Source organism: Pseudoalteromonas sp. S3260, assembly GCF_005886925.1.
Taxonomy (GTDB): Bacteria; Pseudomonadota; Gammaproteobacteria; order Enterobacterales; family Alteromonadaceae; genus Pseudoalteromonas; species Pseudoalteromonas tetraodonis.
In genome coordinates, this window is the sequence record NZ_PNCV01000042.1 from 1 (window position 1) to 57,671 (window position 57,671).

Sequence of the window (57,671 nt, forward strand, 5' to 3'; positions counted from 1 at the left end):
CTGTAAATTTAACCTTGAAAGGTCAACAGACCCTAGTAACCTGCCTACATTTTTTAATCACACCGTCATCTCCTTTTATAAATTCAATTATGGCTTTATCAGTTTCGTAACCAAGTTTGCTAAAACTAAAACCATCTTTATCCTTTACATAGCTATTAGTGCTATTGATGTTTAAATTGGATCTCGCCGTTTCATCCAAAAATATACCCATTACTGTGCAACCACTTAATACATTTAAAAAGATAATAATTAATAAAATGCGCATGTAAACTCTCGTTGCAAATAAGCCAAATTATATACGACTTAAAAAAGGAGTGTTGTAGAAATATGTAAGCCCCACAATTTTACATAATAGAGTTTGCTTGTGTGGTACGCAGCTGAAATTCATTGCTGGGTAAAAACGCACTTTATTGTGTAAATATTGCTAACGCCACTCATCCCCCTCGATAAAGCAAAGGTAACACAATGATTTTATTTAAATTAATACCTTGGTTCAATTTTTGCTACTTATTTAAAATTTATCCGTGGAAATAGCAATGGAAATTGATCTACAGTGGAGAGACATTATTGATAACTTGATTCATCTTGGCATGGCGTATTTACTTGCCCTGCCAATGGCATATGATAGAGAGCATAGCCATAATGGTGCAGGTCTAAGAACGTTTCCTTTAGTTGCCGTCGCATCATGTGGTTATGCACTGATTGCTATGTCAGTTTTGGAGGGGGCAGAGGCGCAATCTAAAATGTTACAAGGTATTATTACAGGTATTGGTTTTATTGGTGGTGGCGCTATTTTAAAAAATAACCAGTCTACATCTGGAACAGCAACAGCTGCGAGTATTTGGAATATGGGTTTAATTGGTATCGCTATTGCGTACAGCCGCTATGAAATAGCTATTTTGTTGGCAGTAATAAACTTCATAACGCTTAGGTATGTTAAAAGATTTAAATAATGAAAATTATAATTAATTGCTTAGCGCTGATGCGATCACCCTGTTAAATTCAATCTTCAAACTCGCCTTTTGATATAATATAACATATAATCAAATTCTTTTTTTTCATTCTTGTTAATTGTATTTTATGTCATTATCTTTATCGCAAAGTCGCTTGCATCATATTGATCTATTACGCGGCATTATCATCATATTTATGGTGATAGATCACGGCATGTATTATTGTCTAAATTATTCAGTAACTGATCCCATGACCATACCCGGTACAGATGCGCTTACTTTTTTCACACGCTTTATATCGCATTTTTGTGCGCCATTATTTGTATTTTTAGCAGGCCTCTCCGCCGCTATTACAGAGCATAAATACGCGTGTACTCGTCAGTTTGCTAACGCTTTAATAGTTCGAGGCTTAGTGCTTATTTTATTTGAGTTTACAATTGTGTCATGGTCATGGAGTTTTAACCCTCTTTTCCCGATGTTATATGCTCAAGTAATTTGGGCGATTGGCTGGGGCTTTGTGGTGCTTGGCTTGCTTCGCTTAATAGGTATATACCCTGTATTTATAGCTGGGTTAATACTGGTATTTGGTCATAACTTATTAGATGGTATTACCTTTGAAAGTAACACCATCGCGCATACACTGTGGTCTATCGTTCATCAAAAAAATGTATTAGCACTGCCGTTTGGTTTTTCTATTAGAACGACCTACCCCGTTGCGCCTATTGTTGGACTCATGTGTTTGGCTTATTATGCAGGTGTATATTATAAATCTCAGCATTATAGTAAAAAAGTGATGAATTACGCGTTTATTTTGGGTATGAGCTGCCTAGCACTTTATTCAATACTACGCGGCTTTAATTTATACGGTGATATGTCACAGTTTTCTACACATACAGATCCACTGCTGACTATTATGTCGTTTTTAAATCCGACTAAATATCCGTTGTCGTTACAATTTATGTTACTTACTGTAGGGCTTGGTTTAATTGCGCTAAAACTATTGAGCCACTTAAAGGCTAGTTTTTCGCAAAATTTTCTGCAAGTCCTAGGTAAAACCAGCATGTTTTCTTACCTCACTCACTTGTATTTGCTGCATGCTATCAGTTGGCTTTTAATACCTGCTCTTGGATTTAACTTTAGTGATATGACCTATGGTGAAACCCTTGTTGGCTTACCATCAGGGTATGGTATGAGTTATATTGCAACCATGGCGATGATAGCTGTAGTGGTTGTGCTTACCGCCTTACTCGCTAAGCGCTACTTAAACTGGAAATATCGTAATAAAAACAGCCTGATTGCTAAATATATTTAGTTATTACGCTGTTGTTTTTAGTCATTAAAAAAGGCGCTTAAAAAGCGCCTTGCTAACAAGTATGTGTGCTTAGAACATATCTTGATAGGAATTTGTTGTATTGAATATAATTGCTTTTTCAAAGCCTGGCAGCTGAATGCTGTGCTCATCAATAACAATGTCATTTTCATCAATCAGCCCATCACCAAAACGATAAACTATCGCGTATTGACCTAAATCTGCTTGTTGTTGATAGTGCTGTTGTGCTTCTTTTACCGCTGCATGTTTGCTGGTATAGAGCCCCATCATTTCATCGCCATGACGCTTAGCAAGCATCTGCATCGTTACTTTTGCTGAAAGCACTGTGGCTGTTGCATTATTACCACCAAACCCTTTAGAATTTATAAATGCAATATCCATATCACCACAATCATAGTGACTGTTACGAATATCTAAATGATCTGCATAAACATCATCAGCCACTTTATCTATAGTGGTAATACCCGGCATAATATTATGACTAAATACACCTAAGGCAATGGCAAGCTGATCGCCACTGGCAGGTGCTATAGTATGGCCAACATACGCTTTAGGGGCGGTTACTTTCCAATTATCTATTGCAAATGTTTGCGCTACTTTATGATAAATTAACGACTCAGTTACGCGGTTTTGTGGTGTGCTTGAACCATGGGCTAAAATAAAGCTACGTTGCTGTAATGCCTCTTTACCTAGTAAGCTACTGGCAAGTGCAGCCGATTTTGCCATGGTAATGTAGTTACCAGGCCCAGGTGAAGTAATTGATTTTTTTACTCCATCGGCGTTAACAAATACATCAGGCACACAGCCCATAATGTCTGCACCTAGTTCAAGTGCCAGCGCATCATCCATTAATAAAGCCACTTGTGCGCCTTCACCTAAAGTAAAGCCACAGTTTTCGCCAAATGGGCGGCTGCTTCTACGATAATCAGGTTCATCGTCATTACTTAAATCATCTAAGCGGCGCAAACCTTCAATATTAGCCAGCGCACTCATATTGCCAAAGCCTTCAACCACTTCAGGGGTAATCGCACATTCTACACTTGCCACAATTGCAACACGTGTGCGCCCTGCTTGTATATCATTTACTGCTGCGCGCAAGTTATATAAAAAAGTAGCACACGCACCCGATGTAGAAAAAGTAGTCCCTACATTGCCCGTAACATAGGCATTGATAAAATCGGTCGACATTGTATTTAAACCCAGTGCTAGCTGCTTAGTGCTGACGCGATCACCCTGCTGGCGCGCTTTGACTAACCCACCTAATCCTTTATCGTCCATTTGGCCAATAACCGATGCTGAATAGGTACCAATTTTATCAGGCTCAACACTATTCATAATGTATTGCCAATCAAGTCCGGTTGATTTTATTGCATCGGTGGCAGCAAAAATAGTGGCTTGTAAACCACGAGGTTGGTAGCGGCTATTGTACATAATTGACGGATCAAACCCTGTGGGTAGTTGCCCAGCAGATTTAATTGGGTTATCACGAGTAGAATCATGTTTAATATCAAATTGAGCAGCAATAGTTACTTTCACTTTTTTATTTTCAAGCTCTTCTACGTGCCAACTTTCAGGAACTGGCGAAGGTAAATCACGACGGCGTGTTTCAAACACAATCGCGTTTTCATCCGATGCGGTTAACGTCATTTTTTGCTGCCATGGCGTGGCATCTACATCAAAATGTTGTTTTTCAATTTTACGAATTAATGTACCTGCAATAATTTGCTCACCAAAACGTGCTTCTATGTCGCTTTGCTCAACATTATTGCCTTGCATGTCTTGTAGTTGTCCATTCACAACACTCACTAAATTCATTAATGTGGCGAGGCCTAAAAATGTTTCTTGGCGAGCTTGAGACTCTAAGCTATCTAACACGATACGACGATAACCTTGATGAAAAGAAGTACGGCCAGCGGCATTAATGCCTCCCATGCCGACAATGACGGGTAATGCGGTCATAATTTACCTTTAAAAAAACGTGTTATAAGAATATGGAGTTAGTTTAAATGGATTACGCACACATCTTTGTGCTTTAATAGCCAAATATTAAGCATAAAAGGCCAAAAGCAACTGGTCGGAGCATTTAAATGAGCAATAATCCAACAAATCCACCATTAAATATAGCTATTGCTGTTTACTCGCATCTACTGGTAACTAGTTTAACCTTGCCAATTGAAATGCTCCGAGCAGGTGAAGCGTTCGCCAAAGGGCACACTAGTAAGCAACACTTTAGAGCACTGAATATTCATTTAATTGCAAAAAATATGGCTCCTATTGCAACCAGAACAGGTTTAGCCATCGTGCCTGATTGCAGCAGTGATAACGCCCCCTATTGCGATTTAATCATTGTTCCGAGTATTTGGCGTAATCCACGCCCGGTTGTTAAAACGAATCAACCAATAGTTAATTGGCTCAATGAGAGTTTTACCATGGGAAGCCATATTATTGGCGTTGGTACCGGCAATTGTTTGCTCGCAGAAGCCGGTTTACTTGATGGTCACCCTGCAACCACTCACTGGCATTATGCCAAGCAATTTTCTCAAGATTATCCAAACGTTAGCTTAAAACCTGATTTTTTTATTACCCAATCAGAGCGCATGTATACGGTAGCCAGTTTAAATGCCTTAGCTGACGTTATTGTTCATATTATTAGCCAATACTATGGTAAAGAAGCGGCGCAGCATGTTGAGCGGAACTTTTCACATGAAATACGTAAACCCTACGAAGATCAACGCTATTTAGAAGGCGCCGTTAACCGACATGCTGATGAACTTATTGCACAAATACAATTTTGGTTAAAAACTAATTTATCTAGTGAGTTAGATTTACAAGAAGTCGCGGCACAATTTAGCTTAAGCTACCGCACGTTTACACGCAGGTTTCGACTTGCTACAAATCAAAGCCCTATAGAGTATTGGCAGCAGCTACGTGTTGAAGGTGCAAAAGAATTACTGGCCTCATCAAACTTATCAATTCAGGAAGTCGCGTTAGAAGTTGGCTATAACGATCAAGGACACTTGACCCGTGTGTTTAAAAAGGTATTGAGCCAAACCCCGAGCGAATACAGAAAAGTAGTCAGACGAAAGTTATTTGGTTAATGTTTCTTTGCCCTTGTTTGATATTTTATTCAGGCCGTTGACAACGCAGTTTCGACCGTTGTTTTTAGCTAAATATAAATAATTATCGGCTAATCTTAAAATTTCACTCAGGTGAGTATGCACATGTGCATCAATACCGACCAAGCCAATACTGATAGTGATGTTTAACGTGCTCTGCATATAAGTAAATTGATGATTTTGTATGTCAGTTCTTAGCTTATCCATTGTGATTATAGCGACCTCTATGTCGTCATTTACCACCAATGTAAATTCTTCACCGCCAAAACGATAAACATGTTCATCGCCTAAATGTTTTTTAAATAACTGCGTTAATTGCACCTACACTGCATCACCGGCATCGTGCCCATATTTATCGTTTACTTTTTTAAAAAAATCCAGATCAGCTAAGGCAAAACAATAGGGGTTAGAAAAGTCGATATGGTTATGAAAATGGCTTTTAAAAGCACGCCGGTTATAAGCCTGCGTTAAGCTGTCGCGTAATGCTAAATTAATAATTTCCTCTTGATTAGAGGCTCTCATCGATTCAAAAACATGTGAAACACCCCACACAATAATATACGTCAGCGAAAGATTAATGATGAGCTTAAAATTTATTTCAACTAACCGTTTGTCGATCACATAAAACAGCAGTAACAACGTAATCAAAAAGCTACAGCTGCTTATAAAGCCATGCTTTTTTCCAAACAATAAGTAAACCAATACAGGAAGAGTACACACCCAATGCGATATGCCAGTCTCTAAGTTAATTGCGGTGATAGCAAGCAACACAACTGCAAAGTAAGTATAAATAACAGCATAGCGATGCCATAATTTAGAGCGATTTGTTCTCGTTTGGTGATACGTATAAATACAAAAAAAAAGCTAATGCAAGTTCAATAAAGCCCAAAACATAATTTTTACTCATAAACACATTAACGTAAGCGACAACTAAAGCAACTAATGTAATTATTAAGCTTATATTTTTGAATACGGTTAATCTGACTGATTCTGTTTTATCAAATGAATGCTGATGCATTAATATCCCTTTAAATTATTGCCTCCCATAAACTTCAAGCATATCAGCCTAGGATTAAAAAATAGATAATAACTACAACTTATATGTAAGCCTACTTACTATAACAGCTAATATTAGCCTAAATTTAAATATGCGTGAACAAAGATTGATAGGCCTTGATTAGATCTTTTTATATATATAAATTATAGTATTACTCATTAGGTGTAGTGGTATTAACATAGGGAGATAGCCGATGGATGAATTAACCAATTTGCTTGTCGAACAACAAAGCAACGCATCCATTAAGGCTAAACTAGCTAACTTACTCACTTTGGTTCGTAAACATTTAGATATGGATGTTGCTTTTATATCTGAATTTATTAACGATGAGCGTGTTTTTAAAGTAGTCGATAACCCCTCTGAAAACCAAATTGTTAAAGTGGGTAATGCCGATCCGATTAATGAAACGTATTGCCAACAAATCACCGACAACAAGCTTAGCCCTATTATTACTAATACCAAAGCAAACCCAATAACCAAAGCGATGCCGGTTACAAAAAAATTAGGTATAGGGGCATATATAGGTGTACCTATCAACCTGTCGAACGGGAAATTATATGGTACGTTTTGTTGTTATAAATCACACCATGATGAGAGCTTAAATGAGCGCGATTTATCTTTTTTAAATATTATTTCAGAAATAGCGACCGGATTAATTGAAAAGAGTTTAGATAAAAGCGTATCGTACAACCACACAAAATCAACTATTGAGCAAATTATTAGCGATAATGATATTAGTATCTATTTTCAGCCTATTTATAGTCAACTAAATAATAAAGTTGTAGGTTTTGAATCACTTGCTCGGTTTTTTACCACTCCTTATAAAACCCCTGATATATGGTTTAAAGAAGCAAGTAAGGTTGGCTTAAATGAAGCATTAGAAATGCTCGCTATTAAAAATGCAGTCGCAGACATGGCACAGTTAAATGATACAACTTACATTGCCATTAATTGCTCGCCTTCGCACATTCTTAGCGGTGCACTTGAAAATACATTACAAAACATTGACTGCACTAGGCTAGTATTAGAAATTACTGAGCATTCGCCAATCTCAGACTACGAAAAAATGCGAGCTGCACTTAGGCCTCTCAGAAACAAAGGTCTGCGCTTGGCCATTGACGATGTAGGCGCTGGCTTTTCCTCTTTTCAGCACATACTAGAGCTTGAGGCCGATATTATAAAATTAGATATTAGCCTGACTCAAAATATAAACACAGACGATCGTAAATTTTTACTGGCAAAAGCATTGTGTGGATTTGCAAAAGCAATCGACTGCACCATTGTTGCCGAAGGGATCGAAACCGCAGAAGAACTAAACTCGTTAAGAATACTCAATGTAGACAGTGTACAAGGTTATTTTATTGGCCGCCCCGCACCAATTGAAGATGCGCTTAGCTTCCAAAACAAAGCACTACCCGCATAAAAACGCCACTAATTAGTGGCGCTCGGTATCAATACTGTCTTTTCGATAATAGCGTTTATGATAACTTTTCACTTTAGCATGCACGCCTTTACTTAAGCTTTTAAACTTAGCTTCTAGCACGTCAACGCCGTATAAAATACCCACCACAAGCACCGAGAGCTTAATAGCAGCCCCGAGGTTTTCGGTTGCTATCATCACGCCAATGGAGGCCAATACCCAAATGGTGGCAGCAGAAGTAACCCCGACTACCGCACCGTCTTTTGCCAGCATTACGCCTGCGCCTAAAAAGCCGATGCCGGTAATTATTTGCCCGACTACGCGAGAATGATCAATCACATCCCCTTGTAAATTAAACGCAGTCGATAAAAACAAGTAAGTACCTAAGGTGATCAGTGCAGAAGTACGGATCCCTACAGGTTTGCCACGCAATTGCCGTTCTATACCAATAATAGCCCCACAAAAAGCCGCCGTACCAATAGCTGCCCACGAGTATGGGGCTACATCGATAAAATCTAAAAATGTCACTTAAAATCCTAATCTATTATTTTTTACCAATAGCAACTGCCGTTCTAAGCCTTTGACTACCAAAAGCCGACATTTTACTAAAATCGCTGCGTGCAATTGGCACATATTGACAGTCAATCGCTAATTGGTTGTCGTTACCTGGTTCGCAAAACGGGTCATGTACGTACACACAGTGCGCATCTAAATGAGTAACACATACCCAATGCGGTGATTTTTTTCCATCAAACCGATAAGTGCTTATTAACAGCAACACACTAAAACCTTGGTTTAACCACGTTTCTATATCGGTTAGTTCAACATCTTTATAGGTAACAGGAATATTAGCCGCGGCTATGCCTTCAACAAATTGCTGATGTACCGTCGCCAGCACCGTTTTTTTATTATCACTGCGTACCCCATCTAAAAATAATGGCTCTGAGGTATTAACAATGACCTCACTTTTAAACCCCCGTTTATTTGCAGCCAGTGCCAAACCAAACGGATGACAACCGCCATGTCCCGAGGTCATAAAAATGGTGGTGCCTTCACGCCATAAAGCTAATTCATGTGACTGAATCAGCTCTGTGCTGTTATCAAGCGAGCCCATTGCCATTAATAATGCCGCAGGCCCACAGGTAAACTCGGTAGTTTGCTGATACCATGGCGTTAAACGCTCAACTTGCAATTCGCTGGTTTGGCGAATGTTTTTTTGCATGCGCAAGGCATCACTGTGATCATCGTAATAATCACTGTATTGACCAAAAACACGATACCCTACACTTTTATAAAGCCCTATGGCACTGTCGTTATTTACTGCCACTTCTAAACGCAAATAAATACGCCCACGCTCACTAGTGGCTTTTTCAAGGGCTTTAAGCAGCGTTTTAGCGATTCCTTTGCCCTGCATCGTCGGTAATACGGCTAACGAATACAAACGCGCTAACCGCGTGCCTTTATGGCACCACACCAAACCGTAACCACATAATTGCGCATTGTGCTCGGCAACTAATAAAATCCCATGTTTAGCACTAAGCCAACGCTTTAAACTTCGCGCACTAAGCTTATCGTTACTAAAGCAGGCATTTTCAAGCGCCACTAAGGCGTTTAAATCACTCGCGCTTGCAGGGCGAATACTAATATCCGCCCCTGCAAAAATCGTTATATCAGACAATGCGTTAAGCATTAGCCGCGACCTCGTGCTTCAAGGCGCTGTTTAAACTCATCCATAATGATCATGTATAACTCATCACCTAAGTAACCATCTTCTACTTTGTGATCAATACTTGGGTTATCGTTTACTTCCAACACATACGCACGGCCTTGATGCTCTTTTACATCCACACCGTATAAACCCTTACCCACGGTTTTACATGCTTTTAAAGCAGCATCCAGTACAGCTTTAGGTAATTCAAACGTAGGCAATGTTTCAAAGCCACCAGAGAAAAAGCGTTTTGCGTCATGGTTATATATTTGCCAATGGTTACGCGCCATTAAATAACGACACGCATAAATAGCACGACCATTAAGTACCCCTACACGCCAATCGTATTCTGTGTACATGTACTCTTGCGCCAGAACTAGCGCACTTAAAGCAAATAACTCACTAAGCTTAGTTTCTAATTCATCACGATTAGCAACTTTATACACGCCTTTTGAAAACGACCCTTCTGGCATTTTTAATACCAGCGGATAAGTAAACGACGCTTCTAATTGCTCAATTGTGTCTTTTGATTGATCTGCCACCACCACGGTTTTTAAGCTCGGTACTTTTTGATAATTAAATGCATCATGTAAGTACACTTTATTACAGCATCGTAAAATAGACTCCGCATCGTCAATCACCACTAAACCTAAGCTTTGCGCTTTACTTGCAAGACGGTAGGTTGGGTGATCAATCGCTGTTGTTTGGCGAATAAACAACGCATCAAATTGGGCAATATTGTCTATTTCCTCAAAGCTGAGTGCTTTTGCGTTAATACCATGTTTCGCTGCTGCTTTTATAAAACGGGCTATTGCATCTTTATCACTTGGCGGTACTTTTTCGTTATGATCAACCAATATCGCCATATCCCAACGGAAACGGCGCTCTACTTTACCAATTCGCCACTGTGTTTGGGTAAACTCATTTAGTTTTTCAACAAAATCAGTGTGTTGCTGCTCGCTCAAGGACGCTAATGATCCTTGTTGTAATAGGCCTTGCTCATCTACAAATAAAATAGGCGCTGGATATTGTTTAAATACCGATTTAGCGGCTTTAGCTTGTTGTTCATTTCCCGCGTGACCAAAATAAACAGCACCATCAATATGGCCAATATTTTGTAATGACGCTTGATTGCTTCGAAGCGCGTTAATTGTTTTTACACTCGGTAATACTTGATGCTTGCGCGCCTCAGCAAGTAACGAACAGTAATAGCCTTTACTTAAATACTGGCTAGCATCACATAGATTTATTATGCGGGTTTTTGGTTCGTTGCGTTTGGGGTAATCTCGTAAATAGGTGTCAAAGGTAATGACATTTTCAAATGAAAGAGCAAGCGTTTGCTCATTGTTATCAACCACAATTAAGGTTTTAAACACGACTTTTCCTAGTTAAGTCAAAATATACAAAGCAGCCTTGCTAATCAGTTAGCTCAGCGAATAAAACAGCAAATAGAAACACCTATCGCACTAAGTGCAGCAAATAGCAAATCACTTAATACGATAGGTGCTTTAACGAATATCTACTATAAACGTTAGCGCTTAAATTGCTTAAGCGACATGTGATTTATAAGCCCTTTTTTACATCCACACAAACGAGATATTTTTAGCGTGAAGATAAAAATATTTGATGAACTTTTTTATTGTTAATTTGTGTTTTAAAATAGCCAAAATTTACCACTAAAAGTGATCATCATGTCTCTTCCCGCTTGCCCTAAGTGCCAATGTGAATACGTTTACGAAGACCAACAACTGCTTATATGCCCAGAATGTGCCTATGAGTGGAACCCGAATGTTACTAATGACGAAGACGCTATTTTAGTGAAAGACGCAAACGGCACTTTACTTGCTGATGGCGACAAAGTAACCGTAGCTAAAGATTTAAAAATTAAAGGTAGCTCACAAGTTATTAAAATTGGCACCAAGGCCTTAGTAAGACGTGTACTTGATAAAAAAGATCATGAGCTTGACTGTAAAGTAGATGGCATAGGTGAAATGATGGTGACGGCTAAATTTGTTAAAAAAGCCTAAACCCATTGAGATAAACAATTAAATACAGCAAGAACCTGTGTAATCTTGGCGCTTTATTGCATTAACAAACTGACATCCAATTTAACTAATTGATTTTCAGCGCCTTTTAAAAATTTAAACTCTAAATTCAGTTCTCATAGTGGTGTGTTAGTTGTCTAGTATTACTACTTCTGCTTTGTGAAAGTGTGTTTTTGCGCTTTGCAAAACATCGGCAGTAAACTTTGAGTTTGGCACTGGTATATCAATAACATTGCCACTTTTACAAAATAAAGTAACGGTATTTGACGCTAGCTGTATTTTAATTATCGCCCCTTTAGGAATAAGCTGCATTCTACTTTTATTATTATTGAACCAGTGAGGTTTTTTGCAAAGTAGAACGTTTTCTCCAATATCAGAAAAAACACGCTCAGGCCTAAAAGTTAAGTACTTTATAATTAAAACCGTGAGTAAAACACCCGTAGTTGTGACGGTAAAAATCCCCATCTCCATAATATTCCCTTAAATTTATGTCCTTTATTTAACTGCTTATCCGTTAATGATTATCAGACTCAAGCAAATCTTATAAGTTGACGCTATAAATGCCTCGATAATGAATGATTGAAACCAGCTAACATCGAGCTATAAACACTTCTTACCTAGCTTTTGAAATAGCGCAGCTATTGTTTTATCGTAAGCATGTTGATTAAAGTTACTTGAGTGTGGGTTCATAAAACCATGTAAATATTCAACATGCTTTGCGCTAACATTAGCCTTTGTTGCAAGCTCCACCTGTAATGATTTAACATCAAAGTGCGGCTCATAATGCGGAAAAATGAGTTCAATCTCAAATTGTGGTTGTATATCTGTATGGTGCCTAATTTGCGAGCTGTAAAAACAAATGCCCTTAGCTATCGTTTTAATCGCCGGGTGTGCAGACATTGACCAAATTGCCGATGCGCCAACACTAAAACCAATCAATATAGTGTTGCCAGCGAGTGGTTTAATCGCTTTTTGTAAAATAGCGACATACTCATCAAGGCCTATATGCTGACTAAAATACTCATAGGCCTGCTGTTCACTGTTAAATGCCATATCAACCCCGCCATAGGGATCGACAATAGACTGAGCGTTTAGTTTTTCAGCAAATGCTTTTAAAGCCGCTGTATTACCAAAAATATCACTGACCAATACCAAGTTCATAAACGGCTCATCTTTAATTTTATTCTATAAGTTTTAGGCAATAATTTAACAAAGAGGCCTACGAGATGCTGCGCCTCAGAGTAAGAGACAAATAAATACTACATTCAAAGCACTTCAACCACATCGTAACTATGTTTTACATCACCGAGTGTTAAACTAACTTCATCATCGACTTGTTTACCTAATAACTGTTGGCCTAATGGTGCGCCAGAGGTAAGTACTTGAATGGTTGTGCCTTTAATATCAACGGTTAATCCACCAGCTGCTGGGCCTAAATAAAACCATTTTTGTGTGCTGGCATCGTCTTCTAAACATACCAATGAGCTTATAACGACAGTGCCTGTAACGGGTTCGTTGTATATGGCTTCAAATAGTTGTATTTCTTTATAGCACTCATTAACTCGCTCTGCATGGCCTTGTGCTAAATAGGCAGCTTCAAGCCCGAGGGTATCGTATTGGGTCTCTGCAATACTTTCTTCATGGGTAGCGGTATCGTGGGCTGTTTGAGCTGCAATTTTAGCAGTATTTAGTTGCTCATCTAAGGCAAAGCGCAGGTGCTCTGTAACATGGGCTTTATTCATTTGGAGAATTCACTCAATTCGATAAAAATAATTTGCTATTTTATACCAATCTGCTTGGATATGGGACCTATTTTAACGATAAGAAAATTGCTCTATAACTAGGCAAAATTTTTGACATCTAGTTGTTCTAAATAAAAAAATTTTAACAACGTTATAGGGGGATTTAATTCGTTATATTGTTCAAATATTTATGTAGGTTGGTATTAGCATTGTTGCTATACCTAACACTATCCCTTTGCTGTGTAACAACAATGCTGATTTAAGCCTATGGCATATCCATTAATGTCTGCGTTTGCTGATCCACTTGCTTATCGTAGTTTTTAGCACTTAACCCAAGTAGCTCGGGTAATGTTGCAGCAATACAAATGGACGATAACGTGCCTACGACTATTCCTGCAAACAGAGCAATTGCAAATCCCTGAAGCGGCGCCCCTGCTAACAGCCAAACACTGGCCACCGTTGCGAGCGTAGTCCCGGAGGTAATAAGCGTACGAGTTAAGGTGCTTTTGATAGCACTGTTGATAATACTGCTTGGTTTGAGTGTGATGTTTGTTGGTAAGCGCAACAGCTCGCGCACCCTATCTCCAACTATTATTGAGTCATTTAATGAGTAGCCAATAATCGCCAACAAACTGGCTAAAACAGTTAGTTTAAACTCTATTTGTAACCATGCAAATAAGCCAACCACCAGCACTAAGTCATGAAATAAAGCCACCACAGAGCCTAATGCCAAACGCCATTCAAAACGAACAGCTAAATAAATCATTACCGCGACCATCGCAGCAAATAATGCTAAGCAGCCTTGTTCAAATAGTTCATCACCCACTTGAGAGCCAATATAAGCCGATGATAAAACCTCAGCATTTATAGTTGGGTTTTGGCTAATAGCCGTTTTCCAGTCATCGTTATTGCTTGTATTATTGGGGCCTTGTGTTAGTTGAAAATGATTATTGCCCTGTGCTGTTAGCTCAAATTCACCTTGATGGCTTTTAGCAATAAATTGCTCAAGCTGTTTTAGTTCAACACCTTGGCTGGTGGTAAACTCTGTTAAGTATCCACCCGTAAAATCAAGGCCAAAGTTTAGCCCTTTTTGTGCAATGGTGAATACCGACAACAACACAAATATGGCGCTGATCAGCATGCCTGTATAACGTATACGAGACCCTGCCTCACATTTTAAAAAAGAATTAAGCATGCGCGTTTACTCCTGCTTTTTTACCCAGCTTTAAATATAAGCTTTGGCTTAAATATTTCGATACATACACACCAGTAAATACCGATGTGATAAGTCCCAGCGCCAGCGTTATAGCAAAGCCTTTTACAGGGCCATAACCTATGCCATATAAAATAATCGCGGTGATCATCGTGGTAATATTGGCATCTAAAATCGTATTCGCTGCCTGTTTATAGCCCTCTTGTATCGCTTGATATGGAGGACGTCCTTTGCGGCGCTCTTCTTTAATGCGTTCAAATATAATCACGTTAGTATCAACTGCCATTCCTATGGTTAGCACCAAACCTGCAATACCAGGAAGTGTTAAAACCACCCCAGGTAATAATGACATTAACCCCACTAAAGACGTTAAATTTAAAACTAACGCAACATTTGCAATAAGCCCTAAACGACGATACCACAGCGCCATAAAGGCAAGCGTTAACCCCATGCCTAACATTAACGCCGCCAACCCATTGTTAATGTTGTCTTGGCCAAGGCTTGGACCAATAGTTTGTTCATGTACTATGGTCACTGGCGCCGTAAGCGACCCCGCACGGAGTAATAGCGCTAAATCGGCAGCCGCTTGCTGGCTTTGCATATTGGTTATACTAAAGCGCGAGCTTAAATGCTGGGCTATATTCGCCACATTAATGACTTCGCTTTTTTTAACCACTTCACCTTTAGCATTTTGTGAATACTCTGAATAGAGCGTTGCCATCGGCTTACCTATATTCGCCTTAGAAAACGCCGACATAGCATCGCCACCTTGGCTATCTAGGCTCAGTTGTACTAAAGGTTTACCCCAGTCATCACGGCCAATATTGGCATTATTAATATGCTCACCAGTAAAGATAGGCACAGGGTCGAGCTTAATAGTCCCACCCGATTGCAAATTAAATGTTTGCCCGCCAATCTCTTTAAGTTGATAAAATCCAAGTGACGCGGTAGCACCAATAATACGTTTTGCCTCGGCTGGGTCTTGGACGCCGGGTAGCTCAATGCGAATGCGCTGCTTACCTTGGCGCTGTGTAACCGCCTCAGTAATTCCTAACTCTTCAATGCGTGAGCGAAGCGTAGTGAGTGTTTGGCTCATGACTTGTTTATCAAATGCGCTGCGCCCTTGCTCAGAATAACTCACTTTAACGACCTGTAAGTTGCCATGAGTTGATGTGGTTATAGTTAGATTTTCAAAGCGGCTTTTAAGGTCGCTAATAACTGAGGTTAGCTTTTCGGCTGCATTTTCTAATGCACTTATTTCAAAGCCTTGGTTAGTTTGCTTTGCTTTAACACCATAGGCTTTTTGTTTAACAATGATGGCTTTCGTTTGCTGGTAAGCACTGAGTAATTGCTCATCAATGGCTTTATCTAAGTCAACATCAAGTACAAACAATACCCCGCCGTTTAAATCAAGACCCAGCTTTATGGGCGATAAACCAAACTCTTGTAACCAAACAGGGCTGGTTGCATGTTCTACAATTTTAACTTGTGTATTTGGGTAATTCGATTTTATAGCCGCTTGAGCTTGGGCACTTTGCGTAGGTGTATTTAAAAGCACATTAATTGTTGCTTGGTTTTCTACCCCTTGGCTGACCTCAAACCCTTGGCTATTTAAAAAGCGCACTACGCTTTCAGTACTTGGTATTGCTTGTGTTTTAACCTCAGGTGCGGCACTAATATGCAACCACGATTTATTCGGGTACAAATTAGGTAAAGCGCTTATTGCCAGTAAAACCAATACAACCAACATGGCTACATAGCTTAATTTAAATTTAGCCATAAATGGCTTTTTTTGTTTTTTAAAACTTAACATAGTTGTTCCTTATTACTAGGCATAGCCCAGTAACGTACCTATTAGGCACAATTAAAATTAAGGTCAAAACGCGATGCGTTAAAACCAATTAACGATAATTAAGGAACTTTAAGCGTGGTAGGTGGTTACAGCGGTGTATAACAGATTTGCATCTTTCCAGCCGCTCAAGCGCGACTTTTTACTTTTAAAAACCCAAGTATACCAAGGCTGATTTATGGTGACTGCTTGCGGTCGCAAAAAAATATGCCTACACCCATTTAGCGCAAAAAACTCATGCACTACATCGTATTCAGGATCGCCCTGCGCACTGTGTAAAAATAAAAATGAGTTATTAGCTGTTAGCCTAGGCTGATGCGCAGCAAACTCAGAATGCTTTGAGTTTTTATGCTGTAAATTACCTAGCGACTTTAACGGTGTGGGAGCATTAGTTAAATTTTCGACATTAACAACATGGCTATAACTGCTTTGGTTATTGTTTAATTCGTGTTTTACACCCATAGCATGGCTTTGCCCACTAAAGAGTGCGGCAAAAAACAAGCATGTAGCTAAAAAAACGCGAAATTTAAACATCTGTCATTTAAATCTAAAATAAAGGATAGCTAGTATATAAGGGCAGCTAATTAAAATACAATAACCAACATTAAGCTATTTCATTTATATAAAAACAAATACTGAGATCCTCGATGCGCTCCAGACAAAGTTCAGTAAAACGCCCCGATGCCATGAATTTAAAACAAAGCATTCAAACTCTTTGGCCTTATATCACTAAATTTAAAGGGCGTGTGCTTATTGCCATATTAGCGCTTGTGGGTGCTAAAGGCGCGACATTGCTCATGCCATGGGCTTTAAAAGAAATAATTGATGCGGTTGATAAATCAATTAACCCGCTACTCCTCGTCCCAACCTTATTACTCGTTATGTACGGCGCACTGCGATTTGCCAGCGTGTTTTTAGGTGAAGTACGCGATGCTGTATTTTCTCGAGTCACCGAGCATGCCATGCGTGATATTGGCCTTAAAGTATTTAAACATTTGCACTCGTTAGATTTAGCCTTTCATTTAGACAGGCAAACTGGCGGTATAAGTCGAGACATAGAGCGCGGCACCAGTGGTTTGAGCTTTTTAATGCGCTTTTTAATGTTTAATATTGTGCCCACGTTGTTTGAAATAATTACCGTGGCGATTATTTTTGGCACCTTATTTTCTATTTGGTTTGCGCTGATTACCCTACTCGCTGTGGCTATTTATATCTTTTTTACCGTGACGATTACCCAATGGCGAAACCGCTTTATTCGCGAGTCAAATGCTGCAGACAATCAAAGTAACACCCGCGCCATCGACAGCTTATTAAATTACGAAACCGTTAAATACTTTAATAACGAAGAGTATGAAGCTAAAACTTACGATACGTTTTTAGCAACCTGGGAACAAGCTCGATTAAAAAATCGACTCTCGTTACTGGCGCTAAATTCAGGGCAAGCTCTCATAATTGCCTGTGCAATAGCCGCATTAATGTGGCTTGGCGCAAGTGAGGTCGTCACAGGCGAGTTAACGATTGGTGAACTTGTGATGATCAATGCGTATATGATTCAACTCTTTTTACCGCTCAACTTTTTAGGGTTTGTGTATCGCGAAATACGCCGTGCCCTCACCGACCTTGAAAACATGCTCGGCCTGCTTAATACACAACCTAAAGTGGCGGATGTTAATGAGGCTAAAGAGTTGGTCATTAAACAAGGTGAAATTAGCTTTGATAAAGTAAGCTTTCACTACGACAGTAAAAGGCCTATTTTAAAAAGCATTAGCTTTAATGTTGCTGCCGGCTCAAAAGTCGCGATTGTGGGTGCAAGTGGTGCAGGAAAAAGCTCATTAGCCCGATTACTGTATCGCTTTTATGAGCTGTCATCAGGCACTATTAGCATAGATAAACAAGCAATTAATACAGTTACTCTTGCAAGCTTGCGTAAAGCCATTGCGATAGTCCCCCAAGATACTGTGCTGTTTAATAGCACCATCCGTGAGAATATTGCCTATGGCAGACCCTCAGCAACTGAAGATGAAATAAATAAAGCAATTAACATGGCGCACTTAACCGACTTTATAAATAGCTTAGACAAAGGCGATAAAACCCTCGTGGGTGAGCGTGGGTTAAAAGTCTCAGGGGGTGAAAAACAACGGATTGCCATTGCCCGTGCTATTTTAAAGCAATCACCCATCTTAATCTTTGATGAAGCAACCTCTGCGCTCGACTCTCATGCAGAGCAAGCTATTTTAAAAGCAATGCGTGAAGTGGCAAATGATCACACCAGTATTGTTATTGCACACCGACTTTCGACCATAACCGATGCAGACTCAATTATTGTTTTAAAAGCTGGTGAAATTATTGAACAAGGCAAACACCAAGAACTACTAAATCAAAACGGTGAATATGCCCGTATGTGGGCATTACAGCAAAAGCAGTCAAAGGCGCAATAAACTAAGCCGCTCAAGAACGATTGAAGTAGTTGAGTGTTTTTTGCTATTTTCGATAGTATTTTATTCATCTTATCGACCGGTACGGTTATTCACCTCAAAAGGTTTGTTTGCAGTGAAGTTATCAATACAATCAAATAGCTATTTTTATAACAAAAATATAACGAATTAAATAACGTGAATTCATAGGGGAAAGTAATGAAAAAAAGTTTAATTGCAGCGGCACTCGCCGCTACATTTATTACCGGCTGTTCAGAGCCACAAACTACAAAAACTGAGCAAGTCGCAGCCGTCGCTGAAAAACCACAAGCAACTGAGCAAGCTGAATTAGGCACTTTTGGGGTTGATTTAACTGCCCGCAATGAAGCTGTAAAACCGGGCGATGACTTTTTTATGTATGCCAGCGGTTCATGGTACGACAACTACGAAATGCCAGCAGATAAAACCCGCTACGGTGCATTCTCCGCGCTAGCTGAGCGCAGTGAAGAGCGTGTAAAAGAAATTATTGAAGATATTGCAGCACGTGACAATTTAAATGCAGAAGAGCAACTAGTTGCTGATTTTTATAATTCGTACATGGATACCGACACGCTTAATAAACTTGGTATCACGCCAATTAAGCCGTTGCTTAACGACATTAATACGGTTGCCTCTACTGATGACTTAGCAAAAATCTTTGGTAATTCATGGCTCACTGGTATTAGCGCCCCAATTGGTGGTGGTATGTGGTTTAACCGCTTAGATCCTAATAAATACGAAATGTCGTTAGGTGCTGGTGGTTTAGGCTTACCTGATCGTTCATATTACCTTGAAGATGCAGAGCGTTTTGTAAAAACTCGTGAAGCGTATGTTGCACATATTGCCGACATGCTTAAATATGCTGGTGTTGAAAATACCACTGAACGTGCACAAGCAATTTTAGCGCTAGAGACAAAAATAGCAGAAGGTCATTGGCCACGTGAAAAACGCCGTAATCGTGACATAACGTTAAACCAAATAAAACGCGACGAGTTAAGTACCCAGTACCCTGGATTTAATTGGGATTTATACTTTGCGCAAACAGGTTACAAAGTACCGCAACTAAACGTGTCGCAGCCTGAACCTATAAAGGCCATGATTGATTTAATCAACAACGAAGATATAAGCGTATGGAAAGACTACCTAACATACCATGCAATTAATGGTAACGCTGGGCTGTTGTCAGAAGACATATTTAACACCAGCTTTGCTTTCTTTGGTAAAGAGTTAAATGGTCAACAAGAGCCTCGTCCACGCTGGAAACGTGCGATCAGCCAAATGTCAGGCACTAGTTCACTAGGCTTTGCGATTGGTAAAATTTATGTAGATCGTTACTTCCCTGAGTCATCGAAGCAGCAAATGTCTGAGCTGGTTGAAAACTTACGCACAGCCCTTGGCGAGCGTATTGATAACCTAGATTGGATGGGCGCAGAAACAAAAGTAAATGCGCGTGCAAAATTAGCGGCGTTTGTGCCAAAAATTGGTTACCCAGACGAATGGCAATCTTACGAAGGCTTAAGTATTAGCAAAAATGATTTAATGGCTAATGTAAAAAATATGCGTGAGTTTTTCCAAGCCGATAGCGTTGAAAAAGAGCTTAAGAAAACCGACCGCAATCGTTGGGGCATGACACCACAACGTGTAAATGCTTATTACAATAGCTCATTTAATGAAATTGTATTCCCTGCCGCTATATTACAACCGCCGTTTTTCGATCCAAATGCAGATCCTGCCGTAAACTACGGTGGTATTGGTGCCGTGATTGGCCACGAAATGGGCCATGGCTTTGATGACCAAGGATCAAAATCAGATGCTAACGGCATACAACGTAACTGGTGGACTGACGAAGACCGTGCTGCTTTTGATGCTAAAGCCGACAAACTGGCGGCTCAGTACAGCAAATATGAGCCAATTCCAGGTAACTTTGTAAATGGCCGTAACAGCTTAGGTGAAAATATTGGTGATGTAGGTGGTTTAGCCATGGCTTATCATGCCTACAAACTAAGCCTAAATGGTAAAGAAGCCCCTGTGATTGATGGTGTAACCGGCGATCAACGTTTCTTCTTAGCGTGGGCACAGGTATGGAAAGAGAAACGTACTGAGCAAAGCATGTTAAATCAATTACGTGGCGGTACGCATGCGCCAGGTCGCTTTAGAGCACAAGCTCCTCGTAACCACGACGCTTGGTACAAAGCATTTGATGTAAAACCAGGTGATGAGTTGTACTTACCAGAAGACGAGCGTGTTCGTATTTGGTAATCCCCTAACAACCCTTCATAGATTGTAAGGTATTAAACAACCCGCTATGGCGGGTTGTTTTATTTTCCAACCATAATAACTGTTTCCCCCTGTTACTTAGTAATCAATCTCAATACTTACTAGCCCTGCCCCGCATTTACCTTTAGAATATGGGCTTGCAAATTTTTTCAATTATTTATACATATTAAGGCGAAACGCAGATGGGAAGAGCTTACCAAAACAAAAAAGATTCAATGGCTAAAACTGCGGGTGCTAAAACTAAAGTTTATTCAAAATACGGTAAAGAAATTTATATTTGTGCTAAAAACGGCGGTATTGATCCTGACGGTAACCTAGCACTGCGTCGTTTAATTGAACGCGCTAAAAAAGACCAAGTACCGGCTCACGTAATTGAACGCGCCATTGATAAAGCTAAAGGCGGCGGCGGTGAAGACTATGCAGCTACGCGCTACGAAGGTTACGGCCCAGGTAATTGCATGATTATTGTTGACTGTTTAACCGACAACAACAAACGTACCTTTGCTGATGTACGTGTGTGTTTTACTAAAGCAAACGCTAAAATTGGCGCACAAAACTCGGTATCACACTTATTTGATCACCTTGCTATTTTTGTATTTGACGGTGACGATGATGAAACCGTACTTGAAGCGCTAATGATGGCTGACGTTGATGTAACCGATGTAGAAGTAGAAAACGGTAAAGTGACCGTGTTTGCTCCACACACTGAATACAACAATACGCGTACCGCACTTGAAGAAATGGGTGTGACAGAATTTGACGAAGATTTAATTGCCTTTGTACCCCAAGTAGAAGCCCCTATTGAAGGCGAGGATGTAGAAGTGATGGAACGCTTTTTAGCCATGCTTGAAGATTGTGATGACGTACAAAACGTGTACCACAACGCACAATTTTAAACATTAAAGCTTAATCGTGTTTAAAGGCCAACTTAGTTGGCCTTTTTGTTGATTTTAAAATGGATTATTAATTTTGAATACCCTTTCACAACTTCGCAGCGGCCAATTACTTGGTGCTAAACACCTACAATTAGTTGAAGCGCTAAGCGACTTTCCAGAGGAAATTTTTACCCTCGCGGATACCCTCGAAGTCTTGGATTTATCTAATAACAATTTATCTGATTTACCTGATGAATTTGCCTGCTTAACAAAATTAAAACGACTGTTTTTATCGTTTAATCAGTTTAAACATATACCTAAAATACTTGCTAAGTGCCCTGCTTTGATCATTGTTGCATTTAAAGGTAATCACATCACTGAATTTGCAGATCACTGCCTACCTAAAGCGATTGAATGGCTTATTCTTACAGATAATAAAATAGCTAAGCTGCCTGCAACATTTGGCCAATACACTGCGCTTAAAAAGCTGGCATTGGCAGGTAATCAGCTCAGTGAGCTACCAATAAGCATGGCAAACTGCCATAACCTGGAACTAATTAGGCTCTCTGCAAATCAGTTAACTCAAATTGATAATTGGCTATTTGAACTACCAAAGCTGACTTGGCTTGCATTTGCAGGTAATTGCTTTAATAAATCACAGTGCCTTACCCAATCAAATTTAACCAATAAACCACTGAGTGACTACTCGCTCAGTAAAGTAATAGGCCAAGGCGCATCAGGGATTATCCATCTTGCTTATTCAACGAATAAAGAGCCGGTTGCTGTTAAGTTATTTAAAGGGACTATTACAAGCGATGGTTATCCGCTGGATGAAGTTAATTGCTGCTTGCAAGCGCTTGAGCATCCAAACTTAATTAAAGTACTGGCTTACATTGAACAACAGCAACAGCTTGGTTTAGTGATGGAGTTAATTGATTCAAGCTTTACAAATCTTGGTTTACCGCCGAGCCTTAATACCTGTACTCGAGATACATTTGAAAGCGATTGCCACTACTCTACCCAAGTAATTTATGCCATAGCGCAGCAAATGGTTAGCACTGTGGCCCACTTGCACCAGCACAATATAAGCCATGGTGATATATATGCGCACAATACCATGGTTGATCCGCACGCGCGTGTGCTGTTTGGGGACTTTGGCGCGGCCACTGATCTTACTATGCTCAGTGACTATCAACGTCAACAAATACAGTTAATAGAAGTGCGTGCTTTGGGGTGTTTAATCGAGGATTTACTCACAACCTGCCAAGAGCAAAGCGCTGAAGTCATGCACTTAAAACATATTGCGCAGCAATGCATGAGCGAAAATATCGCACAGCGGCCAACACTTAGCGCATTAGCTGACTTTTTATAGTGGTTATGCGGCCATTAATATTATGGCCGCAAGCTAAAATTGAACACTATTTTTGTTTTTTAAACGGGTAAATTTGTTGCTTTAGCATACCTACAGGCATGTAATCACCCACAACCCCATATTCTTTAGGCCACTCTGCTTGCCCTTTTACTGCAGTACCAAACAAGTAATCTAAAAACGAAAAATGGGCTGCATAATTTCGATCAATGGCGGCTTTGTCGGATGCGTGATGCCAATGATGAAACTGCGGTGTAACCATAAAATACTTTAACCACCCAAATTTTACATTTACGTTAGCGTGATTAAATACCGCTTGAAAGCCTACAATAATCACGTACAAACTAATAATTTGCTGTGAAAAACCCAGCACAAATATAGGCGTTAACACTAAACTACGGGTAACCAGTATTTCTAAAATATGCTGACGAGAGCCTGCGAGCCAATCCATTTCTTTGGCACTGTGGTGCACACCATGAAATCGCCATAAAAAGGGGACTTCGTGATACGCACGATGTGTCCAATACTGCATTAAATCAGCCACCAAAATAATTAAAAATAGCTGCAGTACAAACGGCATTTGCGCTATGTAACCTTGTAATGTGCTCGACACCGCCCAACCAAAACCATAATGCACAAAATGATTAGTAACAAGTAATACAAAGCCCACTATTAGATGATTGACAAAGAAATGGTTTAAATCCCCGCGCCATTCACTACGCAGTATTTTTTGCTCTTTTCGATGCGGAAGCAGTTTTTCAATTAAAATAAAAATTAAGGTTGAGCCTAATAAGTCTAATATAAACCAATCTAAGCCAATATATGGGGTGTTATCGGCAAAGTCATTCACTTCAACATTCGGGCCGCCAAAGCCAATTGCTAGTACAATAAAAAACCACGCAGTCGCCCCCAAGCGCTTATTGGTATTTCGTACAAAATTAAGTAAACCCAGGCTTCCTGAAATAATAAGGGCAACAAACATAAGTTGACGTAAAAACTCGACGCTATAACTTTTACGCAATTCTGGAGTCGTTAAATATTCAGGGAAGTGGAATGCAAGCACTCCCAAGCAACTTAATATCGCCAAAAAGCAAGCAATATAACCGCTGATATTACCCTCACCAATTTGCAACTGACTGGTGCGAAATATTTTTTTAGTGGCGTGTTTTAGCATTATTTTCCTTAATATAATATGCAGTCCCTATTCTAGTGCGCATATTCTAGCAAATTTTGGGCTAACTAAAACACAAAAAAGCCACGCAATGCGTGGCTTGGCTGGATAAAGCTAAATTAACTACACGGAAAATTTATAAATAGGCACCCAGCGCTTTAACTTGATCTAACATGCGGTTTGAGAAACCCCATTCGTTGTCGTACCACGCCATTACTTTAACTAATTTACCATCAGCACGTGTTTGCGTTGCATCAAAAATAGATGAAGCTGGGTTATGGTTAAAGTCGATAGAAACAAGCGGCAGCTCGTTGTACTCTAAAATACCTTTCATTGGCCCTTCTGAGGCTGCTTTAACTACTTGGTTAATTTCTTCAATGCTTGTGTCACGTTTAGCAATAAACGTTAAATCAACTAACGACACATTAATTGTAGGTACACGTACCGCCATGCCATCTAATTTACCTGCCAGCTCAGGCAGTACTAAACCAACCGCTTTTGCAGCGCCCGTTTTAGTTGGGATCATAGATTGAGTCGCACTACGCGCGCGGTATAAATCTGGGTGGTATACGTCAGATAAATTTTGATCGTTAGTGTAAGCATGAATGGTGGTCATGCTACCTTGTTCAATTCCTACTGTATCGTTAATTGCTTTGGCCACTGGTGCTAAACAGTTAGTTGTACACGACGCGTTTGAGATGATATTGCTATCGGCATTAATTACATCGCTGTTTACACCATGAACTACCGTTGCATCCATATCTGTACCAGGAGCCGATACCACTACTTTTTTCGCGCCCGCTTCAATATGCTTATTAGCTGCTTCGCGAGAAGTAAATAACCCTGTACATTCAAGTACGATATCAACGTTTAGTTCTTTCCACGGTAAATTAGCAGGGTCACGCTCTTGCGTTAGCGTGATCACATCATCGCCAATTAGCATAGTGTTATCTTTAAGTGTTACTTGCTGTGAAAAACGACCATGTACTGAGTCAAACTGAGTCAGATGAGCATTTACATTGGCTGGGGCTAAATCGTTAATAGCCACAATTTTAATTTCATTATTTTGCGCTGATTCATACAGTGCACGTAATACATTACGGCCAATTCGGCCGTAGCCATTAATTGCTACCTTAATCATTTTTGACTCCTATTAACTTCACATGCTTGGCGAGCAAGCGTTTCAATAGCTTGCCAGTCTTTATTTTCAATAAGTTGCTTATCTAACATCCACGTACCACCTACACAAATAACATTGTTAAGTGCTAAGTAATCAGGTGCGGTTGCTAAACTAATGCCACCGGTTGGACAAAAAGTAATATCAGGTAATGGGCCACCAATAGATTTAAGCATGGCAGCACCGCCTGCAGCTTCTGCAGGAAAAAACTTTAAGAACTTAAAACCATGAGCAGCTAAGTTCATCACTTCGCTTGGGGTCGCTGCACCGGGTAAAAAAGGAATACTTGACTCTTTTGCCAGCGCTAATAACTCATCGCTAACACCTGGGCTCACCATAAAGTCAGCACCCGCTTTTTCTGATGCGTTAAAGCTTGCTTTATCAACCACAGTACCTGTACCAACATAAGCTTCGGGCACTTCTGCTTTCATTAGTTTTACAGCCTCAGCTGCAATGGGTGTACGCAGTGTAATTTCAAGTGCTTTTAGGCCACCGTTATATAACGCTCTTGCAAGTGGTGCTGCATCTTCTAATTTTTCGATTACCACCACTGGCACTACCGGTGCCGATGCTAAGATTTTTTCAATACTCATTACTTGTTCCTCATTACCCAATATGGCTAATTATTATTCAAGTCCAAAAGCACTTGCACCTAAATCGGCACTGCTTACTATGTTTCTAAATCCAGTAAATAATTCACGACCTGTACCAAATGTTTGGCTTGCTTGGCTAATTTGCGGCTCTCGCTGTGCAAGTTCTTCATCGCTAACATGCAGTTTTAAAATACCATTTGGCGCATCTAGAGTAACAATATCGCCTTCATGAATTTTAGCAATAATCCCACCTTCAACCGCTTCAGGTGCTAAATGGATTGCCGCTGGTACTTTGCCTGATGCGCCCGACATACGACCGTCGGTAACAATAGCCACTTTATAGCCCTGATCTTGTAATGTTGCCATTACCGGTGTGAGCTTATGAAGCTCAGGCATGCCTTTGGCTTTTGGCCCTTGCTCTTTAAGTACAGCAATAAAATCTTGGTTAAGTTCGCCACGGCTGTAGGCATCTTGTAACTCACCTTGTGAGCTAAATACTTTAGCCGGTGCCGACACTACTTGATGAGACTCTGCAACCGCAGAAACTTTAATAACCGCTTTACCTAAGTTACCCGTTAGTAGCTGTAAACCACCTTGCTTACTAAATGGGTTACTTACTGGACGAAGTACTTCTTCATCATGTGAGTTTTCTGGACACGCGACCCATTTAACTTTACTTGGGCCATTGGCATCACTCATAATTAAGTTGTCGTCTTTATCGAGTAGTGGCTCACACATGTAAGGTGCAAGGCCTTCGCCTAAAATAGTGGTTACGTCTGTATGAAGGTAACCAGCACCTGCTAATTCACGCATTAAGAAGCCCATTCCGCCGGCTGCTTGAAAGTGATTAACATCTGCTGAGCCATTTGGATAAATACGCGTCAGTAAGGGAACAACCGCTGATAAATCAGACATGTCTTTCCATGTAACTTGAATACCGGCCGCTTTAGCAATCGCCACAATATGGATTGCATGATTGGTTGAGCCACCTGTTGATAACAAGCCAACTAAGCCGTTAATAATGGTTTTTTCGCTGATCACATCCGCTAAACACGGGCCATCATTGTTTTCAGTAAGCTGCTTAAGCATGGTTTCAACCGCATTACCGGTTAAGCCATCACGCAGTTCTGTGTATGGGTTTATAAACGAGCTACCTGGTAAGTGTAAGCCCATTATTTCCATTAGCATTTGGTTTGAATTTGCAGTGCCATAAAACGTACAGGTACCCGCACTGTGATAAGAAGCGCTTTCAGCTTCTAGTAGCTCTTCACGAGATACCAGTCCTTGTGCAAACTTTTGACGAACACGTGCTTTGTCTTTGTTTGGAATACCTGATTGCATAGGCCCTGCTGGTAAAAAATACACAGGTAAGTGACCAAATGATAAAGCACCAATTAATAGGCCTGGGACAATTTTGTCACATACACCTAAACAAAACACACCATCAAACACGTCATGCGATAACGAAACCGCAGTAGACATAGCAATAACGTCACGAGAAAAAAGCGATAGCTCCATGCCATCACGCCCTTGCGTAACGCCATCACACATCGCAGGAACACCGCCAGCAACTTGCGCGGTGGCGTCAAATTTAGTGGCAATGCTTTTAATTAAATCGGGGTATTCTTTATAAGGCACATGTGCAGATAACATGTCGTTATATGAATTGATAATTGCAAGGTTTGGCACCTCGTCTGCTTTTAAACGCGCTTTGTCATCGCTGCTACACGCAGCCATTACATGAGCAATATTGCCACAGCCTAATCCAGCACGAACTCTTGTTTGTTTTTTTGCGTGCGAAATACGATCTAAATAGGCTTGACGGGTTTGTTTACTGCGCTCAATAACGCGTTCTGTGACTTCTTGAATTCGAGGGTGCAACATAATTTTACTCATCTCTATTCGTTAGAGGATAAAGGCTCAGTAACAATTATAGACTCCACGAAAATAACTGTACTGAGCATCTTTGACTTACCCGTTCAAAGGTACGCTACCAGGGAGCCTCTCACAACAACCCTGACACCGGTGTCACTATATTAACGCATGACACTGACACCGGTGTCAACCCTGAGTAATTAAAATAGCCAATTTTTTTAACATGCACAATAAATAAACGTGAATTTTTAGTGAAATACCAGCAAGCAAATAATGAAAATTAAAAGTACAGACAAAAAAAAGCCCGAGTAAGCGTCACTCATACTCGGGCTACTGTGAAAAAGCGGTTTTATTTTACGGCTGCGGTTGACTCTCGCGTGATTAATTTTGCTTCTAAAATCACTTTATATGGCGACTCTTGCGGCTCAATAATATGAGTGATCAATTGCGTAACGGCTTGTTTTGTCATTTCTTCTACAGGTTGCGCTATGGTGGTCAGCCCAGGCCAAATGTGGCGCGCTATTGGTGCATTATCAAACCCAGCGATAGAAATATCATCAGGTACACGTAAGTTACGCTGCGTGGCTAATTTGAGCACTGCAGCTGCCATGTAGTCGTTTGATGCAAATACAGCGGTAGGACGTGGTGATAAATCTAAAATACTACGCGCACTGTCTACTCCTGAATGGTAACTAAAGTTACCCTCTTCAACTAAGCGTTCGTTAAATTCAATGCCATGAGTTGTTAATGCGCGCCTGTAACCTTTAAAACGCTGCTCAGTGGCACTGTGATCTGGGTGACCTTTAATAAACGCTATGGAGGTATGTCCTAGATTTATTAAATGCTCGGTAATTTCAAACGCCCCCTGCTCGTCATTGCTGGTCACAGAAATAGAATCGTCATCTAAAATTGCAGAAGCGACTCGAGCATAAGGGATTTTTTTCGACTTTAAAAAATCTACCAACTCGCCAAAATCACAAAATGGCGGGGTTAATACTAAACCGTCGAGGCGTGATGACTGCAATAACTGCTCAATATTGTTAATGAGTGCATCGCCCCTGAGCTCACAAGGATGAATAAGCAAGTTATAGTTGTTCTCTTGGCAGGCAGCCAGTGCGCCTGTTTGCACACGGGTGATATAACTTTTACTAGGATTATCGTAAATGCAACCAATGATAAAGCTGCGATTTTGTGCAAGGCCGCGTGCAATTGGGTTTGGGGTGTAATCTAGCTCTTTAAATACGGCTAACACTTTTTCGCGTGTAGCTGCACTGACATTAGGCTCATTATTGAGTACTCGCGATACGGTTTTTTTAGAAACACCTGCATGACTGGCAACGCTGTTTATAGTGACTTTTTTCATCTATTTATTTCCAAACCTATGCAAAGCGATTAATCCTGTTGGCTTGTATGCAAACACGCGGCAGCCCCAATTAATGGGATGTTGTCTTGTGTTACTAACGTCACCGGAATTTGACCTGTGTACTGCGACATAATACCTTTTTGCGAAAAGCGCTCAATAAAACGACTTTCAAGTAAACGAGCCTGCATGCGTGGTAAAATTCCACCGCCAATATAAAGGCCGCCTAAGGCGCCGTAGGCCAACGCTAAATCGCCTGCAACACTGCCAATCCAGTCACAAAATTGATCAAGCGTTGCATCACACACTTCACATTCACCGCTATTGGCTAAGCTACTAATTTGTGCGGCATCTAAATTTTTTGCTGCCACCCCTTTAACCGCAGCCATGGCTTTATATAAATGAGCAATACCTGGGCCCGAAAATACCGTTTCTACTGATACATGAGGGTGATCTTTTTTAAGTTCTTGAATTAGTTGAGCGTCAAGTTGATTAACGGCTGCTAACGAAATATGCCCGCCTTCTGAGCTCATCACCGCGCACGAATGCGCGGTTCTCACTAAGCACGCTGCACCAAAACCGGTGCCTGGGCCCATTACACCTATATTGGCAGACTCATCCGCTTGACCAGGTTTAACAGTGACATTTTGTGAAGGGTCTAAATACGGTGCTGCGTAGGCAAAAGCAGCAAAGTCATTTATAACGCTTAATTGAGCAAGGTCAAAGTGGTGTTTAAAATCATTAACGCTAAAGTGCCAACCTAAATTAGTTAAATGAACTTGCCCTGCATTTATAGGGCCTGCTACTGCAAGGCATGCGCGTTTAGGGGTTATATGAGACACTGTTGATAAGTAGTACTCGGTAGCACTTTCGAGCGATCCATAGTTAGCACTGGGAAAAGTATGATTATGCTCAATGGTAAATTGATTACTTGATTCGTCGAACCCAGTGATCAACGCAAAACGAGCATTTGTGCCGCCAATATCGGCAACCAGAATAGGATCAAAGTGTGTGCTAGAGTGTAAACCCATAGTGTTATCTCTTTTGTTTAAGTAATGAGTACTTATTATTTTAATGGAGTATCATTGATACTTATTTACTTTGAGCTATCACCTCAAAGCAGCTATCACTGTAAAAATGCTACCTTTAATAATAAAGGTAGCTAATACGTTTTGACAACAAAATGATAAAACGCCCTTATTGTGACACCGGTGTCATGAAAAAATCAATAAAAAAATGCCTTTATTGACAAATAAGCTTGAAAAAAATCACTAATAAACGAGAATACCCCCCTATTGTCCTCTTAAGTAAGTAATCGTGATGAAAGGTAAAGCCACCTCGTTTGATATAGCCCATTATGCTGGGGTGTCTCAATCTACAGTTTCGCGTGCTCTACGAAATAGTCCACTGGTAAATGACGAAACTCGAAGACGTGTTCACGATATTGCTAAAAAACTTAATTACAAAGTAGACAAAAACGCCAGTAACCTTCGCACTCAACAAAGCAGTACCCTAGCATTGCTGTTGTTTGAAGACCCGACCTCAGATGAATCACAAATCAACCCGTTTTTTTTAGCCATGCTGGGCAGTATTACCCGTGCTTGCGCAAAAGAAGGTTATGATCTACTTGTTTCATTTCAATCAGCTAGCGCTGATTGGCAAGCAGACTACGAAGACAGCCATCGAGCAGATGGAATAATCTTATTAGGCTATGGCGACTACATTGATTTTCAACCAAAATTTAATACCTTGCTTGAACAAAACACTAAATTTGTTTGCTGGGGAGCAAGCGTTGATAACCGCCCTGATTTAACTATAAGTTGCGATAATTATGGCGGTGGTAAACTTGCCGCTGAGCATTTACTGGCGCATAACCGAACTGATTGTGCATTTATTGGCGATGCCTCTGATCACAGCCCTGAGTTTTTTGCCCGTTTTAATGGCTTTAAAGACGAACTGCAGCAGAACGGTGTCCCCTTAAATGATCGTAAAATTGCCAATGCAATTTCTACCGAAGAATCTGGCTACCATGCTACTCGCTCTTTAATTGCTAATAACATTACTTTTAATGCACTTTTTGCTGCCAGCGATCTGATTGCTATAGGCGCAATACGCGCGCTAAAAGAAGCCAATATTAACGTGCCAAAAGATGTAGCCGTAATCGGCTTTGATAATATTTCTATTGCAAGTTACATTAATCCGCCGCTCACAACCATAGAGCAAAACACCACTATAGCGGGGCAAATGTTAGTTGAAAACTTACTTAAATTAATTCGTGGTGAGCAAGTACAAAGCACCCTGCTGCCACCGCGTTTAATTGCGCGCGGCTCAAGTTAACTCATTGCATGAGGCCCCCCTTTAAAAAGTAGCCAAATGCCCCTCCTCTTACCCTTATATTTATTTGGGCTTTATTGGCTTAATTGCGGTCATTTGTCCTTGCTGTTTTTACCAGCAAACCAAAAGCGTTCTCTAGATTAACTGCCTATTCACACCTTGCTATAACATTAGTTTTTTTAATCTGAAAGTGGCTGTTTTTAATGTGATTTTTCACTCGTCAATGCACTATTTTATCTCTACAATCGCACTTTAATTTTTGCTCTTAAAAGTTTAAGTGACTATTTCATGCTACTCACTATTGTTTACATCATCGGAATTACAGCAGAAGCCATGACCGGTGCACTCAGCGCTGGGCGCAGAAACATGGATTGGTTTGGTGTTATGTTAGTAGCCAGTGCCACAGCTATTGGTGGTGGTAGCGTGCGAGATATTTTATTAGGTAACTACCCACTGACTTGGGTAAAACACCCAGAATATTTACTGATCACTTGCCTAGCCGGTATTGTTACCACTTGGTTGGCAAAATGGGTGGTTAAATTTAAAGGCATATTTATGCGCCTAGATGCACTAGGGCTTGCTGCGTTTAGTATTATTGGCTGCCAAGTTGGACTTAATATGGGTTTGCACTATGGAATTTGTGTGGTCGCTGCTATTGTGACCGGCGTATTTGGTGGATTATTGCGTGATTTAATTTGTCGCCAAGCGCCATTAGTACTTCATCATGAACTTTACGCAAGCGTAGCGCTTATTGTTGCTTGTTTATACTTAGCACTGCACCACTACAACATTGATGACAATATCAGCGTGGTTGCAAGTTTAGTAGTAGGCTATTTAATTCGAATGGCATCGGTACGCTTTAAATGGCGCTTACCAACATTTAATTTATTAGAACCCGCTAATTTAAATAATGAGCAATAAACGCTGAGGTTAACTTTCCTCTGCCCTTGCGCTTTTAAAGAGCTCTATTACTTGGCGGGCTAATAAACTGGCCACAAAAAATAACCCCAAAGCAAAACACAGTATACTCAAAGGCAAAAATAAGCTTTCATGCAATACACCGTTATTATCAACATATTGATACACACTGTTTTCTATCAGCATAAAACCCGTGCCAAGCAATAAAAAGCTAACACTCAATGTGGCTGTTTTGTTTGAAAAAAAGCGCATAATCTATCCATAAATATTTTATTAAATTGTCGGGATAGCAGTTTGAATGAGCGAATATTAATCTACAGTATCGGTTAGGAGAGCAAGAAACTTTTCTAAGTCTTTGGAAGTTGCATTTGGAGCTTGGCTAGCCACCATCGCATCAAAATAATTTTGACCTAGCTCCTTAAAGTCCGTTTTCGATTCTTTTGCTGACACTGGTAATGATGCCATCGCAAAAAATGCTAATATTAATAGTTTTTCATTAAATACTCCTTTATCTGAAATTCACATAAAGCCCCGCGCATGAGCGCGAACTTATGAGAGTCGCAGGGGCCGCAGGCCCAGTATGACGCGGATTGTTATAACTCAACGAACTCGATCTTGAACTCTGTTGGTGAAATACTTGCCTGCTTGACCACAACGTTTTCATATTTCGAACTAAGAACGTTGAGCAGCTGATCTTTTTTCTTATTTTCCATACGCGCCCCTAAGATGACTTCTTTGACCGCACTTTTTGGAAAGTTAAAAAGGTGTATAGGGTACATATCCACCTTAATCACTCTGTTTGAGTCGCTTAATACAGCACACATAAGCCACTCTTGCTCATAAAACCAATCTTCAGATTTAACTAAGAGGAGTTCAACTCCAGTAAGCTCCATTACTCGTTTTGTCGGTCTATCTTTCGCATATTCTACTTTTCGAAGATGATAAAGCTCATCTCTATCGCTTCGTTTTTGATTGAAGAACGGATTGTTATCGTCAAATCCTATGCAAAATCCTGTATGTGAACGGACATAGTGCGCCCACATAAGTAAATTGCTGTTTTTTTCCGTTAGCGAAAGAACTCCGATTATTTCGTTTGATTTTTCATCAAAAGTTTGGGCAACTACGCCACCCATGGCTGAAAACTGTTTGTTTATTTCCGGCCAATATTGACCGTAGTTTTGTCTTGTTAAAGCTTCTAACTGAGCTGGCGAAATTAATTTGCTTAACTCAGGGGATATTTCTAACTCAGTTTTAATTAAACTCTTGATTTTGCTTTCGAACACTTCGTCCATTTCTTCTTTTGAAGCCAAAGTTGAAATGACAGGTTTAAACTCAAAAGGATCATTAAAGTCAGCTGGCTGTGTAAAGCGAATAAGATTCTAATCTAAAACATCAATCCTATCTGGAGCTAGGTATTTAAATAGCACAGCGCCCTCCTTGAGTTTTAACAATTTTATAGTGCGCTCGTCGCGTATATTTCTGCGAAAGTCACGCTAATCTATTTATTAATTACTTTTTAACAAATAACCTAACCATTGTCAGCTGTAATTTTTTTCTTGGTACTAAATATAAGACTAAAGAAGGAAATGCGCTCGTCTCGCATTTTCATGATAAGCGCCATGACGCCAGAAGAAGTTAAGCGACTTATGACTCATTAAAATGCGCTATAACTTGGGGGTAATGCAATAAGAGCACTTTTACCAAAAGGGGCTTACGTATGTTAGCCCCTTTTATGTGTATTTTATTTATAGTGTGTTATTCAGTAACAACAAACCATAGCCAGCGAGTTGCTCGCCATTGAGATCGTGTTGCCAGTTAGGCGTTAACCCACCGCGTTTAATACTACTGATGGTTTGTGGGTTAGCGGTTAAGTTAAGCACAAACATACTTTTACTGCCGTTTAACTCGCGGGTTATTTCAACTAGGCCGTTGTTATGCTGTGTTAATTCATAACTGCCTTTAATACCCAGCTCTGGGCGCTGTTTTTTTAGTGCGATTAAGTGCTGATATAAACGCCACAGTGAATCAGATTGTGCTTGTTGCGTTTTTACATTGCGATCAGCAGCATTAATTTGCTGTGCTAAATATTCAGGCCACCACTGAGTGTAGTTATCACCAAACAGTTCAGCCTGCTCAACCCAACTTGTTTTAGCTTGAGTAAAACCGGCTTGATTGCTGTTGTCCCATTGCATAGGCGCACGTTTATACACATCGTGACCTGTGCCACCTTGTGTTAGGCCAATTTCTTCACCGTAATAAATATACGGCGTGCCAGGAGAGCTAAATAACATGGCGGCGGCAAGTTTTGCCTTATCGTCGTGTTCAGTAAGTTGATAAGCCACTCGCTCTTGGTCGTGATTAGTTAAAAACGGTGCAAAAAAATCAAGCGGTGCAGTTGAATCAATACGCTGTTGTAAATTTTGTTTGAGCACATTGGCATCAACTGCGTTGATTTTTTGGTTAGATTGCATGGTGCCAAATTGCGCTTCACCACTGGCATCGAGTTTTAATAAGCCCAGTATTTTATAGCCAACTTCAAAATCAAAGCCTTGATCAAGCCCTTTACCTTCGCCAAAGTATTTTGCCGCAACGGGAATGTCAGCCCATGCTTCACCTACTAAGTACGCCTCTGGATCAACGCTTTTTACGTATTGGTTAAAGTGCTGCCAATATGCAATAGTTTCGTCGGTATCGGCTTGCGCATCTGCGCCACCTTCCATGGCAAAACGTACTGCGTCTAACCTAAAGCCAGCAACCCCTTTATCAAGCCAAAACTTGGCCATTTTTTCCATTTCGGCAACAACATCAGGGTGGCGTAAGTTCAAGTCAGGTTGGCTTGCTCCAAACGCACCATAGTAATACTGCTGACGTGTTTCACTCCAATGCCATACTGCGTCGGGTTGGTCGTTATTACTCCATGCGTGGCCCCAGCCACTTCCGGCTTTTGGCATATCGTCGCGCCAAATAAAGTAATCTGCATAAGGGGCTTCATTATTTGCTGAACGCTGAAACCATTCATGATTACTTGATATATGGTTTATAACTAAATCAAGTATGACTTTCATGCCTTTGTCGTCAGCGGCTTTTATAAAGGCTTCAAACTCTGCCATGCTGCCGTAGTCGTTTTCTACTTGGTAAAATTCAGTAAAATCATAGCCATGATACGACGGTGCTTCAAACATCGGGGTTAACCACAATGCATTTACACCGAGGTCTTGTAGATACGGGAGCTTTTGGGTCATACCGTTAAAATCGCCATGGCCATCAGCATCGCTGTCGTAAAAGCTGCGTGGCCAAATTTGATAAAATACCGCATTTTGCCACCAAGGCGTTGCGTGTTGCTCAGTATTTAATTGCGATGTTTCGGTGTTATTCGTGTTGTTATTTAATGATGGTGCACTTTGGCAGCCTGTTAGCATGATTGCTAATGCTAATGCTAATGCGCTCAAGGTAAATGTTTTCATTTCAGCCTCGTTATTATTGTAATAAATAACATAGCCGTATTTTACTATGGCTATGTTAATTAACCTGAACTGCGGATAGTTTGTGGTTATTTTAGTGCTTTAGTTATCACCGGATAATGATCCCATACTTGTTTGTCGCTTAGTGAGCGCACTAGCTTAACATATTCAGCATGCGTCCACGCCAATGGTGTGGCCGAGTTTGTACCCTCGCCTAACGTGTATCCTGCTTTATTTACGCCCACGCCATCCCATACTTGTTCTGGTAGCATCATGCCTTCGTTAGCAAATTGCTCTAGCCCTTTTACATAGCTATTTTTAATAGCCTGCTGTTTAGTTGCATCTAAGGTATTATTGGCATTCGCGGCGGCAATTTCATAATGGCCTCGTTCACCGGTAAAAAATGGCCAAACTCGCCCACGTTGACCTGGGCTATTTTTTCCACCTTCGGCATAATTAGCGCCCGTTACCTCGTCTTCACCGTATCCGTCGTTACCATAACGGCGGTAGCCTGCAAATGTGCCGCTGCCATCAGTAAACTCAAAGCTGTATTTAACTTGTAAGTTATCTGTTAGGGTTTCGTCATCATATTCTGGCAGTGTTTTTACTATGCTAGGCGCTAGCGCATCACGTACACCATAGCGAACGAGCTCTAAAAACCCACCATCGAGAATTTGCTTTTTATTAAACCCTTCACGGCCATTGTTGGCGTTAATTTTAGTATTTGAATTGGCGTCTTTGTCTTGGCCAATACGTATAAAATACTCGCCGTCTGTTGCGTTTGATTCTAAATTACCTGCGGTGGTAAACATCATGCTTTCTATATCGGCGTTGTAACTTTTTGCTGTTGCAAGGTAGCGTTTAGCATTTACCTCATCACCTGCCATTTTTGCAATATCAGCGGCGGTAATTAAACCGGCAATAACAGCAGCGGTGGTTGATGGCGAATACCCTTCTTGCTCTTCCCAGCGTTCTTGCTGAGTGGCTGGCGGCGTTATTTGTGTGTCGTTCCATAGAATGTTTGCACGACCACCCTCAACTAAAAAGTCTGCCGCGGGCTTTAACATACGGCTATACCAATCGCTCAGCTCTGCATCTGTTAATACATCAGCTTGATGAAGCTTCCACGCTAGCATAATAGGCATAGCGGTTTGGTCTAGCTGTACGCCTACCCATTCAAGTTCGCCATCTACGTGTGTTTTTTGTAAAAACCACCCAGTATCACCTTTATTGCCCGGGGTTTTGCTGTTTACTTGAACTTTTTCAAGGTATTCAAATGCGGTTTTGGCTGTTGCATTATCGCCCATGGCCATAAACGCCATGGCAACTTGATAAAAGTCGCGCACCCATACCGCTTTATAACCAGTAGAACCTGTTTTAGCCGATACGGTTTCGCCCCATGGGTTAGATAGAGAGGCAATAAGTGCCCCGGCATGGGTTTTGTCTTCTTGGGCTTTTAACACCATAGCACTGGTATAAAGTAACTTGCCGTTATCTGCGGTTTGTTCGCTCATGTTATTTAGCGGTGCAAGGCTTTGCAGGTAGTCTTGCCAACCAAGTGCTTCGCCTTTACCGTTGTAATTATCAAGCACAGCTTGGTAACCTTTGGCTAGCGTAGCTTGGCCTTGTTTAAAGCTGGTTTGTTCGCTATTGCCAAAACTTAGGCTTAAATCGAACTGGCTGTTTTCACCAATTGCACCCAGCTCTGCAAGTAAACTAACATTCCCCGATTGTTCACCGGTAGTTTTATAAACACGGGTAAGCTGCTGAGTTGTTTTAAGCTGGCTTAAACCATCACTCACACCTGTAAAACCAACACTTGTTTGTTTAAATGGCTTTGCACCTTGCAATGACAAATAATTATCGCCCTGCCACGCTACCAACCCTTGCTCGGTGGTTTTTGCAAAGTCATCTAAGCCGTTGTTGTTTATATACGGGTTAACTGTTACATATGCTTTTACACCGTCAAGCTGGGTATTAAAAATACTGCGTACAAATAAGGTTTGACCGTCTGGATCGGTAAATATATGTTTTTCGAGGCTAAAGCGACCTTGCTTATCTTTGCTTACTACTTTGTAAGCTAATGATAACGGGCGGCCTTTATCGTCTTTGTATAAGTAATCAATTGTAACGTCTAAATCGTCAGCTTCAGTGACTGTAAAATTTTTTCCGACTACAACAAATTGCATGTCTTTAATTTGCGCTTGATGAATAAGCCCGTACATGGTTTCGGTTATCATCCCTTTGGCAATCGAAAACCATACTTTTGACACTTTACCTGTAGGTGCTTCGTCACTGTAGTGACCATTTTGGTATTGCTCAAAAGACGTGCCTATCCCAGTTTTGCCTGCGTATGCCCAAAATGGGGCTTCGCCTGGTGCGCCTGGCGCACTCACTGATGTTTGCGCTACTGCACTGGTTTGCGTATTTTGCACGCCACAACCTACAAGGCCTGCGGCCAATATTGTCGCGGTAATTAGATTATATTTTTTCATTTTAGCCCCTTAAATTAAGACTGTTTAACACGCAGTACGGCAACCGCTGCAAGTACAAAAGACACAGCACCTAGCATCAATGCGTAAATAGGTTGATTTTGGAAAAAGTGACGGAGTATCAGGCCAAGGACACTGGCGGCTAATAATTGTGGGATCACAATAAAAAAGTTAAATATTCCCATATACACACCCATTTTATGACTCGGTACTGAGGTACTTAACATGGCGTAAGGCAACGACAATATAGACGCCCACGCAAAACCAATACCTATCATTGGCCAAATAAGTAAGCTCGGATCTTGTATAAACATAAAGCTCGCCAATCCTAACGCACCTAAAATAAGGTTAAGTGCATGCGCTAGTTTTAAACCAACACGCTTAACGATGATCGGGATACATAAAGCCGCCAATGCAGCAAAACCGTTGTAAGCCGCAAATAATATACCCACCCAGTCTGCACCATTGTTATACGCCGCTGAACTTGTGTCGCTGCTACCATAATGAAAACTGGTCACCGCTGAGGTGGTGTAAATCCACATGGCAAATAATGCAAACCAGCTAAAAAACTGTACCCAAGCAAGTTGTTTCATCGCCTCTGGCATGGTAAATACATCGTTAACGACTTGGTAAAAGCCACCGCTGGTGTGGTTTTTTGCCTGTAGTGCGGCTGCAATAAATTGAATAACGCCAAAACTCACTAAGCCAGCTGCTAAAAGGTACAGCTCTTTTTCTAGGTTTAATCCCGTGACTAAACCAAGTACGGCAAGCCCTAACACGGTAAATACACTGCCGCCTTTACTAAAGTTAATTTGTGCACAAACCGCCTGTTCAACTTCAGCTTGCTCTTGTTGATTAAATGCGGCCAATTCTTCAGGTGAATATTCTTTGGTGGTTATAATTGTCCAGCCCACTGCGACCAGCAATACAACTGCACCAAAGTAAAATGAGTACTTTACTGAATCAGGAATTTGCCCTGCAGCGGCGGTGTTGGCAATATCAAACCAGTTTGTCATCATCCAAGGGAGTGCAGAAGCAACCACGGCGCCTACGCCTATAAAAAAGCTTTGCATTGCATAGCCCGTAGCACGCTGTTTGTTTGGTAGGTTATCGCCTACAAGGGCGCGAAATGGTTCCATGGTGACGTTAATCGATGCATCCATGATCCATAACATGCCCGCTGCAATCCAAAGTGTTGGTGAGTTTGGCATAATAAATAACGATAATGTGGTTAAAATAGCGCCGTATAAAAAAAACGGACGACGGCGGCCTAATTTGCCCCAGGTTTTATCGCTCCAGTAACCAATAATTGGCTGTACAATTAAACCGGTAAGTGGTGCTGCCACCCACAAAATAGGAATGTCATCTACATTCGCTCCAAGGGTTTGAAATATTCGGCTTACATTACCGTTTTGCAGTGCAAAGCCAAATTGAATGCCTAAAAAGCCAAAGCACATGTTCCATATTTGCCAAAAACTTAAATCTGGTTTGTTTTTATTGTTATTCATTTTTCAGCCTTATTAATTAAAACCGCACTACTAAATGCATCAAGGGTCAGTGTAAAGGTGGCGTTTTGTTGATCGTGATTAACCAAAATACCGTTATGCGCCTCTAACAGGTCATTTAACGTTGAATTAGGTTTGAGAGTTAAAGCTTGGTGCGGGCTAAGTGTAACGGTAACCGTTTGCGTTTTTTGACTAAAGTTACTCAGCACCCATAATGATTGTTGGCCTAAGGTACGCACAAAACCAACCACGCTGTCACTCCCCGTGATCATCAGCTGCGCCATATCGCCGGCAACAATCGCTGGTAAATCGTTAAGTGCCATAATTGAAATATAATATTGGCGTAATTGCGCTTGTTCAGTTGTTAACTGACCGCCATCAAATTTACCGTTGTTCATCCACGCTTGGTGAGCAGGAACACCAATATAGTCAAAAATACTGGTGCGAGTCGGGCTACCAAACCCCGCGTTTTCTGAGCCATCTTCACCGACATCTTGACCAAAATAAAGCAAGCTTGGCGAGCGACTGATTAAGTGAGAGACCACCATTGCCGGCTTGCCCCATGCGGCATCGCCGGCAAAATCAGGACTTGCGATACGTTGTTCGTCATGGTTTTCTAAAAAGTGCAGCATATGTTGCTCTATGTCAGCCACTTTTTGCTGAGCATTAAAAATACTACTTGCGGCTTGCTTGCCTTGCATTATGGCTTTTAAGGTGTCGTAAAAGCCTACTTTGTCATACAAGTAATCCATTTTACCTTGGTGAATGTAAGTTCGGTACATCAATGGGTTGTACACTTCGGCAAGTAAAAATGCATCGGGTTTATGCATTTTTATCGATGAATTTAAAAAGCTCCAAAATTCAACCGGCACCATTTCAGCCATATCATAGCGAAAGCCATCCACGCCTTTATCTAACCAATAAAGCGCAATATTTCTAAATTTATACCAACTATTTGGCAGTTCTTTATCTTGCCAAAAGGCATAATGTGCACGGTAATCTTGGTTTTCTAGCGCCTTAGGTAAAGTTGGAAAATCTAGGCTACCATCGGGTTTAACGCCGTAGTTTACTTTTACTGTTTCGTACCAGTCGTTTATATCAGGCTGTGGAGAGCGTGCACCGTTTCCTGTCCATTTAGCCGGTGTTTCATTAAATTTGCCATCAGCTAAGGGATGAGAATTTCCGCCAAGCACTTGATAACTATCGCTCGAAGGCACTTGAAATGACTCACCGGGTACATAATAAAAGTTATTATTAACATCATAGTCTTTGCTGGTATCGTCTTTTTCACCAAAGTCTTTAACGCCATTAGGCTTAGCCGTTGAGTGGTAATCACGTGCAACGTGATTGGGCACAATGTCTATTATCACTTTCATATCATGATCGTGGGTACGTTCAATAAGCGCGCTAAACTCTTCGAGCCTGTTCGTTACATTTACCGCCAAATCAGGATTTACATCGTAATAATCTTTAATTGCATAGGGCGAGCCTGCACGCCCTTTAACCACATCTGGATCATCCTGACTAATACCATATTCGGTGTAATCACCCACTAAGGCATGATGTAAAACGCCGGTATACCACACATGGGTCGTTCCTAATTCTTTAATGCCTTTAAGCGCTGCGTCGTTAAAGTCAACAAACTTACCCACGCCATTTTGCTCTTTAGTACCCCATGGAATGTTTGCGGTTTGAGTATTACCAAATAAACGGGTAAACACTTGATAAACAACTGGCTTTACAGGCTCTGTCTTATTTACAATCGTTTTTGCTTGCGTGCTTTCATTATCATCACTGCAGCCTTGCACAACTAATGTGCTTGATAGCAGCAAGGGTATGTAAAATCTTTTTTTCATTGTGTGTGTCATTTTTATTTCAGTGTTGTCATTGGTTTATACTAAAGCTAACTGTAGTTTGGTTACAGTTGCTGCATACGTATTCACAGCTACATTCAGCACCTGTTAACCCAAAAATTAAACTGCCCGCATGAAAATTTTTGGGGGCTTACTTTGGTTTTAAACTACTTAAAAATACGGTGTGACTTGGCAGTTGCTCTACCGTTGAATTTATTAATGTTTTTAAATTACTAAATAACTCGGCTAATTGCTCATTGGTTAATGAATCTGCTAGCGCACCGTAATCATCGGGTAATAGGCCTTGACCTATCATGACTTGTTGCCACGCCACTTCGGCAAATAACTCGTCGTTTTCGCGCACTACTTTGCCCGTTTGTTTAAATAAATCCATTTTATGCGCTAACGATTGCGGAATTTCCATTTGCTTACATTGACGCCAAAATGGAGTATCTTTCCGCTCAGTTAGCTTATAGTGCAAAATAATGAAGTCACGAATATGCTCGATTTCGGTGATGCTTTGCTTATTAAATTCTGTTACTAACGCATCACTAACCCCATGGTGAGGAAATAACTTAATTAAACGCGTCACAGCACTTTGTATTAGATGAATACTGGTTGATTCAAGTGGCTCTAAAAACCCACTCGATAAGCCAATGGCGACGACGTTTTTATGCCACTGTTTTAAACGACGACCTGTTTTAAACTTAATTAATCGGGGTTCAGTAATAGGCTCTGCAGGAAGATTATTGAGTAATAATTGTTTTGCATCGTCATCAGATATATGGCGGCTACAATATACTAAGCCATTCCCCATTCTGTGCTGTAATGGAATTTGCCACTGCCAACCGGCACTGTGCGCAATTGAACGTGTATAAGGTTTTAATTCACCATTTGATGCTGTTTGTACTGCAATGGCGCTATCGCAGGGTAAGTAGTGCGACCAATCTACAAACCCAGTATTGAGTGTTTGCTCAATCAATAAGGCACGCAAGCCCGTACAATCTAAAAATAAATCGCCACTGATACTGCTGCCATCATCAAGGGTTAGGCTCTGAATATTGCCACTGGTTGGGCACTGCATGACCTCATTAATTTTAGCATCTAGATGTTTTACCCCCCGCTCTGTGGCTAAGTGCTTTAAAAACTCAGCATACAAACTGGCGTCAAAATGATACGCGTAGCTTAATCCTGGCAACGACGTGTTAGAAATGGTATTCAGTGGAGCAAATTTATTGTTTTTCGCAGCCTGATAATTTAATGAAAAATCCCAAAAATCATCTTTGCACCCTTGCGTTTGGCCTTTAAGCCAAAAATTATAAAAGTCACAAAAAGGAAAGTTTTTACCCAAAGTGCCAAACGCATGCATATAACTGTGTGCTGATCTTTTCCAGTTTTCAAACTCAATACCAAGCTTAATCGTCGCGTTAGTGGCATTTATAAAGTGTTGTTCATTGATACCCAATGCATTATTTAGCTGCATTATAGGGGGAATAGTGGCTTCCCCTACGCCCACTGTGCCAATGTGAGTTGATTCTATTAGGGTAATATTAATTACTTTACCTAATACTTTATTTAACAGTGCAGCGGCTATCCATCCAGCTGTACCACCGCCTGCAATGACGACGTGTTTTATTGGTTTCATATGTTTGTCCACTTTTTGCTGTGTATTAAAGCCGCTAAAATAATTTATTAGGTAAAGTCACTATAAAAAAGCCCTTGTAAAACTAATTACAAGGGCTAATATCTTAACTAAATTTCAGTTAAAGCTTGTAGCTAAATCCAAGAATAAAGTTACGCCCATAATCTTGGTAATCCCGCACTTGTAAGGCATTATCACCACTTAGTGTTGTAAATGGTTCTTCAGTGATATTTTGTACTTGGAATGTCACATTTAAGCCATCTAAGCTCTCAACACCTGCTTCGCCAAAATCGTAACCAACTTGTACGTCCCAAATTGTTTCACCTAAGATGTTTACTTGCTGTGTTTCATAACCTGCGTTGTAAATATCACCTTTAAAGTCGCTGCGTTTACGCATGCTAGTACGTGCTTGGAAGCCATAGTTTTCATAATAAAAAGTTAAACTTTCTATTTTGTCTGATAGACCAGGTAGCTCATATTCGTTGCCGTTTTGATCTTCAATATCTTGTTCAATTCCTGTATGGCTGGCAATTAAACCAAAACCTTCTAATGAATCACTAAAGACGTTAAACGGTAGAGCAAGAGACAATTCATAACCCCAAAGGTCTCCACCACCGCCATTCACTTTACCTGATGCAGTACCACTACTATTCTCTGGTATCTCACCCGTTGAAGGGTCAGCAACCCCTGACATATCAACTTCGTATACGCCATCAAATATCCATTGACTTAAGTCTTTATAAAATACAGCTGCTGAGAAGTAGCCTTCTGCACTAAAGTAGTTTTCATAAGTCAAATCAAAACCCGTTGCTTCTTTTGGTTCAAGTGTAGGGTTACCACCCGATACTGACCAATAGTTGCCATTCTCATCAGGACGCTCTGAATTATAGCTCGCATTAACAGAAGCATTCATTTCATCTAGGCGGGCTCGTGAGATAGTTTTAGCGGCACCAAAACGCACAGTTTGATTTTCATCTAGCGCTAAAGATAAATTAAGACTAGGTAAAACATGGCTATAATCGTGTGACACATTGTTAGGAACGGCTTCAACTAGACCAGTCACGTCATTCGGCACAGCCGCAAAACCTTGCGAAGATTGCTCAGTTCTAACATAGCGAACACCAAAGTTACCTGTTAGTGGTAGTTCACCTACTTCAGCATTAATATCAGCTTGTACAAAAAACGCCGTGACTTTTTCTTGCACTGTGTATGATTGCGTCGTGTGTTTTATATCCGTTAAACTTTCTTGGATTGAGCTATAATATCCATCGTCAACTAGTGCACGGGTATCATAGGCAATCATATCCCCCATACCGATAAAATCTAAACTAGCAGTTCCGAGACGGTATTGCTCTGGAACGACAAGCATACCTGGGTTATCTAATGAGAAGTCACTTAATGTTAAGTAGTACCCCTCAGACTTTTTGCTCTTCTCGCGGTCGCGATATGACATACCAAAACTAACTTTGCTTAAGTAATCGTTTTCTAATAGCTTGCTTGCTGCTAGTTTTAAAGTATGCAGTTCATCATTAACCTCAGGGGCATTAATAAAGCCATCTTGGGCTGTATCTTGATAAGGTGTGCCTGACAAACCGTATTGATCATTAAGCGCTGAGCTGGTTCCCCATGACAAAGGGCTACCTAACTGAATTAAAGCATAATCACTATAATCTAACTCGTGACTAAATTGTGCACCGGTATTGCCGCCATTAAGTGAATAGCCAATGTTGTCAGCAACACCATTCGCTTGACCGCGGCCTGTGCCAGAATAACTTTGTAAGCTCCAGTCCTTACGCTCAACTTCAGATAAGCTCGCATCAAACTCTACCGACCACGAATCGTCAATGTCATATTTAGTATTAAAACCAAATTGCGTTAATTCAGCATCACGTTCTTCAACATCATTACGAACTACAACGCGTTGACCTTGCGTTGTTGCACTGGTAATAAACCCAGATTCTTCATCTATAGCTAGGCTATTTGGATCAATATTGCCTTGCCCACCCCAATCAGGAAAAAATGGAATTTCAATACCACGTAGGATTTTTTCATCTGTAAAATCAACATACAACGCATCAAATGTCATGTTTAAACGGTCATTTGGTGCAGCTTCAACTACTAGCATCGCTGAATCACGTTCAAGTGTTGATGAACGTACAAAAGGTTTAGCGCCGCCTAAGATTGAATAATTCTGTCCATCAACGTCGAATTCAGGGTATCCCCAAGAATTCCAGCGTTTTTCTTGGTTAGGTGAGCTCATAGTATTGTAAGCAAATGCAACACCTATAGTGTCATCTGCAAACTGATCAATGTATGAAACCGTGCCACGAAAGCCTTTGTCATCACCATCTGGGTTTAGCTTATCAAAACCTGACTGCTCTAACTGACCATTAAACATGATCACGCGCTCGCCTTTACTTAAAGGTTTTACCGTTTGCATGTCGATAACACCGGCAATGCCTTCAGCTTCAATGCTAGCACTTGGCGTTTTATATACAGTAACACCGCTCATTATTTCTGATGGGTAAAGGTCAAACTCAACACCACGGTTGTCACCAATCGATACTTGCTCACGGCCATTGAAGGTGGTTGCACTTTCGTTTTCACTAAAACCACGAACACTTACACGACTAGCACGACCATCAAGACGTTGCGCTGTTAAACCTGGTAAACGCGCGATTGATTCAGCAATAGATGTATCTGGAAGTTTACCAATGTCTTCTGCAGAGATAGACTCAACCACCTGTGTTGAAAAACGCTTAGTATTAATTGATTCAACAACACTACCGCGAAAACCTTTTACTTCAATAATTTCTACATCATCATTTTTTATTGTTTCTTCTTGTGCCGCAGTGGTGGCAAAGCTTGATAGTCCGGCAGCAGTTAATGCTAGCGTTAATATACTTGGTTTGAACATAGCCATAATGTTTTCCCGTTACCCATAATGTGATACCCGCTTACTTGCTTAAGTGATAGTTAAGCTTGCGAGCTTATTTTGTTGTCAGGATGAATACTAACGCTCGTATTATTTTATTAACAACTTTATGCATACGTATTCAAAGTAACGCAACACGTATAAAGTTAACATTAAATTTACACCTCGATTCATAAGTGACTGTTTTATTATGAGTTATTTTAGTGCAATTAGCATTTATAGCTTTAATGATAGTCATTATTTATTTTTTGATAAAATAAGCTCGTCATTAAACATAAATAAAGTGACACGACGCTATTTTATTTTCTAATTTATTATTATGGAGAACATTTATTTAAGTACAATTGGTAAGACCAATATTAATAATCACCAATTTAGTGCACCCCCTTATTTTTAAGCACCTAAATAACGCAAACAATAAATTAACAATTTAACAAACCAAATTGGTAAAGAGATATTCAATAAACCGGCGTTAAAATCGATGAAATAAGCGATTGATTTAACCTCTTTTAATTGCCTTAAAACGGTGCATACGTATGCAGACTTTTTACAGTATGACGGGCTTCAAGTATGCTTTTTCAAATAAACGAGGATTAACACCTCTAAAAAAGAACAACACAAAGACAATGTGAAAACGGAGAAAGGCATGGCCCAAAAGCAATGGTATAAAGGTGCGGTTATTTATCAGGTTTATCCGCGTAGCTTTCAAGATAGCAACAACGATGGCATTGGTGACTTAAAAGGGATAATTAATCGCATTGATTACATTAAAAGTTTAGGGGTGGATGCTATCTGGATCTCACCTTTCTTTAAATCACCTATGAGAGATTTTGGTTATGATATAAGCGACTATCGCGATATCGACCCCCTTTTTGGTAACTTAGATGATTTTGATGAGCTCATTGCGCAAGCACATCAACGCGATATTAAAATTATTATAGACCAAGTGCTTAGTCACACCTCAGATCAACACCAATGGTTTATTGATAGCCGTGAAGATTTAACCAACGATAAAGCTGATTGGTATGTATGGGCCGATGCTAAAGAAGACGGAACAGCACCAAACAACTGGTTGTCTATTTTTGGTGGCGGTGCATGGCAATGGGAGCCGCGTCGTGGACAATACTACTTACATAACTTTTTCACGGAACAGCCTGATCTTAACTTTCATAACCCTGATGTTCGCCAAGCTGTATTAGATAATGTTGAGTTTTGGCTTAAAAAAGGCGTTGATGGTTTTAGGTTAGATGCAATTAACTTTTGTTACCATGACGCACAGCTTCGTGATAATCCTGCAAAACCAAAAGAAAAGCGTCAGGGCCGTGGTTTTAGTGAAGACAATCCGTATGCTTTTCAGTATCACTACTACAACAACACACAGCCAGAAAACATTGAGTTTATGCGTGACATTCGCACCTTACTCAATAAATACCCAGGAACCGTGTCACTGGGTGAAATTTCATCTGAAGATTCATTAGCCACCATGGCAGAATACACCCAAGGCGGCGATAAATTGCACATGGGTTACAGCTTTGAGCTACTAACTGATGACTACTCGAGTGAATATATAAGAAACACCGTTACTACACTTGAACAACGTATGACTGAAGGCTGGCCTTGCTGGGCATTTAGTAACCATGACGTAGAGCGCGTTGCAAGCCGTTGGAGCGAAACGGGTGAAGTAAACCCTGCGCAATGTAAGATGTTAACCGCCCTATTGGCCTCGTTACGTGGTAGCGTGTGTATGTATCAAGGTGAAGAACTCGGGCTCGGTGAAGCAAGCGTTGCGTTTGAAGATTTACAAGACCCATACGGCATTACGTTTTGGCCAAACTTTAAAGGCCGTGATGGTTGTCGTACCCCAATGCCTTGGGAAAACCTTGATAGCTCACATGCCAATGCTCACAATGCGGGCTTTAGTGAAGTAAAACCGTGGTTACCTGTTGATCAACAACATAGGCTGCAAGCAGTTGCTGAACAAGAGAATGATTCAAACTCAATATTAAATGCGTACCGTGAATTTATGGCATGGCGTAAAAACCAGCCGGTATTACTTGAAGGTGATATTGAGTTTTTACAAACCGAAGAGCCAATCTTAGCGTTTTACCGTACTCTAAACGATGAAAAAATGTTGTGTGTATTCAATTTGAGTGCTTCACAAGCAAAACTTACTATTAATGCAAGTGTTGAAAATGAACATAACGACCTTTATCATCACAACGCAAAGCTTGATAATGAAACACTGACAGTTGAGCCATTTGGTTGTTATTACGCCCACTGCAGTTAATATTTACATTATTATAAAAAACCCGAGCACTGCTCGGGTTTTTTTAGCATTTTTTAATGGCTAATTGTTTTACTATTTAAGTAATCAGTAAATGCAAACAGTACACCCGACACAACAAAGGTCACGTGTATCAGCACTTTCCAGAGTAATTCATCATTTGAATGAGATGCAGAGCTTATAAACACCTTTAGTAGCTCAACGGCTGAAATGGCGACTATTGCACTAATCAGTTTCATTTTTAAACCAGAAAACCCTACTTTTCCCATCCATACGGGACGGTCCTCATGATTTTCGATATTAAGCTTAGAGACAAAGTTTTCGTAGCCACTGAATATAATAATTAATAAAAGTCCAGCTAACAAAGCGGTATCAACCAAAGTTAATATACCCACCAACAACTCTTGATTACTGGCAGTAAACGTTGCGATCCCCATCAAATACAGCTGTTTAAAAAATTTTATTAGTAATAAAACCACAGCAAATAGTAAACCGACAAAAAATGGGGCTAATAACCAGCGTCCTTTGAATATAAACGACTCAAGAGCATGCTCTACTTTATGAACAGGTTGTATTTTTTTATTTATATTATTTGTATGTGGCTCTGACATAAGAACACCTAAAAATTAAAACGCGACATTAGCCTAAATTTAGCTGTAACACAATTAGTTAAGGTTAAACACTTTTACGCGATACGCTCATCTTGACGATAAAAATATTTCGTTTCCCTTTATTTTATATTCGATTAAAAATCAATATACCAACAGAGATGTTCTGGCTTGGTTACACTTGTTTTATGTAGGCATTGTATGAATACATAACTCGATTGTTACTCCATTTTTAGGAATAAGAAAATGAATAAAGCATTACTCGCGTTAATCGTTGCACCATTTTTCGTTTTATCTGCTGCTAATGCAGTGGCAAACGATGCTACAGACGCTTCAGCTGAGACGATTCAAGAATTCACAGAAATGTGTGTTAGTTGGGCTAAAGAAGACGACGTAAGCAATGAAGAGCTTTATAACTATGTTTTAAAGTGTGTGAATGATGAACTAACATCTGAAGGCTATAACAAAGTCACTGCTGTTAAGATTTAATGAATAATTGAGTGAATTGAACCTAAATTGGTTACATTTTTTAATCCTGTAAAGTAAAAAATCAGATTAGAAATGCCATTGCGATAGGTTTGATTTGACAAAAAAACCGGAACTGTCACAGGCTGTGCGTTCCGGTTTTTTATTACTTAAAGCGGTGAATAATTAATTAATTATTTATCGTCTTTTTTTACTTTTGCTTTCGCTTTACTTTTAGCAGGCGCTTTTTTAGCGGCAGCTTTCTTTTTAGGCGCGGCTTTTTTCTTAGCCTCTTCTACCCATTTACCACCTTCGTAGTGTGCCGTCCAACCAGTTGCTTTGCCATCAACCTCAGTCATTACATACTGTGATTTATTCTTACGACTGTAACGCACAACAGCAAGATTACCATCAGGATCTTTAGCTGGTGCATCAGCTAGGTAGTAAAACTTAGGCGAAATACGATCTCTAAAACGCTGTAACTCTTCTACTTTGGGGGCGCGTGTTTCTCGTGATTTAGGGAACGTATTTGCTGCTAAGAAAATACCTGCAGCACCGTCACGTAATACAAAATAGGCTTCAGACTTTTCACATTCTAATTCAGGAATATGAACGGGATCTTCTTTTGGTGGCGCAGCTTCGCCATTTTTTAATAACTTACGGGTATTTTTACACTCGTCATTGTTACAGCCAAAATACTTACCAAATCGACCTGATTTTAATTCCATATCAGCGCCACATTTATCACATTCAATAATAGGGCCGTCGTAACCTTTAATTTTAAACGTACCCTCTTCAACCACATGCCCATGACACGCTGGGTTATTACCACACACGTGTAGTTTACGGGTTTCATCGATAAGGTATGAATCCATCGCTGTTTCACAAATTGGACAACGCTTCATTTGCATTAATGTTTCTGTTTCAACGTCTTCAACATCAGCTGCAACCGCTTCATCACCCGACACTAAGTTCATAGTGGTAGTACAGCGCTCTTTAGGTGGCAGGTTATAACCAGTACATCCTAAGAATACGCCCGTTGAAGCAGTACGAATACCCATTTTTCTGCCACACGTTGGGCAGTCAATGTCAGTTTCTACCATTTGATTAAGACGCATACCGCCTTCATCGGGTTCACCTTTGGCAATGTTTAACTGGGTTGAAAAATCAGCGTAAAACTTATCGAGAACTTGCGTCCAAACACGCTCACCTTCGGCGATATCATCTAAACGGCCTTCCATTTTAGCGGTAAAATCGAAGTCCATTAAATCGGTAAAGTTTTCAACAAGGCGATCGGTGACAATCTCCCCCATTTTTTCAGCGAAAAAGCGACGATTTTCTACTCGTACATAACCACGATCTTGTATCGTTGATATAATAGAAGCATACGTGGAAGGACGACCAATCCCACGTTTCTCAAGCTCTTTAACTAAGCTTGCTTCACTAAAACGAGCCGGTGGCTTTGTAAAGTGCTGCTTAGGATCAAGCTCAACTAACGTGAGCACCTCGCCTTGTTTAACAGCAGGCAGCGATTGATCTTCTTCATTCTTTTTACGTACTGCCGGTTGCACTTTAGTCCAACCGTCAAAACGTAAAACACGGCCTTTTGCTTTCAAGGTGAAATCGTTGGCAGCGACCGTTAAGGTGGTTAAATCGTACTCAGCAGGCACCATTTGACAGGCCACAAACTGACGCCAAATAAGCTCATAAAGCTTTTTCGCATCAGCATCAACACCTTCAACATGCCCTGAAAGCACCGATACACTAGAAGGACGAATCGCCTCGTGCGCCTCTTGTGCATTACCTTTAGAGCTATAGTTAATCGGATCAGTAGGTAAGTACTTGGCACCAAACTCATTGGTTACGTATTCGCGACACATTTCAACCGCATCTTTCGATAAGTTAGTTGAATCGGTACGCATATAAGTAATATAACCCCCCTCGTATAAACGCTGGGCAAGCATCATGGTCTTTTTAACGCCATAACCTAATCGGGTACTTGCTGCTTGTTGCATTGTTGAAGTAATAAATGGCGCACTTGGACGGCTCTTACTTGGTTTCTCTTCAACGCTGACAACTTTATATTCGGCATTCTCAAGGCTTTTAACTGCTGCACTAGCCTGAGCTTCATTTACTGGCTTAAATGGCTTGTCTGCTTGTTTAGTGACTTCTAACCGTAGGTCAGACTCGCTATTTTTAACATCGGCATGAATGTCCCAAAATTCTTCAGGAATAAATGCTTTAATTTCACGTTCGCGTTCAACTAATAAACGCACTGCAACAGATTGCACTCGACCCGCTGATAAACCACGCGCTACTTTAGCCCATAATAGGGGCGATACCATAAAGCCAACAACACGGTCTAAGAAGCGACGGGTCTGCTGTGCATAAACCATGTCGGTGTTTAACTCACCTGGGGTTTCGAATGCTTGTTGTATTGCATTTTTAGTGATTTCGTTAAAAACAACACGCTTATATTTTTCTGGCTCGCCACCAATAATTTCTTGAAGGTGCCAAGCAATAGCTTCCCCTTCTCTATCCAAATCCGTTGCGAGATAGATTTTATCAGCATTTTGGGCAAGCTTTTGTAATTCTTGAACAACCTTTTCTTTACCCGGCAAAATTTCGTAATGTGGCTCCCATCCTTTTTCAGGATCGATTCCCATACGCGCGACTAAGTTAGTGTAATCACGTTGCTGTTTATACGCTGCTTTCTCATCAGGTGGCATTTTACGCACCTCAGCAGGCGTTTTGCTTGCCGGTACTTTAGTTTTGCCAGAACCCGATGTAGGTAGATCTCGTACATGCCCAATACTGGACTTAACGATAAAATCATTACCTAAGTATTTATTAATTGTTTTAGCCTTAGCAGGTGACTCTACAATTACTAGCGATTTGCCCATAGTTGCCTATTTCTAACCTAGTTCTTTAAATGTGTTTAGCCGACTCATGCGGCGCGAATATTTATAGGTATATCTACAAACACTAGTTCTTACAAGCTTTTAATACAAACTTTTCAGTATTTACTGAATAAACAAACAATTTTTGTTGCAAATTTAAACAAACTGGTGTTTTTTGGATAATTGATGTGGAATATATAGAATAGAAACAAAAATGCCAACCTTATTGGTTGGCATTTTTACTTAATCATTATCTAATTATAATTTAGCGTCGTGTAAAACAGCAATCGATGCTGAAGAAACTAGCCCTGAAGTTGCCGTTGAAGTAATTGTCACATTACCGCTAACTACATCATTTTTATCATCGACGGGCACTCTTAAAATACCAAATGAAAAGTTAATCGGCCTGATAGTTGTTGTGTTTGGGAAAATGTATTCAGTTGTTCCCGTTAACTTGCCTTGATCTGAACTTATTTTAACCGCGGTTTCTACTGGTAATGGATTATTAAACATATCAGCAATATAAACAGTTGCTGCAACACTTGTAACACCAGTTGCTTCCGTTAAATCAATTTGTGATATTTGACACATTTTAGCGCTAGTTGGATCATCAAGCACTCTGCGCACAACAGGGCTTGCCGAATCACTATTTACACGCACTTCAGCTGCAGTAACCCCCGGTATTGCAGAACAGTCGTCGGCAAAAGTAACCACCCTGAAAAACGCAGCATCACCCGACATAACAATTTCTTGGTTTTGAAAAACATTGACCAAGTCACGACTACACAAGTTAATTGCAACATCTTCTGGTCTACAAAGAAGACCATTGTACATACTATTGCCTATTGTCCAGTCGCCATTATTATCAAAGTCGATAAATTTTTCAAATTCATCTCCTTCTGAATTATTTCCTGAACACGCTTCAGCAGGAGCATTACAGTCTTTTCCTCCATAAGTGCCATCTTCGTTGTGATCTATAAATGCTTCAGGAATATCAAATAGCTCACTAAAAAAATCTTGGCTATCATAATAACCATTACCGTTTAGATCAGAAAAGGTTTCTTCACCTATTGCATAGGCAAGAACTGTTGCCCTGCCCCCTAAAGGTCGATCTATCTCTAAATTATCGAGTGTAGTTCCTTTAACAATACCTAATGGGCAAGGCAAACCACTGTCACATTTTTCAAAAATAGTATTTTCATACATAGAGTCTGTAAATGGACGGGGGTTACTACTGCGCCAAGTAACAGAGCAAGTACCATTTATTGTCGTACAGCTAGGTTCAATAACGCCACCTTCTGTTATAAAGCTGACAGCAGTGCCATCAGGCACCGGGTTATTGAAATGATCGGCTAACCTTGCATTAACCATCACTTCATTACCATCAACATTCAAGCCGTGAACGTTGAAAATAGAGCGTGATAAGGAAAAGCTATTTTGATCTGCAATTCCAGTACTAATTACTAATACATCTGAAGGCGCAGATACCGTTATCGTATCACCATTAACCGTCTCTTCTATAGAGGCAATTACACGCACAGGTGTTGCCACCACACCCGATTGCACTGTAGTTCTAATTTCACCCTCTGCATTAGTTATCGCTGAATCAGTGCCTAATGTTATGCCACCCACAGCAGTTGATAATGCAAAGTTGACTGTTCTTGATGCCAAATCATTGCCATTGGCATCAACAAGTTTAAATATCACTTCTGATATTTCACGTCGATTAGCACCACCAGTTCCCTTAAGTGCTATTACTGGATCAGTAACCTCAACAAATTGAATGAAACCAACATTTGCTGGATTAACATTAATCGTCGTGCTGGCAGAAACCGTATCGCCACCGGTAATTACGCTAGCCGTGATAATATCGCCACCTTCACAAGTTAGTGGTCGATAAGTTGAGCGGGCAAAACCACCGATACTAGTAACTGTTTCATCCATCACAGCTAAGCCTGATGCAACACATCCTGATGAAAACTCAACATTTAGAGGTGCCGTATACAAATTACCGTCTTTTGTAATTTCAATTGATACCAGTGCCGTAGAACCTGCTGCAAGTGATTGGTTAGCTGCGACCGTACTCGATATCGCAATATCAATATCAACTGCGGCGATTTGAAATGCTTTCGTTAAACTACTATTTAAAACCGATACGGTAATTTCACCTGCTCCTACGTCACGCCCAGGAATTATATCCAGTAAAGCGATGCCATTTTCATCTGTAATGGCCGTACCAGTATTGGGAGAAATAGCACCAATTGTAGTAGTTGCAGTAACTAAAGTTTGCGGTAAGGCAACTGTAGAGTCTTTTTTATTTACTTCTATATATAGTATGCCTGTTGAATCTCCAGAGATACTGGCTGTAGTATCACATAAACTTTTGTCTCTTATCGTTTTAAAATCTGACGGACAGTTTTGTAAAATACTAAAGCTTATATCAGCACTGCTCTGATTGGGGTCAATTGCATCACCGCGGGTATAAAACCCTAGCTTTTTCTCTACTGCTTCAAATTGTGCAGTTACAATACCTGCGCCTTCAATTGTTCCTGATGTTAAGTTAAGTGTTGCAACGCCATTAGTGTCTGTTAACGCAGTGCCTGAACTTGGTAACAAACTACCTAACGTTGAACTAAATGAAACAACTTTACCCGCAGCTGGGTTACCGTCAACATCTAAAATAGTCGCTTGTACTAAGCCACTATCGTTAGCACTAATTTCACTGATTTGCGTTAAACTCGTCGATGAAATTAAGCTTAAATCTATCATAAAATCATTTGAGGTGCCGGGGGGAGGAGCATCACCTTTAGAAGTGTAAGTGAATTGGTTTGAATCAAAAACAGATGTTTCATCTAGCTTATAAGTTGCCGAAATAGTACCAGCACCTTGCTCTGTGCCTGTCAGCAAGTCTACCTTTGCAATACCTGCGGCATCGGTCATAGCCGTTCCATTTGATGGATTTATTTTGCCAAAACCCGACAAATTAAATTGGATTAGCTGATAAGCACTTGGCTGTCCATCGACCAATAGCGTCGCTTGTGCTACTGCTGGGTTTTCATAATCAACCGTTCTTGTTTCTGTGCCATCTGAAGCAATTAAATTAACGCTTAACTGTGCTTTTTCAATAATGACAGTTTCAAAATCAAATGGTGCTGATGAATATGTTTGGCCTTGATTACTGTAGGTAGCCACGACCTTTGATGCGCCAGCTATATTACCTGCAGTTAGCTCAATTTCTGCTATCCCTGAGTTATCTGTTAAAACACTACCAGATTCCGGGTTTAAGGCGCCAATATCGCCATCAAGTATAAAATTAACGCTTTTATTAACAACAGGTCCACCAGTATCATCAAACACAGTCGCTTTTAGACTGAGTGGTTCTGTACTTGTTACTGTATTTGATTGATCACCGGTCTGAGTTGAAAAGCCTTGGATATTTAATGTGAAAGCGACTTGGTCACCACTTGATTGAAAAGAAAATGTATCAGTGTAAGTTAATCCGTTAATTGTATAACTAGCTGTAACTTCACCAGCACCCTCCGTATCACCAGCTGTCAGTTCTATATTAGCAACACCTGTATCGTCTGTTATTGCTGAACCTGAATCTGGTTTTAGCCTACCTATATCATCTGCCAATGTAAAGATAACACGCTCACCAGTAACAAGAGCGCCCTCTTTAGTGAGCGTTGCTTTTAAGTCTAATGGCGCATCTGCTGTCACCGTATTTGATTTACTACCACTAGCTCTGGAATATCCTTCAAGCGATAATGTAAACGAGCTAGTGTCATCTCTATCTGCATCCCCAGTAGATTCAAATGCAAAGCTTTTTGAGTAAGTAATTCCATCAACGGAATAGGTAGCGACTACCTCCCCAGCACCTTGAACTGTACCTGCTGTAAGATTAATTTTAGCGACTCCATTACTATCAGTTAAAGCAGAGCCAGAACTAGGGTTCAGTACCCCTACCTCGTCAATCAGTGAAAAAGTAATACGCTTGCCTGTGACAATAACGTCGTCTTTTTTTAGCGTGGCTTTTATATCCAAAGGAGACTCTGCCGTAACTTTATTAGACTGTGTTCCATCAAGTTGTGAGTAACCATTAATTGTTAAGGTGTATGTAGGTGTATCAGGTGTTGTTCCATCCCCACCCCCTATGCTGCCCTCTTTCTCCAATGAGCCACCGCCACCACAGGCTGTTACTAAAAAACTGAGCATTATGATGCAGAGCACCCTTATTGAAGGCATAAACTTCTCCCTAGTGTTATTATTAACTTTGCGTTATTCACTTAATATTAACCTATAACTTAGTCTAAAATCTCAGTTTTTTACTCCTTTTTTTGATAAAAATTTTTAAAAAGTTGACGTTTTTTCTGTAAAAAAAATTACATGCTGTTAGTCTATGCCAAATTTATAAAAAATAGATTGGAAATATGTCTAAAATCCGTTCAATGAGTTTAACTACTCGCATCATGATTGGTATGGTGCTTGGTGTTGCAGTAGGCTTTATATTTCAGGCTATATTAGCTGGTGAAGACGATTACCTAATTCCTCTTGGGTTATTCTCTTTGCCAATTAAAGCCTTTTTTGTTGATGGCCTTTTCCATGTAGGTGGGCAAATATTTATAGCCAGTTTGAAAATGCTGGTTGTGCCTTTAGTATTTGTATCACTGGTATGTGGTACCTGCAGTTTA

43 protein-coding genes and 1 pseudogene (1 of these 44 running past the window's edge) are annotated in these 57,671 nt (G+C 40.4%); 14 read left to right on the top strand and 30 right to left on the bottom strand.

Annotated features, from left to right (window positions below):
- Window positions 1-22: 22 nt before the first annotated feature.
- Entirely contained in the window at window positions 23-265 is a 243-nt protein-coding gene (locus tag CWC14_RS08150) for a hypothetical protein (protein ID WP_249928723.1), read from the bottom strand.
- A gap of 271 nt (window positions 266-536) precedes the next feature.
- Between CWC14_RS08150 and CWC14_RS08155 the strand changes: the two genes are divergently transcribed.
- Entirely contained in the window at window positions 537-953 is a 417-nt protein-coding gene (locus CWC14_RS08155) for an MgtC/SapB family protein (RefSeq protein WP_076921067.1), read from the top strand.
- A 127-nt stretch (window positions 954-1,080) separates the two neighbouring features.
- The gene (locus tag CWC14_RS08160) at window positions 1,081-2,265 is read left to right on the top strand and encodes an acetyltransferase domain-containing protein (protein ID WP_138562277.1); all 1,185 of its coding nucleotides are present in this window, start codon (window positions 1,081-1,083) and stop codon (window positions 2,263-2,265) included.
- Between the two features lie 69 nt (window positions 2,266-2,334).
- Here the strand turns inward: CWC14_RS08160 and CWC14_RS08165 are convergent, their stop codons facing one another.
- Window positions 2,335-4,242 (bottom strand): beta-ketoacyl synthase, encoded by a 1,908-nt coding sequence (locus CWC14_RS08165; protein WP_138562279.1) that lies wholly within the window; start codon window positions 4,240-4,242, stop codon window positions 2,335-2,337.
- A 128-nt stretch (window positions 4,243-4,370) separates the two neighbouring features.
- Here CWC14_RS08165 and CWC14_RS08170 point away from each other — a divergent pair, with 128 nt between their 5' ends.
- Window positions 4,371-5,381, top strand: a complete 1,011-nt coding sequence (locus CWC14_RS08170; RefSeq protein ID WP_138562281.1) for a GlxA family transcriptional regulator — start codon at window positions 4,371-4,373, stop codon at window positions 5,379-5,381.
- Here the strand turns inward: CWC14_RS08170 and CWC14_RS19965 are convergent.
- A pseudogene (locus tag CWC14_RS19965) lies at window positions 5,370-6,170 on the bottom strand (GGDEF domain-containing protein). The gene CWC14_RS08170 and the pseudogene CWC14_RS19965 overlap by 12 nt on opposite strands.
- 43 nt (window positions 6,171-6,213) lie before the next feature.
- On the bottom strand, window positions 6,214-6,417 hold the full coding sequence (locus tag CWC14_RS19970) for a hypothetical protein (protein ID WP_349654505.1): 204 nt from the start codon (window positions 6,415-6,417) through the stop codon (window positions 6,214-6,216).
- 232 nt (window positions 6,418-6,649) lie between these two features.
- Here CWC14_RS19970 and CWC14_RS08180 point away from each other — a divergent pair, with 232 nt between their 5' ends.
- Window positions 6,650-7,879, top strand: coding sequence for a sensor domain-containing phosphodiesterase (locus CWC14_RS08180; RefSeq protein ID WP_138562283.1), 1,230 nt, complete (start codon window positions 6,650-6,652; stop codon window positions 7,877-7,879).
- A 12-nt stretch (window positions 7,880-7,891) separates the two neighbouring features.
- Here the strand turns inward: CWC14_RS08180 and CWC14_RS08185 are convergent, their stop codons facing one another.
- From CWC14_RS08185 to CWC14_RS08195, 3 genes are read right to left on the bottom strand one after another with little or no spacing between them, the layout of a single operon-like run.
- Entirely contained in the window at window positions 7,892-8,404 is a 513-nt protein-coding gene (locus CWC14_RS08185; RefSeq protein WP_013464839.1) for an MgtC/SapB family protein, read from the bottom strand.
- Window positions 8,405-8,420: 16 nt separating this feature from the next.
- Window positions 8,421-9,566 carry a GNAT family N-acetyltransferase/peptidase C39 family protein gene (locus tag CWC14_RS08190; protein ID WP_138562285.1) on the bottom strand — a complete coding sequence of 382 codons (1,146 nt, stop codon included), beginning with the start codon at window positions 9,564-9,566 and terminating at the stop codon, window positions 8,421-8,423.
- Window positions 9,566-10,960 (bottom strand): RimK family ATP-grasp domain-containing protein, encoded by a 1,395-nt coding sequence (locus CWC14_RS08195; RefSeq protein ID WP_138562287.1) that lies wholly within the window; start codon window positions 10,958-10,960, stop codon window positions 9,566-9,568. The genes CWC14_RS08190 and CWC14_RS08195 overlap by 1 nt, the downstream gene beginning before the upstream one ends.
- Window positions 10,961-11,275: 315 nt before the next feature.
- Between CWC14_RS08195 and CWC14_RS08200 the strand changes: the two genes are divergently transcribed.
- A complete protein-coding gene (locus CWC14_RS08200; protein ID WP_013464836.1) occupies window positions 11,276-11,611 on the top strand; it encodes a zinc ribbon domain-containing protein YjdM in 336 nt (111 codons plus the stop codon).
- A gap of 618 nt (window positions 11,612-12,229) precedes the next feature.
- Here the strand turns inward: CWC14_RS08200 and CWC14_RS08210 are convergent.
- The 5 genes from CWC14_RS08210 to CWC14_RS08230 all read right to left on the bottom strand — a co-directional run bounded on the left by CWC14_RS08210 (window position 12,230) and on the right by CWC14_RS08230 (window position 16,967).
- Window positions 12,230-12,790, bottom strand: coding sequence for a dienelactone hydrolase family protein (locus tag CWC14_RS08210; RefSeq protein ID WP_138562289.1), 561 nt, complete (start codon window positions 12,788-12,790; stop codon window positions 12,230-12,232).
- A gap of 104 nt (window positions 12,791-12,894) precedes the next feature.
- Window positions 12,895-13,371, bottom strand: coding sequence for a GreA/GreB family elongation factor (locus tag CWC14_RS08215; RefSeq protein WP_138562292.1), 477 nt, complete (start codon window positions 13,369-13,371; stop codon window positions 12,895-12,897).
- Between the two features lie 265 nt (window positions 13,372-13,636).
- Window positions 13,637-14,566: a protein translocase subunit SecF gene (gene secF / locus CWC14_RS08220; protein WP_138562294.1), complete on the bottom strand. Its 930-nt coding sequence runs from the start codon at window positions 14,564-14,566 to the stop codon at window positions 13,637-13,639.
- Window positions 14,559-16,397 (bottom strand): protein translocase subunit SecD, encoded by a 1,839-nt coding sequence (secD, locus tag CWC14_RS08225; RefSeq protein WP_138562296.1) that lies wholly within the window; start codon window positions 16,395-16,397, stop codon window positions 14,559-14,561. Before secD ends, secF begins: the two co-directional genes overlap by 8 nt.
- Window positions 16,398-16,505: 108 nt before the next feature.
- Entirely contained in the window at window positions 16,506-16,967 is a 462-nt protein-coding gene (locus tag CWC14_RS08230; RefSeq protein ID WP_138562298.1) for a hypothetical protein, read from the bottom strand.
- A gap of 113 nt (window positions 16,968-17,080) precedes the next feature.
- On the opposite strand from CWC14_RS08230, the gene CWC14_RS08235 reads away from it, so the two are divergent.
- The 4 genes from CWC14_RS08235 (at window position 17,081) to CWC14_RS08250 (ending at window position 23,410) form a co-directional block, all read left to right on the top strand.
- Window positions 17,081-18,871: an ABCB family ABC transporter ATP-binding protein/permease gene (locus CWC14_RS08235; protein ID WP_171036833.1), complete on the top strand. Its 1,791-nt coding sequence runs from the start codon at window positions 17,081-17,083 to the stop codon at window positions 18,869-18,871.
- 195 nt (window positions 18,872-19,066) lie between these two features.
- The gene (locus CWC14_RS08240; RefSeq protein WP_138562300.1) at window positions 19,067-21,145 is read left to right on the top strand and encodes a M13 family metallopeptidase; all 2,079 of its coding nucleotides are present in this window, start codon (window positions 19,067-19,069) and stop codon (window positions 21,143-21,145) included.
- Window positions 21,146-21,345: 200 nt separating this feature from the next.
- On the top strand, window positions 21,346-22,059 hold the full coding sequence (locus CWC14_RS08245; RefSeq protein WP_128583594.1) for a YebC/PmpR family DNA-binding transcriptional regulator: 714 nt from the start codon (window positions 21,346-21,348) through the stop codon (window positions 22,057-22,059).
- Between the two features lie 73 nt (window positions 22,060-22,132).
- Complete coding sequence (locus CWC14_RS08250) at window positions 22,133-23,410, top strand: protein kinase (RefSeq protein WP_138562302.1); 1,278 nt, start codon at window positions 22,133-22,135, stop codon at window positions 23,408-23,410.
- Window positions 23,411-23,456: 46 nt separating this feature from the next.
- Here CWC14_RS08250 and CWC14_RS08255 read toward each other — a convergent pair whose 3' ends face one another.
- The 6 genes from CWC14_RS08255 to glk all read right to left on the bottom strand — a co-directional run bounded on the left by CWC14_RS08255 (window position 23,457) and on the right by glk (window position 30,614).
- Entirely contained in the window at window positions 23,457-24,581 is a 1,125-nt protein-coding gene (locus CWC14_RS08255) for a sterol desaturase family protein (RefSeq protein ID WP_076921020.1), read from the bottom strand.
- 133 nt (window positions 24,582-24,714) lie between these two features.
- Window positions 24,715-25,719, bottom strand: coding sequence for a type I glyceraldehyde-3-phosphate dehydrogenase (gap, locus tag CWC14_RS08260; protein WP_076921018.1), 1,005 nt, complete (start codon window positions 25,717-25,719; stop codon window positions 24,715-24,717).
- Window positions 25,716-26,348, bottom strand: a complete 633-nt coding sequence (eda, locus tag CWC14_RS08265) for a bifunctional 4-hydroxy-2-oxoglutarate aldolase/2-dehydro-3-deoxy-phosphogluconate aldolase (protein ID WP_138562304.1) — start codon at window positions 26,346-26,348, stop codon at window positions 25,716-25,718. The genes gap and eda overlap by 4 nt, the downstream gene beginning before the upstream one ends.
- Window positions 26,349-26,381: 33 nt before the next feature.
- Window positions 26,382-28,232, bottom strand: a complete 1,851-nt coding sequence (edd, locus tag CWC14_RS08270) for a phosphogluconate dehydratase (RefSeq protein WP_138562386.1) — start codon at window positions 28,230-28,232, stop codon at window positions 26,382-26,384.
- Between the two features lie 340 nt (window positions 28,233-28,572).
- The gene (locus CWC14_RS08275; RefSeq protein ID WP_008110549.1) at window positions 28,573-29,586 is read right to left on the bottom strand and encodes a LacI family DNA-binding transcriptional regulator; all 1,014 of its coding nucleotides are present in this window, start codon (window positions 29,584-29,586) and stop codon (window positions 28,573-28,575) included.
- A gap of 29 nt (window positions 29,587-29,615) precedes the next feature.
- On the bottom strand, window positions 29,616-30,614 hold the full coding sequence (glk, locus tag CWC14_RS08280; RefSeq protein ID WP_138562306.1) for a glucokinase: 999 nt from the start codon (window positions 30,612-30,614) through the stop codon (window positions 29,616-29,618).
- A gap of 289 nt (window positions 30,615-30,903) precedes the next feature.
- Here glk and CWC14_RS08285 point away from each other — a divergent pair, with 289 nt between their 5' ends.
- Both CWC14_RS08285 and CWC14_RS08290 read left to right on the top strand, forming a co-directional pair.
- A complete protein-coding gene (locus tag CWC14_RS08285; protein ID WP_138562308.1) occupies window positions 30,904-31,920 on the top strand; it encodes a LacI family DNA-binding transcriptional regulator in 1,017 nt (338 codons plus the stop codon).
- Between the two features lie 285 nt (window positions 31,921-32,205).
- Entirely contained in the window at window positions 32,206-32,838 is a 633-nt protein-coding gene (locus CWC14_RS08290; RefSeq protein ID WP_075169453.1) for a trimeric intracellular cation channel family protein, read from the top strand.
- A 9-nt stretch (window positions 32,839-32,847) separates the two neighbouring features.
- Here the strand turns inward: CWC14_RS08290 and CWC14_RS08295 are convergent, their stop codons facing one another.
- The 9 genes from CWC14_RS08295 to CWC14_RS08330 all read right to left on the bottom strand — a co-directional run bounded on the left by CWC14_RS08295 (window position 32,848) and on the right by CWC14_RS08330 (window position 46,711).
- Window positions 32,848-33,087, bottom strand: coding sequence for a DUF3955 domain-containing protein (locus tag CWC14_RS08295; RefSeq protein ID WP_138562310.1), 240 nt, complete (start codon window positions 33,085-33,087; stop codon window positions 32,848-32,850).
- A gap of 57 nt (window positions 33,088-33,144) precedes the next feature.
- A complete protein-coding gene (locus CWC14_RS19145) occupies window positions 33,145-33,285 on the bottom strand; it encodes a hypothetical protein (RefSeq protein ID WP_171036832.1) in 141 nt (46 codons plus the stop codon).
- Between the two features lie 143 nt (window positions 33,286-33,428).
- Complete coding sequence (locus tag CWC14_RS08300) at window positions 33,429-34,127, bottom strand: DUF2971 domain-containing protein (RefSeq protein WP_249928724.1); 699 nt, start codon at window positions 34,125-34,127, stop codon at window positions 33,429-33,431.
- Between the two features lie 453 nt (window positions 34,128-34,580).
- The gene (locus CWC14_RS08305) at window positions 34,581-36,299 is read right to left on the bottom strand and encodes an alpha-amylase family glycosyl hydrolase (protein ID WP_138562312.1); all 1,719 of its coding nucleotides are present in this window, start codon (window positions 36,297-36,299) and stop codon (window positions 34,581-34,583) included.
- Window positions 36,300-36,385: 86 nt separating this feature from the next.
- Window positions 36,386-38,791: a glycoside hydrolase family 15 protein gene (locus CWC14_RS08310; RefSeq protein WP_138562314.1), complete on the bottom strand. Its 2,406-nt coding sequence runs from the start codon at window positions 38,789-38,791 to the stop codon at window positions 36,386-36,388.
- Window positions 38,792-38,805: 14 nt separating this feature from the next.
- Window positions 38,806-40,296, bottom strand: coding sequence for an MFS transporter (locus CWC14_RS08315; protein ID WP_013464811.1), 1,491 nt, complete (start codon window positions 40,294-40,296; stop codon window positions 38,806-38,808).
- Window positions 40,293-42,149 (bottom strand): alpha-amylase family protein, encoded by a 1,857-nt coding sequence (locus CWC14_RS08320; RefSeq protein ID WP_138562316.1) that lies wholly within the window; start codon window positions 42,147-42,149, stop codon window positions 40,293-40,295. Before CWC14_RS08320 ends, CWC14_RS08315 begins: the two co-directional genes overlap by 4 nt.
- A gap of 148 nt (window positions 42,150-42,297) precedes the next feature.
- Complete coding sequence (locus CWC14_RS08325; protein WP_076921001.1) at window positions 42,298-43,791, bottom strand: tryptophan halogenase family protein; 1,494 nt, start codon at window positions 43,789-43,791, stop codon at window positions 42,298-42,300.
- Window positions 43,792-43,909: 118 nt separating this feature from the next.
- Window positions 43,910-46,711, bottom strand: coding sequence for a TonB-dependent receptor (locus CWC14_RS08330; RefSeq protein ID WP_013464808.1), 2,802 nt, complete (start codon window positions 46,709-46,711; stop codon window positions 43,910-43,912).
- 658 nt (window positions 46,712-47,369) lie between these two features.
- Here CWC14_RS08330 and CWC14_RS08335 point away from each other — a divergent pair.
- Window positions 47,370-49,010 carry an alpha-glucosidase family protein gene (locus CWC14_RS08335; RefSeq protein ID WP_138562318.1) on the top strand — a complete coding sequence of 547 codons (1,641 nt, stop codon included), beginning with the start codon at window positions 47,370-47,372 and terminating at the stop codon, window positions 49,008-49,010.
- 53 nt (window positions 49,011-49,063) lie between these two features.
- On the opposite strand, the gene CWC14_RS08340 is transcribed toward CWC14_RS08335, so the two are convergent.
- Entirely contained in the window at window positions 49,064-49,618 is a 555-nt protein-coding gene (locus CWC14_RS08340; RefSeq protein WP_028835834.1) for a TIGR00645 family protein, read from the bottom strand.
- A 243-nt stretch (window positions 49,619-49,861) separates the two neighbouring features.
- Here CWC14_RS08340 and CWC14_RS08345 point away from each other — a divergent pair, with 243 nt between their 5' ends.
- Window positions 49,862-50,104 (top strand): hypothetical protein, encoded by a 243-nt coding sequence (locus CWC14_RS08345; protein ID WP_016899532.1) that lies wholly within the window; start codon window positions 49,862-49,864, stop codon window positions 50,102-50,104.
- Window positions 50,105-50,274: 170 nt separating this feature from the next.
- Here the strand turns inward: CWC14_RS08345 and topA are convergent, their stop codons facing one another.
- Together topA and CWC14_RS08355 are read right to left on the bottom strand one after the other, a co-directional pair.
- Complete coding sequence (gene topA, locus CWC14_RS08350) at window positions 50,275-52,983, bottom strand: type I DNA topoisomerase (protein WP_138562320.1); 2,709 nt, start codon at window positions 52,981-52,983, stop codon at window positions 50,275-50,277.
- Between the two features lie 255 nt (window positions 52,984-53,238).
- Window positions 53,239-57,195: a beta strand repeat-containing protein gene (locus tag CWC14_RS08355; RefSeq protein ID WP_249928725.1), complete on the bottom strand. Its 3,957-nt coding sequence runs from the start codon at window positions 57,193-57,195 to the stop codon at window positions 53,239-53,241.
- Between the two features lie 215 nt (window positions 57,196-57,410).
- On the opposite strand from CWC14_RS08355, the gene CWC14_RS08360 reads away from it, so the two are divergent.
- On the top strand, window positions 57,411-57,671 hold the start of the coding sequence (locus tag CWC14_RS08360) for a dicarboxylate/amino acid:cation symporter (protein WP_013464802.1). 1,071 nt of this gene lie beyond the right edge of the window; the window shows 261 of its 1,332 coding nt (coding positions 1-261); the start codon lies at window positions 57,411-57,413; its stop codon lies off the right edge, out of view.

What these genes read in the sequence shown, in the direction of transcription:
- CWC14_RS08150 (WP_249928723.1), bottom strand. Translation starts at nt 265, where the DNA reads ATGCGCATTTTATTAATTATTATCTTTTTAAATGTATTAAGTGGTTGC.
- CWC14_RS08155 (WP_076921067.1), top strand. Translation starts at nt 537, where the DNA reads ATGGAAATTGATCTACAGTGGAGAGACATTATTGATAACTTGATTCAT.
- CWC14_RS08160 (WP_138562277.1), top strand. Translation starts at nt 1,081, where the DNA reads ATGTCATTATCTTTATCGCAAAGTCGCTTGCATCATATTGATCTATTA.
- CWC14_RS08165 (WP_138562279.1), bottom strand. Translation starts at nt 4,242, where the DNA reads ATGACCGCATTACCCGTCATTGTCGGCATGGGAGGCATTAATGCCGCT.
- CWC14_RS08170 (WP_138562281.1), top strand. Translation starts at nt 4,371, where the DNA reads ATGAGCAATAATCCAACAAATCCACCATTAAATATAGCTATTGCTGTT.
- CWC14_RS19970 (WP_349654505.1), bottom strand. Translation starts at nt 6,417, where the DNA reads ATGCATCAGCATTCATTTGATAAAACAGAATCAGTCAGATTAACCGTA.
- CWC14_RS08180 (WP_138562283.1), top strand. Translation starts at nt 6,650, where the DNA reads ATGGATGAATTAACCAATTTGCTTGTCGAACAACAAAGCAACGCATCC.
- CWC14_RS08190 (WP_138562285.1), bottom strand. Translation starts at nt 9,566, where the DNA reads ATGCTTAACGCATTGTCTGATATAACGATTTTTGCAGGGGCGGATATT.
- CWC14_RS08200 (WP_013464836.1), top strand. Translation starts at nt 11,276, where the DNA reads ATGTCTCTTCCCGCTTGCCCTAAGTGCCAATGTGAATACGTTTACGAA.
- CWC14_RS08210 (WP_138562289.1), bottom strand. Translation starts at nt 12,790, where the DNA reads ATGAACTTGGTATTGGTCAGTGATATTTTTGGTAATACAGCGGCTTTA.
- CWC14_RS08215 (WP_138562292.1), bottom strand. Translation starts at nt 13,371, where the DNA reads ATGAATAAAGCCCATGTTACAGAGCACCTGCGCTTTGCCTTAGATGAG.
- secF (WP_138562294.1), bottom strand. Translation starts at nt 14,566, where the DNA reads ATGCTTAATTCTTTTTTAAAATGTGAGGCAGGGTCTCGTATACGTTAT.
- secD (WP_138562296.1), bottom strand. Translation starts at nt 16,397, where the DNA reads ATGTTAAGTTTTAAAAAACAAAAAAAGCCATTTATGGCTAAATTTAAA.
- CWC14_RS08230 (WP_138562298.1), bottom strand. Translation starts at nt 16,967, where the DNA reads ATGTTTAAATTTCGCGTTTTTTTAGCTACATGCTTGTTTTTTGCCGCA.
- CWC14_RS08235 (WP_171036833.1), top strand. Translation starts at nt 17,081, where the DNA reads ATGCGCTCCAGACAAAGTTCAGTAAAACGCCCCGATGCCATGAATTTA.
- CWC14_RS08240 (WP_138562300.1), top strand. Translation starts at nt 19,067, where the DNA reads ATGAAAAAAAGTTTAATTGCAGCGGCACTCGCCGCTACATTTATTACC.
- CWC14_RS08245 (WP_128583594.1), top strand. Translation starts at nt 21,346, where the DNA reads ATGGGAAGAGCTTACCAAAACAAAAAAGATTCAATGGCTAAAACTGCG.
- CWC14_RS08255 (WP_076921020.1), bottom strand. Translation starts at nt 24,581, where the DNA reads ATGCTAAAACACGCCACTAAAAAAATATTTCGCACCAGTCAGTTGCAA.
- gap (WP_076921018.1), bottom strand. Translation starts at nt 25,719, where the DNA reads ATGATTAAGGTAGCAATTAATGGCTACGGCCGAATTGGCCGTAATGTA.
- eda (WP_138562304.1), bottom strand. Translation starts at nt 26,348, where the DNA reads ATGAGTATTGAAAAAATCTTAGCATCGGCACCGGTAGTGCCAGTGGTG.
- edd (WP_138562386.1), bottom strand. Translation starts at nt 28,232, where the DNA reads ATGTTGCACCCTCGAATTCAAGAAGTCACAGAACGCGTTATTGAGCGC.
- CWC14_RS08275 (WP_008110549.1), bottom strand. Translation starts at nt 29,586, where the DNA reads ATGAAAAAAGTCACTATAAACAGCGTTGCCAGTCATGCAGGTGTTTCT.
- glk (WP_138562306.1), bottom strand. Translation starts at nt 30,614, where the DNA reads ATGGGTTTACACTCTAGCACACACTTTGATCCTATTCTGGTTGCCGAT.
- CWC14_RS08285 (WP_138562308.1), top strand. Translation starts at nt 30,904, where the DNA reads ATGAAAGGTAAAGCCACCTCGTTTGATATAGCCCATTATGCTGGGGTG.
- CWC14_RS08290 (WP_075169453.1), top strand. Translation starts at nt 32,206, where the DNA reads ATGCTACTCACTATTGTTTACATCATCGGAATTACAGCAGAAGCCATG.
- CWC14_RS08295 (WP_138562310.1), bottom strand. Translation starts at nt 33,087, where the DNA reads ATGCGCTTTTTTTCAAACAAAACAGCCACATTGAGTGTTAGCTTTTTA.
- CWC14_RS08300 (WP_249928724.1), bottom strand. Translation starts at nt 34,127, where the DNA reads ATGGACGAAGTGTTCGAAAGCAAAATCAAGAGTTTAATTAAAACTGAG.
- CWC14_RS08305 (WP_138562312.1), bottom strand. Translation starts at nt 36,299, where the DNA reads ATGAAAACATTTACCTTGAGCGCATTAGCATTAGCATTAGCAATCATG.
- CWC14_RS08310 (WP_138562314.1), bottom strand. Translation starts at nt 38,791, where the DNA reads ATGAAAAAATATAATCTAATTACCGCGACAATATTGGCCGCAGGCCTT.
- CWC14_RS08315 (WP_013464811.1), bottom strand. Translation starts at nt 40,296, where the DNA reads ATGAATAACAATAAAAACAAACCAGATTTAAGTTTTTGGCAAATATGG.
- CWC14_RS08320 (WP_138562316.1), bottom strand. Translation starts at nt 42,149, where the DNA reads ATGAAAAAAAGATTTTACATACCCTTGCTGCTATCAAGCACATTAGTT.
- CWC14_RS08325 (WP_076921001.1), bottom strand. Translation starts at nt 43,791, where the DNA reads ATGAAACCAATAAAACACGTCGTCATTGCAGGCGGTGGTACAGCTGGA.
- CWC14_RS08330 (WP_013464808.1), bottom strand. Translation starts at nt 46,711, where the DNA reads ATGGCTATGTTCAAACCAAGTATATTAACGCTAGCATTAACTGCTGCC.
- CWC14_RS08335 (WP_138562318.1), top strand. Translation starts at nt 47,370, where the DNA reads ATGGCCCAAAAGCAATGGTATAAAGGTGCGGTTATTTATCAGGTTTAT.
- CWC14_RS08340 (WP_028835834.1), bottom strand. Translation starts at nt 49,618, where the DNA reads ATGTCAGAGCCACATACAAATAATATAAATAAAAAAATACAACCTGTT.
- CWC14_RS08345 (WP_016899532.1), top strand. Translation starts at nt 49,862, where the DNA reads ATGAATAAAGCATTACTCGCGTTAATCGTTGCACCATTTTTCGTTTTA.
- topA (WP_138562320.1), bottom strand. Translation starts at nt 52,983, where the DNA reads ATGGGCAAATCGCTAGTAATTGTAGAGTCACCTGCTAAGGCTAAAACA.
- CWC14_RS08355 (WP_249928725.1), bottom strand. Translation starts at nt 57,195, where the DNA reads ATGCTCAGTTTTTTAGTAACAGCCTGTGGTGGCGGTGGCTCATTGGAG.